The following is a 57,671-nucleotide window of genomic DNA, read 5'->3' as shown; positions in this document are numbered from 1 at the left end:
TCCGACACAGGCGATCCCAATCACCCAAGCTAGTCCCATCAATTGCAGCATGAATATTAAACTTATTATTTTTATTGGCATGCATCATAAAGCCCACCGAAGTGGGCTTCAACAAAACAATCTTATTCCAGCAATTACTGTTTTAAACGCAATCGCTTTTGAGTGGCTTTACGAACTATGCCCCTTAAGCATCTACCCAAACACCATCTTGCATGTGCAAAATGGTATCGGCAGATTTTGCCAACTCTTCATCATGAGTCACAATCAACATCGCCATATTAAACTCTCTGCGTAATTCACGCAGCAATTCAAAAATTTTAACTGCAGTTTTGCGGTCTAAATTTCCAGTGGGTTCATCGGCAAGCATGAGTGCGGGTTTTGTTACTAATGCACGTGCCAACGCAACACGCTGACGCTCCCCTCCAGAAAGCTCACCCGGTTTGTGGGTTAAACGATGCGATAAACCGACTCGCTCAAGCAGATACTCTGCCTGTGCCTTCACCTCTTTGTAATTTGTGCCTGCACGTAACATTAACGGCATTGCCACATTTTCAAGCGCACTAAACTCAGGCAATAAATGGTGAAACTGATAAACAAAACCGAGGTATCGATTACGCAAATAGCCGCGTTCAGCTTCGCCTAAATTGTCAAAACGCTGCCCATGTAAAAATACTTCGCCTGTGCTTGGACGGTCTAAACCACCCAACACATGCAATAAGGTACTTTTGCCCGAACCACTCGCTCCGACAATCGACACAAACTGCCCTTGCTGAACTTGTAAATCTAGACCACGAATCACTTCAACAGTGGTTTTGCCATCGGTAAAGTGTTTAGAAACTTGCTTGGCTTCCAGAACAATCTTACTCATAACGCAATGCCTCTGCTGGTTGAATTTTCGCGGCACGTAACGCAGGGTAAATCGTCGCCAAGAAACTTAAAATTAACGACAAGCTCACAATCACCACCACATCTTGCCATCTTAAATATGAAGGTAAGTAGTTGATAAAGTAAGCATCAAATAAATTTAGCCCTAATACATTATTCAACCATGCAATAAAACCACTGATACTAGACGCGAAAATAATCCCCAAGATTGCACCTGAAACCGTACCAATAACCCCAATGACCGTACCTTGCACCATAAAAATTTTGGTAATCGTGCTTGGTGATGCACCCAAAGTTCTTAAAATCGCAATATCCGATTTTTTATCGGTCACAACCATCACCAAAGAAGACACGATATTAAATGCAGCCACCAAAACAATTAGGAATAACAATAGGCTCACCATCGCCTTTTCCATTTGAATGGCGCTAAACAAGTTACCGTGAGTATAAGTCCAGTCCGAAGCGTAAAAGTTGGCAGGTAGCTCTTGCACAATATCTCGAGATACTTGTGGTGCAGCAAAAATATCATCCAGTTTTAAACGTACACCTTGCGCACCATCGGGTAAACGCAGCAAAGTCGAAGCATCATTCAGGGCGATATATCCCATCATCGAATCGACTTCTGCACCAATACTAAAAATACCAACCACTTTGAAGCGTTTAAAACGCGGTACAACCCCTGCAGGGGATGGCGTTGCTTCAGGTAAAACCAAGGTGATGCTGTCGTTTAAACCCAAACCCAAGGCATCAGTCATTTGTTTGCCCAAAACAATACCGAACTCACCCTTTTTCAGATTGTCGATACTGCCTGCAACCATGTGGTTTTGAATGATGGATACTTTCTTTTCGTATTCGGGTTCAATTCCCGTGACCATAATGCCCGACACTTGCCCTTGTGCGGTCAACATGCCTTGCAATTGCGTAAATGGTGCAGCACCAACAACATGCTTATGTTGCTCAACTTTCGTTGCAAGTTCTGGCCAATTTGTTAAAATTTGTGTTGATGAAACAGTGGCTTGAGGTATCATGCCCAAGACACGATTTTTTAATTCACGATCAAAACCATTCATCACCGAAAGTACGGTAATGAGGACGGCAACACCCAAAGTTAGACCGATCATCGAAACTAAGGCAATAAAAGAAATAAAGTGGTTACTGCGCCGAGCGCGCGTATATCTCAACCCTATATATAGCGAGATTGGTTTAAACATACCATCAAGTCCGAGGTAATACATTATGGAAAATTTACAGCATCAAAGCGTCGCGTCTGAACGTCGTGTCATGTCACGAATTGATGCTGCCCTGAGAATCAATTACCAGATCATTTCTGACGATGTTGCGCTGAACGACCCTTACGATGCTAATTTTGTTTTACCGCGTTATTTTCTACTACTCGCAGAATTAGATCAATTTGATCATGCATTAAACTACGAATTAGAACAATTAACTGAAAAAGATCAACAAATTGCTCGAATCTTATCCTTATTCAACCAAAAATTAAACCTTATTACAGGGTCTTTATACGATGCAATTGTACAAAGCATGTTACCTATCCCTGAACAGGTCAATTTTTCAGAAAGTGGTTTCAGTTTTTATAGTGAACGTGAATTAAACACGGGCAGTTATATTCATGTCACGCTCAGCCATCCTGAAAACTTTTTCCATATAGCCGCAACCGCGCAAGTGGTTTACAGCCGTGAAGAAGAAAATGGACAATATCGTACTGGGGCGTATTTTATTACTCTACACCCTCAAGATCGCGTCAAACTTGCAGAAGCCGTTGCTTTAAAACAAGCATAATCTAAGAAATAAAATAAATCATTTCTGCATGTTCGCGTATATAAAATCACGAGGATAACGCCATCTTTGCATATCGTTAGGATGGTGTTTTGATTTTCTGAGCCAATGCCCGACTTGCTTTAAGATCACGATAAAAATACAGCACTAAGCCTGACAATAAAACCAAAGCGCCCACAAATACCATGACCGATAAAGCTTCTTGATTGAGTAAAGCACCAATCAACAAAGCAATCATTGGCGTCATGACGGTGGTTAAAGATAAGGTGGTCGCCTGAATATTCTGCACCAATTTAAAATAACAGAACATTGCAATCAAAGAAGCCATGATCACGGTATAAAGTAAAGCTGCGATAGATTTAAGACTCGGCAAACTAGTCGGTACATATTGCCAAATAAACGGCACAATACATAAAGCCGCAATGGTTGATACCAAAATCGAGCCAGTTGCCTGTGCTACAGGTTCAACTTGCGCATTAACTTTTTTCACCCAGAAAATAGACATGGTGTAGGTCAATACACTAAACAGCATTAAAACAATACCCAGAGGATGCACATGCTGTGTTTCGCCGCCAAAGCAGATGATGCCAAGCCCTAAAATGGACACTGTCATTCCGATCCATTGAATACGTGCCAAATGCAACTGAAACACAAAACGACCAATCAAACCTGCTATGATGGGGGTCAGACCAAACATCAGGGCGATAATGCCTGAGCTTAAATAAGCGGTGGCAATGTAGGTGAAAATTTGTGAACCGATCAGACTAAACGAACCTGCCAAATAACTATGCCACGCTTGTAGATGATGTGGAAATTTCACTTTTAACAGCAGCAATAAAATAATAGCTAAGGGCAAAGCAATGAAAAAACGTAGCACCAAAGCCCAAAGCATGTGTAAATCTGACACACTCCAGACAATTGCCAAAGGCGTTGTTGCCCAAATGAAAACCAATAAGGCATAGGTCATCATAATATTGGTTTTAGAAGGCATGCGTGACTCGTATTAAGCAGTTTTACGTTTTTGCTTTTGGATGGTTTGATCTAGACTACTTGAAAACTCACGTTTATCACGTTCTGAAATAGGTGCTGGCCCACCTGTTTGTACGCCTGCACCACGCAAAGTATCCATAAAATCACGCAAATGCAGACGCGCTTTCACATTGGCAACAGTATAAATTTCACCACGTGGATGAATCGCTATTCCGCCCTTTTCAATCACTTGTGCCGCTAGTGGAATATCCTGCGTGATCACAATGTCGTGTTCCTTCATGCGATCTACAATTTCCTGATCAGCAGCATCGGCACCATGCATCACTTGAATAGAGTTAATCCGTACCGAAGGCGTAATCCCGACCGATTGATTGGCAACAAAAGTGACTTCAAGTTGGTAACGATCTGAAGCACGTAAAATGACTTCTCTTAGAATTTTAGGTAATGCATCTGCATCAACCCAAAGTTTAAATGGCAGCACTGTGCAACCCTGATAATAATATGCGACTAGTGTATCAAACTCATTACATTGCAGTATGTTTAAAATGCTCAGAATTGCATGCTAAAGTGTAGATGGATGTGATTTTGTTTCTGCTGCATCGCTGTCCACAATCTGTACAAATGCAGTGGCATTACATGAAATTTCAGCCAAAGACTTGAAAAATCGAAATAACCCTCGATCTAAGAGTAAAGAAAAGAACCCAACATCTCAAAGTGCTTATGAACAATCAAAATAGACCAGAAATCATCCGCATTGAAGATCAGAACTTCGGCAGCCATGTTGAACATTGGAATTTACTCACGGATGAACCCTGCACCGAAGTTCCAAAATGGTTAGGACTGGCTCTAGATGCACCAATTATGCCAATGGGTTTATGCCGCCAAGAAGCAGAAATGGATCAAAGCACATGGCTGATTCAAGGCCCAAGCAAAGAGGCAATTCAATTGACACAAGTGATTGCGGTTGAAAATAACAAACCACAAGCTGTAAAAACGGCTTTCCCTTGCTTTGAAAGTCCTTACAAAGTTGAAGCTAAAATTGAACGTATCATTAGCTGCAAATCTAACACTCAAGCGGTGCTTCGACTCAATTTAGGCAACAACAGTATTGTCTATGCTTTTGACAGTTTATACAGCGTCAACCATCAACAATACCAAAAAGATCAAACCTACTGGGTGCATTTAAACGCATGGGCGTATGAACTTGAAGCTGTTGCTGAAGGCGAACAATTGGTGGTCGATGATCCTGCGTCAATTAAACACCATCGTGCGCTGAATGATATTTTAGCAGCCAATGATGGTGTTGCACCTGCCAATCTGCAAGAACAAATTGACGCATGGCAACCTAAGTCCGAAGATGACAAAGCACCTGTAACGGTGGATTTTTCTAAAATGGTCGCATATTTATATGGCGAAAATATCGGTCAGGAAGATGAAGCTTGGTTTCAGGGCAATGTTGTTGGTAAAACCAGTTTTGAATTCATGAATCAAGCCTATACTGTTTATGATGTCACTCTAATTCATGATGAAAATCAGCCTGCGATTTTAATTCGTCTTGCAACTAAAAATCCTGCGCACCAAAACTTTGAAATTGGACAATACATTCGTGGCAATATTTGGATTCAAGCCAATATTCACAATATAAAACAGTAGTTTATTAAAAATAAACCTCAAAGTAGCTGTCTAAATAATAAATTCATATTCATCATCCCCCCATCCTCTCCTTCTCCTCAGGGAGAAGGAACTTTCAATACTTATTTCACTGATGGCTTATAATCAATTTTTGATTGTTAAAAGCGTGCTATTGATAGTATGAATATATTGATGCTTATTTAAGCATTTTAAATTCAAAAAAACGCAGTTATCCACAGCTTTAAATTTATTATAAATTCAAAATCAACCATATTTTAAATCGAATATGTGGATAAGTTATTTTAAAACCCAAACATCTGCACCAAGCACCGTAGATAATCTGAAAGCCTTGAGTGGTGCGGATTTTAAAAATCAACACAGAATTAATTCATTATTGGCAGATATTATATTTAAAATAAAATTAGTACTTTATTTAATCAATTTTTTATGCTAAAAATATAGCCGTATTTAAATATTTAACGATAAATAGATCATCGGAAAATAATATCTATGAAAATCGTGCAAGAAGAAAACTTACAGCATGTAGAACATCAACTTGAGCAACGCTATCAGCTCGACCCGATGTCTTGCCTATTTTTTGCATTAGGCATGCTGCTCTCCGCCTACGGCTTACACTATTTTGTGTTCTGAGTTTCACTCATCAACAAGCCTCTATGACTTTTCACCTATTTCTATAAAAAAAACCCAGCTAATTCAGCTGGGTTTTTGCTTTTTACTACTATCAATTAACCGTGACGTTTTGCAAAGTCATCCATAAAGTTAACCAAAGCTTGTACGCCATCTAATGGCACTGCATTATAAATACTTGCGCGCATACCACCTACAGAACGGTGACCTGCCAAGTTCAACAAACGGTTTTCTTCAGCTTCTTGCAAGAATTGTTTTTCCAGTGCGGCATCAGCCAAAGTAAACGGAACGTTCATAATTGAACGGTTTGCGCTATAAATTGGATTCGCGTAGAAATCGCTTGAATCGATATAACCGTATAATAATTTCGCTTTTTCTAGGTTAGCTTGATGAATCGCATCTACACCACCGTTTTGCAATAACCACTCAAACACTAAACCAGACAAATACCATGCATAAGTTGCAGGTGTATTCACCATGGAATCATTTTTTGCCTGTGCTGAATATTTCAAAATGCTTGGAATTTCAGGCTTGGCTTGATCAAGCAAATCTTCACGTACAATCACAATGGTTAAGCCTGCTGGGCCAATATTTTTTTGCGCACCTGCATAAATCAGACCAAATTTAGATACATCTAAAGGTGCAGATAAAATGCTTGATGAGAAATCACATACCAACGGTTTGTCTGTTTCTGGAATATTGGCAAACTGCAAACCACCAATTGTTTCGTTATCTGCATAATGCACATAGGCAGCATCGGCAGATAAGTTCCATTGGCTTTGTTCGCTAATGGCATGCTTACCTTCAATCTGAATACCCGCTTCAACGACATGAATATCGCCATAGCGCTGCGCTTCTTTTAAGGCTTTTTCAGACCAAATACCCGTGTGGATATAATCTGCCTTGTTGTTTTTACCCAACAAATTCAATGGAATCGCAGAAAATTGTAGCGATGCACCACCCTGCAAGAACAATACTTTGTAGTTCTCAGGAATATTCATGAGTTTGCGCAGGTCTGCTTCCGCTTTTTCAGCCATGGCAACATAGTCGGCACTACGGTGGCTCATTTCCATGATCGAAAGACCTTTGCCATGCCAGTCAAGCATTTCAGCTTGAGCTTTTTCAAGTACGGCAGTCGGTAATGCTGCAGGACCAGCACAGAAGTTGTACGCGCGCATGATTTTTCCTTTCAGAGTGAAACACAATAAAATGATGGCATTTAACCATATCTGGCAGGGTCTTGCACAAAATTATTTCAATCTATGAGCCAAGATAGAGTCAAAAAATCAATGTAGATTCGAGGGATAAATTTACTAAATCAAAAAAAGAGGTTGAAATGTGTGCGACAATATCTGTCGCAAATTGATCAAAAAACCACCCACTACTCCTAATTAAATGATATTTTAAATAAATATTAAAGGAGAAATAAACAATGACAACATTCCTCAATCACTTTAAGGTAGATAAAAATTTACTTGAAGTTGACTTCTTTGACCCTAATCTGGAAACAGATACTCGCTTATACATTGATAGTTATTATTTAACTCGTTGTGAGAACATACATTCCAAGTCTGCTCTGACTACTCAGCAAAATTTTATGAAATGTTTAATGGAAGCTCTTAAAGAAAAAGATGAAATTAAAGCAAGAAAATTATGCTCCCATTTTCCTGAGCCCAAATATACTGGCATTGGTGCAACTAAAGAAGGAGTAAATGGCAAAGGATCACACGATATTAAAGTTGAATATATACTCACATGCTTAAAGTCTTCTCAGGCAGCTCAGACAGGCTTATTAGAAGATCTTGAAGAATTAATATTAGTTGCAGATGGTATAGGTCTGGACACTATTTCAGATATAACGACTAGGGTCTGTTGACATTTCATAAATGGCTTGCGCTGTAGGCTAAAACTGAGCAGATCAGGCATGAAACGCAAGGAATAGCGAGATTATTGCTAAGTTTCATAACGCAATCTGAGAAAGTTTTAGCCACAGCCTTTCAGGGCGAGCATATTTTTTGCTGCTATTGCGTTATGTGCCAGTCATTTAAAATGACTAAATTTCCTGTCCCATGCCTTATAGCAGCTAAAAAACCTTGCGAGATATATCTCTCATGCCGCAAACATAGACGAATTGTCAACAAACCCTAATATTTGCTTTAAACATTTTGCAGAATATACATTAGAACAATGTGAAAAATTAGGTATAGAAACGACTGAAACAAAAGAGGCTATTCATTTCTTTTGTGCAATCGATAACGAATGGAAAAAATCAAAATTTTCACTTCCTCACGCTCCTTGGGGGCCTAATAAAGTTGTTGGACCTGTAATTTTGTTACCTCAAAATATCTTGGAATCTATGATTAGCTATAAAACTAATTATTTTTTCACTAATATTAGACCTCTTGCGAAAGTAAAAAATTGTTTATACTCATCTCATGAAATATGAAAATTTAACAAGATTTAATGATGAAGAATTTAAACGACTTGTTGGAGTTCCTCGTCCATTATTCTTAAAAATGGTATCAGTGTTACAACATGCTGAACTTGCCAAGAAAAAATCTGGAAGACCTCATTCGTTGTGTTTAGAGGATCAATTGTTGTTAACTTTAAATTACTTACGCTGTTATAGAACTCAAATTGAGTTATCCGCCGACTATAACCTAGCTGAAAGTAATGTGAATCGTACGATTCAGAAAGTTGAAAATGCTCTGATTCAATCACGGATTTTCGCATTGCCGAAAAGGAATCAAAAGTTTAATGAGGGGGATTATGTAATCGTTGATGTTACTGAGTCACAGATTGAGCATCCCAAAAAAACAAAGAAAATTCTATAGTGGTAAAAAGAAGAAACATACGCTAAAAACACAGGTCATTTTTAACCCCCAATTAAAGCAAATTGTAAGTATACAGATTGAAGATGGCAGAAAACACGATCTGAACATTGCGCGTAAGCATTTGAAGGAGATGATTATTTATCCTTATATCATAGCAGATTTAGCCTATAAAGGATTTCATCAGATTAAGAGTAAGTTACTCATTCCAATCAAGAAACCTAACAATTTATCATTACCCCAAATAGCAAAACAGATCAACCAAGAAATCAGTCGGCGTAGGATCACAATTGAACATATCAACGGCAAACTTAAACATTTTCGGATATTAACAGAACGCCATAGAAATAGACGGAAACGATTTGGTCTAAGAATGAATTTAATTGCTGGAATGGTGAATTGGATGCTCTTAAATTAACTTTCGTAAGAGATCTATTGCCACCCCTTTATTTAAAGAAGAAGTTTTACGTAGAGATGCTTCAGCAAGCTTTATTTATTCTTTAAAATCTGGCGAGAAAAGAGTGAATGTAAAAAAATGCGAGAGCAATATCCTGAATTTCGAGGGGGGAAAAAGCAATATGGATGAATTAATCGCAAAAAATCCAAGACTTTTAAAAGAATATAGAGAAAAAGTAGCTAAAAAACGCTATTTAAAAAGAAAAGGTAAAAAAAGAAGATTAGAGGACGCATAAGCGTGCTTTTTATAGACAAATGTACAAGAAACAATACTATAACTTTACACTAGTTCTATCTGCGAACCTTTGATTTATACTAGCGGGATAACATTACCGGCTTTATATCAGTTTAGCGACTTTATGAACTTAAAGAAAAATAAAAGACAGCTTGTCTGGGGTTTAAATCTGCTTGCATCTATGATGTATGGCAGCTTTGCTCATGCACAGAGCATCAGCTTTCAGGATGCTGAACGTCAGTTGTTGCAAAATTCTTATAGCAGCCAAGCCTATCAAAGTCTGGAACAGGCTTCAAAACTTGAAGCTGAAGCAGTAAAAGGCGTAGGTCTGCCACGTGTCGACCTGAATGTTCGTGCCTATGCCTTTCACAGTGAAGTCGATATTCCATTAAAGCAATTTAAAAATAATCTGGAGAATTCACTCTCTCAAGGCGTGAATGGCCGGCTTAATGAGTGGGAGGCCAGTAATGGCGTGGATCTACCTGCAGGTATTACCGATCCACTGCGTGATGGACTTAACAATACTATTCATAGCGGAGTTGGTCTGATTCCGGATACGTCTAATGTCATCCTTGAAGATCAGGTGATTCGCCCCACTGTTTCCGTGATTATGCCAATATATACTGGAGGCCTCACCCGTAGTGCCAAAGAAATTGCCAATATTCAGGTCGGTCGTAGTCAGCTCAGCAACAAACAGCAGCAAGATACGCAGCGTTTTGAACTGATTCAAAGTTATTTTAATGTGCAGCTCCAAAAGCAATTGCATGCAGCTGCGCTGTTTAATCTGAATGCCATGCAGCAGCATTATCGCAATGCCTTAAAAATGGAACAGCAAGGTTTTATCAGTAAAGGCCAGCGTATGCAATTTGAAGTGGCACGTAATAATGCCGAGCGCAGCCAGCAAAATACGCAGGCCAATTTGAATGCTGCGCTGTTCCAGCTGAATAATCTGCTTCAGGAAAGTAGCATCACTGAGCTTTCGACGCCTTTATTTGTCAATAAAACCGAGCCACAGGCCTTAAATCATCTGCTAAAAACTTTTAGTCAGAACTCTGCGCTGATTCAAAAAATGCAGCTGGATACCCAATTGGCCCAAGCCAATGTGAAAGCCCAGCAAGCAGCGAAAAAACCAAATGTATTTGCTTTTGGCGAATATAGTCTGGATCAAAATGAAAACTGGATTGTCGGGGTTGCCGCACGCTATAACCTGTTTTCCGGGATCGATAAAAACAAGAATATTCAGGCTGCCGAACTCAAACGCTCTGCAACAGAACTGCTTACTGCACGCACCCAGCAGGAAATTGAAAATCTGATTTATAAATCTTATAGCGAAGCACTTAGTGCACAGCAAAGTGATGTACTTCTGGCACAAAACTTGAAAGCCGCACAGGAAAATTTACGCATCCAAGAATTGTCTTTTAAAGAAGATACGGGCACCGCCACACAGGTCATCGATGCACAAAATATGCTGAGCGGACTACGAGTTGAAACTGCCTTGAATGCTTACAAATATGTGATGTCACTGGCCACACTATTACAAAGCCATGGCTCGATTGCAGAATTTCCAACCTACATTCAACATGCCAACACCCACTATATTCGCTAATGGAGCCGAACATGAACGAAGATCAAAAACCCAATGATCCTGTGAATGAAGTGGCTTCATCCAGCGATACAGAAAAATCGCCTGCGCAACAGGTAGAAACAAAAACTGAAATAGAAAACAACGCGACGACTTCGACCGAGCAACAACAAGCTCCTGAAATCGCTAAAAAGAAAAAATATTTATTGCTCGCCCTGATTCCAGTTCTGCTGGCAGTCATCGCTTTTGGATTGTGGAAAAGCTACCAACCGGCTCCGCTTGAATTGCAGGGTCGTGTAGAAGCTGAAACAGTTCAGGTGGCGACCAAAGTGCCAAGCCGTATTGAAGAAATCTATGTAGAAGAAGGTCAGCGGGTCAAAAAAGGCGATGTACTGGTGCGCTTAAACAGCCCGGAAATTCAGGCCAAAAAACAGCAAGCCGCAGCGGCTTTACAATCTGCGCTGGCCTTACAATCGACTGCTGAACGTGGCTCGCAGGAAGAAAATATCGCCAGTCTGTATGCCAACTGGCAATCGCTGAAAGCACAGCAAAATTTAGCCAAAGTTTCTTATGAGCGTGGTGCAAATTTATTGAAGGAAGGTGTGATTTCACGCCAGCGCCGTGATGAATTGTATGCAGCCAGTCAATCAGCGGCGCAAATGACAGAAGCAGCGTATCAGCAATACGCACGTGCCAAACGTGGCAGCACCTCACAGCAAAAGAGTTCTGCCGATGCACAAGTAGATATTGCCCAGGCTGCGCTGGATGAAGCCAATGCTTTAGAAGCAGAAACCCAATTAGTAGCACCTGTAAACGGAACGGTGTCTAAAACCTATGGCAAAGTCTCGGAGCTGGTAGCCACCGCAGTCCCTGTGGTCAGCCTGATTGAAGATCAAATGTGGGTGAGCCTGAATATTCGTGAAGACCAATATGCCCCATTTCAGAAAATGAGCAGTATTGAAGGTTATATTCCCGCCCTAGATAAAACCGCCACTTTTCAAATTAGACAGATCAGTGCTGAAGGTGAATTTGCCACCATTAAGACCACACGTCAAACCGGCGGTTATGATGTGCGCAGTTTTAAGCTGCATCTTGTACCCACACCAGCGATTTCTGAACTGAAAGTCGGGATGAGCGTGTTATTTAAACTGAAAGAGACCCGATAATGTGGACGGGTATATGGCGCGAACTGCGCTATCTGCTCAGCGAAAAATGGGATCTGTGTCTGGTCACGCTGGCACCTGCACTGGTGATTATTTTATTCAGCAGCATGTTTGCTCAAGGGAAATCGGATCATTTACCGATTGCGATTATTGATCAAGACCAGAGTGCGCTGAGTCAAAGCATTTATCAACATGTGGCGCTGAATCATACTCTTAAAATTGCTACGGTGTCGGAACAAACAGCTGAAATTGAGCGCCTGTTAAATCAAAATAAAATTTGGGGTTATATCCATATTCCAAGCGGTGCCGAGCAACGTCTGGTTCGTGCCCAGGATGCTGACATCAGTATTGCTTTTAACCAGAGTTATTTCAGTATTGGAAATACCATTTCCTCGGCCATGCTGGTCAGTACCCTACAAGCACTCGCTGAATTTAGCGGACAGCAATATCTGGGCAACCGACTCCCCTCTCTCGAAGCACCGTCACCGCATATTAAAATATCTCCGCTGTATAATCCGCAGCTGAATTATGAATTCTATCTGGAACCCTATGTCATTCCGGCAATTCTGCATTTACTGCTGTGTTGTTGTGTGGCATTTTCCGTCGGTCAGGAACTGAAGCGGCAGACCTTAACAAGCTGGATTAGCAACTCATCCATCTGGATGGCATTGCTGTCTAAGAACCTGATCTATGTGGCTATTTTTAGTCTATGGACCTGGATCTGGATGTTCTGGCTGATTGAAATTCGCGGCTGGTTTGTTGCCGGCTCGCTCGCTCTGATTCTATCGGCACAATTTCTGCTATATAGCGCTTATGCATTTTTAAGCAGTGCAGTGGTTCTGGCAACCAAAGATTTAAGTAAATCTTTTGGCATCATTGCGGTCTATGGTGGTTCATCTTTAAGTTTTGCCGGTGTGACTTTACCTTTAAATAATGCGCCCCTATTCACCCAGTTCTGGTCCAATATTATTCCGTTTACGCCCTATGCCAAATTACAAACTGAACAATGGGTGATTGGTAGTCCATTGCATATTTCACTGCAAGCTGGATTCATGCTGCTGATCTATGCCCTAGTTTACGCTCTGCTGGCTTATCTGTTTCTTAAAAAAATAGTTAAAGGAGCAGTCCAATGAAATCCCTCTGGTTTTACTATCTGCAAAGCTTTAAGGATATTGTCAGTCACGGCACGATCTTTACCACGCTTATTCTATCCGTCTTGTTTTACAGCTTTTTTTATCCAACCGCTTATCAGGCACAGCAGGCTGAAGCCTTACCGATTATTATTGTCGATGAAGAACAAAGTAACTTAAGCACCCGTATTATTGGTCAAGTGGCACAAAGCCCCAATGTGGAGATTGAGGCGATTACCGGCAATTTTTCCGAGGCCAAACAATGGGTGGAATCACAAAAAGCCGATGGTATTTTACTTCTGCCAGACAATTTATCGCAAAGCTTAAGGCATGGTGAAACAGGTGGCATTGGCCTGTATTTAAGTACAGCCAACTTTTTAGTAACCAAACAAATTGGTCTGGGCTTAGCCACATCAGTTGAGCAAACTTTGGCAGATTATACTGAACGCTTTGGCAAGGTCTCGGATTTTTCACCTGCCCTTTCTGTGCATCAAATTCCTTTATTTAATCCGCTGTCCGGCTATGGCAGCTATGTCTTTCCTGCGGTTGCACCTTTAATTATCCACCAAACCATTCTTTTGGGTTTGAGTATGCTGATTTTGGTATATCGGGAAAGAAAAATAGAATTAAACACAAATGCATTGATTGGGATGTGTTTAGCGGTCTTCACCATTGGTTGTCTGGGATGTTTCTATTTATTCGGCTTTAGCTTCTGGCTATTTGATTATCCGCGCGGTGGCAACCTGCTCGGGATGCTGCTGGCTGTTGCGGTTTTTATCTACACGATAATTGGCATGACCTGCTTATTTGCTAGTTTTCTGGATCTGCCGGAACGTGCGGGGCATGTCATTGTATTCACTTCTATTCCACTGTTCTTTTTATCTGGTGCGGCCTGGCCGCATGCTGCCATGCCCACCTGGATGCAAGTCGTTGGCGAAATCCTGCCCTCTACCCAAATTGTGCAGATGTTTATTCAACTCAATCAGATGGGTGTGCCTACAACACTGATCTTGCCTAAATTGCTCTATCTTGGAATGATCGGTAGCTTGTGCTTTTTTTTGGCTTATCGACGTTTAATTTCTGGTCATCAAAGCAGATAGAGCATTATAGCAATGCTCCTATTCCACTTATTTACCCGATTCGCCAAAGACTTGAATATTGAAATTACGAATCTTGTTGCTACCATTCGGCTTGTCAAAACTAACATCATACTGAACCAGATTTTCCGGATAGGCAATTTCATAGCTGACCTTATATTGCCCATGCTGATTGGTTGCTTCTTCAATCTCTTTGGTCATTAAAGTCTTAGACTTGTATTCACCTTGAGGAATTGAACGTGAAAAGCGTTTCATCAGCTTTTCATTGTCCTTAAACTGGGTTTGCAACTGCGGCTCTAACTGATCCAAAAACTCGTCATACTTCCCATCACGCAAATCCTCATAGGCTAGCTGTGCCGCCTTTTCCTGTTCAGGACTCGGATCTGGAATATTGTCCATTGAATTACAGCCACTCAATGCAACCGCTGCTGCCAACAACATTAATTTGGTTTTCATCGCTTACCCTTATGCAGTCAACGTTTATAAAAAAGGACGCCGAAGCGCCCTTTTTATCAGTAAAAAACTTATTCTTCTACTGAATTTTCACCGTCTTTTTCCACTTGCTCAGTTTCAGCAACTGCATCCGTTTCAGCCACTAAAGATTCTGCACCTTCAATCGCCTCAACAAACTCGTCTTCTTCAACAGCTTCAATCGCTTCTACACCCACCAGTGTTTCGTTTTCACCCAAGCGGATTAAACGTACACCTTGTGCATTACGACCTGTTTGCGCCACTTCAGAAGCGCGAGTACGCACTAATGTACCGCCATCAGAAATCAGCATCAGTTCTTTGCTTTCATCAATAGCAACTGCACCGACCAATTCACCATTACGTTCAGAGGTCTTAATGGCAATCACACCTTTACCACCACGTTTTTTGGTTGGGAAGTCGTCTACAGGTGTACGCTTACCATAACCATTCGCCGAAGCACACAAAACTTCGCCTGTTTCTGGTACTACGACTAGCGATACGATACGGCTGATGAGTGCTGAATCTGAACTGTCTTCATCATCGCCATCGACTTCTACATCTTCGACATCTTCAACTTGTGCTGAACCGAAGCTGACACGCATACCACGTACGCCTTTGGCCGCACGACCCATTGAACGTACATCGGTTTCAGCAAAACGAATCGCTTTACCTTCATTGGAGAACAACATAATTTGCTGTTCGCCATCGGTAATTGCAACACCAATTAAAGTGTCTTCTTCATTCAATTCAATGGCACGTAAACCATTCGAACGTACGTTACTGAATTGTTCCAATTCAACACGTTTCACTGTACCTGATGCCGTTGCCATAAAGACATAAAAGTTTTTACGCAAGGCTTCTGCTTGTGATGCAAATTCTGCAATGATCTCATCGTCTAAATCGGTTGCAGAAAGCTCTACACCCAATTGTTTCAATTGCACACGCAATGCATCAGATAAATCATCACCATCTGCTAATTCAGCAAAGGCAGCTTCTAATTCTGCATAATGTGCAGCAATGATTGCGTTGGTTTGTATATGTGTAGCATTGGCTTTTACATAGCTACGGAAGTCTGCCAAACGCTCGGTAAATTTCTTCGGTGCATCAATGACAGGTAAAATCGCGGTGATGGTTTCATTGGCATCTAATGGCAATAAGTTCACCATTGGACGACCTTTCGCACCACGCGATGCCTGTGGCACTTCAAACACTTTCAGACGGTACACTTTACCCACATCGGTAAAGCACAGCACCGTTGCATGGTTAGATGTCACGATTAAATGCTGCACATAATCATCTTCTTTCATCGACGTTGCAGATTTACCACGACCACCACGACGCTGCGCTGCGTAATCTGACAATGGTTGAGTTTTTGCATAACCTGTTTGTGATACTGTCAGTACCACTTGTTCTTCTGGGATTAAATCTTCACGCGAGAAATCAATGCGAGATTCTACAATTTCAGTACGACGTGCATCGCCATATTGCTGTAAAACTTGCGCCAACTCTTCACGAATCACGCCCATCAACAAATTAAAGTCATTCAAAATTGCAGTTAATTCAGCAATTTGTGCCAAAATTTCAGAATATTCTGCATGTAACTTGTCTTGTTCTAGACCTGTTAAACGATGCAAACGTAATTCTAAAATTGCGGTCACTTGCGCAGGTGATAAACGATAGACCTGACCATCTAAACCAAACGGGCGGTTAGGGTCTTCGCCTTCAATTTCATCTGGACGTACAGAAACTGAACCTGCTTTTTCCAATAACGCAACTACACCACCTGCTGCCCACTCGCCTGCCTGTAAACGCTCACGCGCTTCGGCTGGGTTGGCAGAAGATTTAATCGTTTCGATGATGGCATCAATATTGGCCAACGCAACGGTTAAGCCTTCTAAGATGTGTCCACGTTCACGCGCTTTACGCAACTCGAACATGGTACGGCGGGTCACTACTTCTTGGCGGTGACGAATAAATGCCGCAATAATATCTTTCAGGTTCATCAATTTTGGCTGACCATTGTCTAGGCAGACCATGTTGATGCTGAATGAGTTTTCTAACTGCGTATTTAAGAACAGGTTATTCACAATCACTTCAGCGTTTTCACCACGCTTCAGATCAATTGCAATACGCATCCCTTCTTTATCAGACTCATCACGTAATTCTGAAATACCTTCGAGTTTCTTCTCTTTCACCAGTTCAGCAATACGCTCAATGGTTTTGGCTTTGTTGACCTGATAAGGGATTTCAGTAAAGACGATGGTGGTACGACCAGATTTTTGATCTTCTTCAAAATGGTACTTACCACGAATATGCAAACGGCCTTTACCTGTACGGTAAGCATCAACAATGCCTGATTTACCGTAAATAATACCGCCTGTAGGGAAGTCTGGACCTGTGATATGTTCCATCAACCCTTCAATTGAAATATTTGGGTTGTCTGCATAAGCCAAACATGCATGCACCACTTCAGTCATGTTGTGCGGTGCCATATTGGTCGCCATACCTACAGCAATACCTGCAGCACCATTGACCAATAGGTTTGGAATACGAGTAGGCATCACTTGAGGAATACGCTCAGAGCCGTCGTAGTTATCTTCCCAATCGACAGTGTCCTTTTCTAAATCGGCCAACAGTTCATGAGTAAGTTTGCGCATACGGACTTCGGTATAACGCATGGCTGCGGCACTATCGCCATCAATCGAACCGAAGTTACCCTGACCATCGACCAATTGATAACGCAAACTGAAATCTTGCGCCATACGAACAATTGTTTCGTAAACTGCATAATCACCGTGAGGGTGATATTTACCGATGACGTCACCGACTACACGGGCAGACTTTTTGTAAGCTTTGTTGTAGTCATTGCCCAATTCGTGCATTGCGAATAGCACACGACGATGCACAGGTTTTAGACCATCTCGTACATCTGGCAGCGCACGTGACACAATCACGCTCATCGCATAGTCTAAATACGAGTGCTTGAGTTCATCCTCAATGGCAATCGGTCTAATTTCCGATACGCTCATGCATACTCCTTATTCTGCAAACAAATTTTGCTTGCATTTTATATGTCGTAAAACTTGCAAATGATTAGCCTGAAATGCAGGCTAAAAATAAAAACTAGCGAAAAATTATAGCATATACGCCTGTGTTTTTGTGCTTTAGAGATGATCTTAATCTTGTTAATTTACTTAAATTTAACGGTGATTTTTTAGGCAAAAAAATATTCACACCCAAGAAACAAAAGTGCGTCATATTTTTAAGAGTCACGTCAAAATATCTTCAACATATACTTGCTCGATATGTACCCACATATACGCTAAGTTCACATAATGTACTTAAAACCAATCACTGCATCTAAATTAAAAAAGACAATAAAAAACGCCCCTATGCTATTCACATAGAGGCGTTTTTGACTGTGTTCAGTAATTAGATTTTAGATACTAACTCTGGAACAACAGTGTTCAAATCACCCACTAACCAGTAGTCTGCTACTGCATTAATTGGTGCTTCTTCGTCTTTGTTGATTGCAACAATCACTTTAGAGTCTTTCATACCTGCCAAGTGCTGAATCGCACCAGAGATACCCACAGCGATGTACAAATCAGGTGCAACAATTTTACCTGTTTGACCTACTTGCATGTCGTTTGGTACGAAGCCAGCATCTACTGCTGCACGTGAAGCACCTTGTGCTGCACCAAGTTTATCCGCTAATGGATCAAGCACTTTGTGATAGTTCTCACCAGAACCTACACCACGACCACCTGAAACCACAATACGCGCTGCTGTTAACTCTGGACGCTCTGATTTCACAATTTCTTCAGATACGAACTTAGAAATACCCGCATCACCTTGTGAAGCAGCAGCTTCAACTGCTGCTGAACCACCTTCTGCAGCAACAGGGTCAAATGCTGTACCACGTACAGTACCCACCACAATCGCTTCTGAAGATTCTACAGTCGCAATTGCGTTACCTGCATAAATTGGACGTTTGAATGTCTTTGCAGAATCTACAGCGACGATGTCTGTGATCATGCTAACGTCAAGAAGTGCAGCCGCACGCGGTAAAATGTTTTTACCTGTTGTTGTAGAGGCAGCAAGGATATGGCTATAACCTTTGCCTAATTCTGCAACAAGTTTTGCTACGTTTTCAGCCAATTGGTTTGCATAAGCCGCATCGTCAGCAAGTAATACTTTGCTTACGCCTGCAACTTTAGCTGCTTGGTCTGCAACTGCTTGTGCACCAGAACCCGCAACCAATACAGTGATATCACCACCGATTTTTTGAGCTGCAGCAACAACGTTTAATGTTGCACCATTTAGTGCTTTATTGTCGTGCTCAGCGATAACTAAAATACTCATGATTTTTATCCTTCTGTATTAGATCACTTTCGCTTCGTTTTTCAATTTTTCTACAAGCTCATCTACAGATTTCACTTGTACGCCCGCTTTACGCTCAGCAGGTGCTTCAACTTTTACAGTTTTCAGCTTAGTACCTGTTGCAACGCCATAATCTGCAGGAGATTTGGTGTCTAGCGGTTTTTTACGTGCTTTCATGATGTTTGGAAGTGCCGCATAACGTGGCTCATTCAAACGTAAGTCAGTGGTGATGATTGCAGGAAGTGCAAGCTCAACAGTTTGTAAACCACCGTCAATTTCACGTGTTACCTGAACTTTGTCGCCATCTACTTTTACTTCTGAAGCAAAAGTACCCTGACCTGCACCAAGTAAAGCGCCTAGCATTTGACCAACTTGGTTAGAGTCGTCATCAATAGCTTGCTTACCCAATAAAATAAGTTGTGGTTGTTCTTGTTCAACAACACCTTTTAAGATTTTAGCCACTTCAAGTGCACCAATCTCATCGGCTGTTTCAACCAAAATACCACGGTCTGCACCAAGCGCCATTGCAGAACGAATTTGTTCCTGCGCTTCTTTAGGACCAATGGATACCACTACGATTTCTGAAACAGTTCCTTTTTCTTTTAAACGAACCGCTTCTTCCACTGCGATTTCACAGAATGGGTTAATTGACATCTTAACGTTAGTTAGGTCAACTCCACTATTATCCGGCTTAACGCGAACTTTAACGTTGGCATCTACCACACGTTTTACAGCAACAAGAGCCTTCATGTAATCCTCGGCTGTTTTAGCAAAAGTAAATATTGAGAAAAGTTAATAATAACTCTTCGCTTTAAATTTTTTAGGTGTCCTATCTTGCTATGTGATCGGCATTTCGGTCAAGTCAGAATTGTCTAAACAAGGCTAAAAATGCCGAAAATTAACTGAACGATGCGTTCATACTTTTTTATTTCTAAAAATTAACAAACCAAGCGACGATTATATAAGCAATTTTAAGCTTTGATTTATATTATGTTTTTTATTTATTTCCCTCATCAACAAGATTGATTGAAATGCAATTCAAATTGAGTTCCGCCTACAATTTAAGCAAAGTTCCTTACATAAAACCCCATAATCTGACTGTCATTAAAGATAGAAAACTTTATTTTTTGCAGTATTTTTTCAGATATAAATGCTCTTTTAAAATGTGACTGCTGGTTCACAAAACTGTATTCAGCAGTTTATTGGGTATGAAATAAACAATCTGTTTTATTTTGATGGATATTTATGCGCTTTCACCACGCCACCTCCCAGATAAAGGACATAAAAAAACTCAGCTTAAACTTGCTGAGTTTCTAAAAAGTCACGGTGGATATGACTTAAATCTATCAATTCATAGGCCTGTAAATTAAAAATTTCCCAAACTGCAATAAAATCTTCTTTTACATCTATTTTACTACCAGCGGATGAGCGTGCTTGCCACTGCTGATCTGAAATCCATAAATAGCTTTGTTGCGTTTGCGGATGAATCGCCTGCATTTTACCTTCGGCATTAATACCCTGCACTAAACAATCGGCAGGTAGTTCTTGCTCGATCATCGGCAAGCTTATTTCGACAAAATGTTTCACTTGACGCAAGCCATAACCTGCAAAAATTTCTTTTTGGTTTGGGCTTAATTGTTCATATTTTTCTTGAAGATTCGAAATCATGGTTTTGCCTATCATTTGATATCCAAAGTGTTATGCAGTGGAACAAAAAATAATGTCATCCATGTCTATTATTCGTGTGACCCACTCTTTCTGCTTCTTTATACTGCATAACGCACTTTTTTATTATTCTACAATAGTTGCAATGACATCTTGGTGAAAGCGCTTTTACTTAAAGTATTAAGTACAGCACAAAGGCTTTACAACTGACTGTGAGAAAAATATTTGCAGTATGAAATAGCTATATTTTAACTTGCAAAAATAATGCCGACTTTAGGTAAAGCTTTACTTTTTACTCGCACGTGGATGTGCCTGATCATAAACTCGCGCTAACTGATCAAAATCGACATGGGTATAAATTTGCGTGGTGCTTAAATTGCTATGCCCAAGCATTTCTTGGACTGCACGTATATCCCCACTATTCGACAGCATGTGACTTGCAAAACAATGTCGCAATAAGTGCGGATGCAAATCGACATTAACGCCCGCACGCTGCGCCTGAAACTTCACCCGATTTTCAATTTGGCGTGCTTTTAAAGGTTCACCTTTTTGAGTAATAAACAATGCTGCATCGGGTACAAAATCGCCCTGCCATAAAGGGTAAATCTGCAGCCATTGCATCACCGCATCTTTGGCTTTGCGACCAAAAGGCACTATACGGGTTTTATTGCCTTTACCCGTAATGCGCAGCAATTGACGGTTAAAATCTAAATCGCGGATACGTAAACTTTGTACCTCTGCTAGGCGCAAACCACTCGAATAGAGCAATTCTAAAATCGCTTTATCGCGTCGCCACATTTGTTGTTGTACTTCAGTTTCAGGTTCAGGCTGATCCAAAATTTGATGAATCGTTTCAATATCAATCAAACCCGGCAAAGGTCGTGGCTGACGTTTTAGCTGAAAATTATCAATTGGATTAAATTGTAAATACTGCCCTTGCTCGGCCCATTTCATAAACTGACGAATCGCTGACAACATGCGCTGTAAACTGCTGCTATTTAACTGTTGCTGTTCTACTTTTTGCGCTAAATAATGGCGCAAATCTGCAGCCTCTACATCATATAAGGCAAGTTGTTGTTGCTCACAAAAGCTAAAAAAATCGTTTAAATCGCGTGCGTAGGCTTTTAACGTATGCGGTGACTGCTGTTGTATTTCTCGTTCTTTGAGCCACATCTTTAATAGTTGCTGCGGATCGTACATTAGTCACGCTCCGATTGCTGAACTGCGGCAAACTGAGATAAATAAGCAGCAATGTGTTCAGCCGCCTGATCTGCATGTGTTTCTAAAAACAAATGATCACCATCATGCACAATTTTTAATACGGCTTGTGGAAATTGTTGTTGTAAAAACTCACCTACTGCCAGTGGACTTATCGGGTCTTGATCGCCCCATAACAACAAAATAGGCATGTTGATTTTAGCAAAGTCTACCGTGTAATCGGCCTTTGCCTCTACAAACCAGTCAGGATAATTTAAATCACTTGCTTGATAGTCTTGTCGCCAATCTTGCACCTGAAAACTGCTTAAATCCATGCCACCTGATGTTGCAGCCAATACTAATCCTTTCACTTTTTCTGGATATTGCAACGCGGCAGAAACTGCAAAAATACCGCCCATCGACTGTGCAATGATAATGCAATCATCTGAGATATTCGCCAACACATAAGCCTGCAAACTTGCAAAATCATACACTTGTGGGTGTGCAGGCTGATGATTAAATTCAGGATAAGCCACAATTTTTACAGCACTCTGCCACGGCAGTTTTTCAATCTTTTCGATTAGCGGATGAAAAAATGCGGTATTGCCTGAAGCGCCAGGTAAAAAAATCAGTAGCGGCATAATGAGTAGAAGTTTTTAGAGTGACATTCAGTACAGCATACCTGATCCGTGCTGCAAGATACAAAAAAGCACCATTCGTTTTGAATAGTGCTTTTAAGTAAGATAAGAGCTGTTCATGTTAGAACGAAACATCAGCCCTGAAAATAATTTAAATCCAAACGACCGTGATAGACATTAGCAGTTGGCCCTGTCATCCACACCACATCGCCTTCACGCCATTCGATTTGCAACTTACCACCTGCCAATTCAATTTCAACTGAATTAGACAATAAGCCACGGCGCATACCCGAAACGGCTGCAGCACATGCACCTGTACCACAAGCCAAGGTTTCACCTACGCCACGTTCAAACACACGCAAACGCGCATGTTTTTCGTCAATGATTTGCATAAAACCTGCATTGACGCGCTGTGGAAAACGCTCGTGTGATTCCACTTGTGGGCCAATACCTGCAACATCGGCAGTCAATACATCAGGCACAATGGTCACAGCATGAGGATTGCCTATGTTCACCACATCAATGGTCAATGCAGCACCATCTTTCAGCGCAATGTCATATAAGTTATCAGGCTCATCGGCAATGAATGGAATCTCATGCGGCAAGAATTTTGGATAGCCCATATTCACCCGCACCCAACCGTTTTGCCCCAATTCAGGCTCTACAATGCCTGCCTTGGTTTGCACCTTGATTTTGGTTTTGGTCGTAAGCTGACGTTCATGCACAAAACGTGCAAAACAACGCACACCATTGCCGCACTGCTCCACTTCAGAACCATCGGCATTGAAAATGCGATATTTAAAATCGACATTTGGTAAATCGGGCGGTTCCACAATCAGGAGTTGGTCAAAGCCAATCCCGAAGTGGCGGTCTGCAAGGCGTTGAATAGTCAGCGCATCCAAATACGCACGCTGGCTGATGAGATCAACCACCATGAAGTCATTGCCCAGACCATGCATTTTGGTAAATTCTAATAACATCTCGAATTCCCCTTATGGCAATAAACGCTCTCTTTCCCACAGCGATTCAATGCTTTCACGTTCACGAATTAAATGTGCTTGATCTGCATCGACCATGACTTCAGCTGCACGACCACGGCTGTTGTAGTTAGAACTCATCACAAAACCGTATGCGCCCGCACCCATTACAGCTAAAACATCATTTTCTTTGATCGCAAGCTGACGTTCTTTACCCAAGAAATCACCTGTTTCACAAATTGCACCAACCACATCCCACTCTAGCGTTTCAACATCAGTACGTGGGGTTACGGGCTGAATGTCCATCCATGCTTCATATAACGCAGGACGGATTAAGTCATTCATGGCAGCGTCAATAATCGCAAAGTTACGATGATTGGTCGGTTTGAGTAAATCAACTTTTGTTAGCAGCACGCCCGCATTGGCAGAGATACTACGACCCGGTTCCATATACACTTTAAGACCTAACTTTTCTAAAGCGGGACGTAAAGCATTGGCATATTCTTCAACCGTTGGTGGAGTTTCATCTTTATAAGTCACCCCTAAACCACCGCCAATATCAATGTGTTTTAGCTGAATACCCATTTCTTTTAAGGTATCAATCATCACAATCACGCGATCTAAAGCATCGACAAACGGTTGTGTTTCGGTCAATTGTGAACCGATGTGACAGTCAATTCCAACGATATCTAAGTTTGCTAAAGAAGCCGCATATTCATAAGTGCTATATACCGAATCAGACGGAATCCCGAACTTGTTTTCTTTTAAGCCTGTAGAAATATAAGGATGGGTTTTGGCATCGACATCTGGGTTAACCCGTAATGAAATTGGTGCTTTGACATTCATGCTTGCCGCAACTTTTTGAATACGGTCTAATTCTGCATGCGATTCTACGTTAAAGCAGGCAATCCCAACTTCCAACGCTTTTTGAATATCGGCTTCAGTTTTACCTAAACCTGAAAAAACAATTTTCGATGCATCACCACCTGCTTTGAGAACACGCGCCAATTCACCGCCTGTCACAATATCAAAACCTGCACCCAACTTAGCCAATACATTCAATACCGCAAGATTCGAGTTTGACTTTACCGCAAAACAAATTTGATGATCGATAAAGTGGAAAGCACGATCCATATCTAAATAATGCTTTTCAAAAGTCGCTTTTGAATAAACATAGAGTGGTGTGCCAAATTGCTGTGCGAGTTGTTGTAGCGAACATTGCTCGGCGTGCAAAACCCCTTGAATGCGGGTAAAACTCATGAATGTATCCTTTATCTAGAAAGCGTTAAGGTGTAGTCGATGTAGATGCAGCAGGTGCAGCAAACTGCTGTTGCACAGGTACGGCTGTGTCTGACGATGTTGCCGATTGCGTTGCACGTTTAGGCGCAGCATCTGGATATAACAAATATTTTGCGCGTTTGTCGTAATTTGGGTCATTGGGTAACTGTAATGTACCTGACTGACCACAACCGACCAAAACCACTGTTGTAAGCAAAACACTCATGCAGCAAATGACGGTACGCATCTGACCACCTATAAAATATTTTCGATGAAGTATAACGCGATCACTGCCGCGACCAAAGTGCTAATGCAGAGAGATTATATTGAGCTTAGTAAAAATTCTAGCTTACTTACTATTCTGCTGGCATAGATTGACCTTATCAGGTCTGAAAAATTGCGACTTCTGACACAGATAAAGTCAATTTTATTTCAAGGCATCAATTGTCAAAATCTAAAAACTATGCAAAAAATATAACGTGCTTAAAACCAAGTTCTTTTAACAGGAAGTTTTAAAGACTGGCATATCACTTGCTTAATTTTTACAACTGTTCAACTACAGTCACAAACTAAGCATTTATACACTGCGTTTATAAGAAGAAATTTATGCAAAATTTACAATCGATGATGGAAACCCTAAGCGGTTGGGTCTGGGGTCCATACATGCTGGTTCTCATTGTGGGAACGGGCGTCTTCCTCACCTTCCGCTTATTGTTCTGGCAATTCCGCATGCTGCCACTGGCTTTTAAACAAGTCTTTTGCAAACACGACAAAGCGCAAAAAGAACCGGGCGATATTTCACATTTCGCATCACTGATGACTGCACTCTCTGCCACCATTGGTACGGGAAATATTGCAGGTGTTGCAACGGCTTGCGTCCTCGGTGGCCCGGGTGCAGTGTTTTGGATGTGGATGACTGCCCTGTTTGGTATGGCGACCAAATATGGTGAAGGTGTTTTGGCGGTTAAATACCGTATTAAAAACGAAAAAGGGCAAATGTCAGGCGGCCCAATGTACTACATTGAACGCGGACTAAAATGGAAATGGCTCGCGATTATCTTTGCCTTTTTTGGCACAGTCGCCTCGTTTGGAATTGGTAGTTCAGTACAATCCAACACCGTAGCTTTAGCAGTTGAAAATAGCTTAGGTGTAGAAACTTGGATTACTGGCGTGGTAATTACCGTATTTTCTGCATTGGTGATTTTGGGCGGAATTAGCTCGATTTCCAAAGCATCTTCGGTGATTGTTCCGATTATGGCCATTCTGTATGTTACAGGCGGTTTAATTATTATCCTGAATAATTTACACCTTGTCGTGCCTGCATTTGAGCTAATTTTCCGTGATGCCTTTACTGGTGAAGCAGTTGCGGGCGGTGCAATTGGTGCAGTAATTCGTTACGGGGTTGCACGTGGCGTATTCTCCAACGAAGCAGGGATGGGTTCTGCCCCTATTGCTGCTGCGGCTGCAAAAACCGACCACCCTGCGCGTCAAGGTTTAGTGTCTATGACAGGTACCTTCATTGATACCATTATTGTCTGTAGCATCACGGGGATTGTTTTGGTAATGGGCTTCATTATGGCAGGTAATAGCTTTGGTGGTGCAACAGGTGCTGTACTCACCACACAGGTTTTTGACCAGTTATTGCCAGGCTTTGGTGGTTGGGTCGTCACTTTCGGGATCATCTTCTTCGCCTATTCCACCATTCTCGGTTGGAGCTATTATGGTGAAAAATGCTGTACTTATTTATTCGGCGAAAAATACGTGTTGATTTACCGCTTAATTTATATTGCTTCAGTGTTCATTGGCACCATCGCCACCCTAGATTTAGTCTGGTTATTTGCCGATACCTTTAATGGTTTAATGGCTGTACCAAACTTAATTGCCTTGTTGTTACTGTCTGGTGTGATTGCCAAAGAATCTAAAGACTTTATTGCGAAGCGCAAATCTGGCGAGTTGTATTAGGGTCTGTTGACAATTCGTCTATGTTTGCGGCAACGCATATTTTTTAGCTGATATAAGGCATGGGACAGGAGATTTAGTCATTCTAAATGACTGGCGCATAACGCAATAGCAGCAAAAAATATGCTTGCCCTGAAAGGCTGTGGCTAAAACTTTCTCAGATTGCGTTATGAAACTTGGCAATAGTCTCGCTATTTCCTGCGTTTCATGCCTAATCTGCTCAGTTTTAGCCTACAGCGCAAGCCATTTATGAAATGTCAACAAACCCTAAATAAACCCAATTCATTGAATTATTCCGTTCAAATCATAAATCATACAATCACCCACGTGGTTGTATGATTTTCCATGAAAAATCCAGATAACATTCATTTCGCGAACATTCCTCTGTATGCTGTAGTCAGTTTTTAATTGATGCAATGACTGGGTTATGGCAAAAGTAAAAAGTGTCTATCGCTGTGAACAATGTGGTGCAGATCATCCTAAATGGGCAGGTCAATGTTCAGAATGTGGGGAATGGAACTCACTTCATGAGGTCAGTATTGCCCCTGCGGTGACGCATCGTGCCCAACCTAAAATGGGCGGTGGCTATGCAGGACAAGCGGCCGCCATTACCACGCTTAATAAAGTGTCTGTATCGCACGAAACCCGTTTAACAACAGGCATTGGGGAATTTGACCGTGTTTTGGGTGGCGGTTTGGTTACGGGCTCTGTGGTACTGATTGGTGGAGATCCTGGTATCGGGAAATCGACCATTTTGCTACAAACTGCGACTCACATGGCGGCTGCCAATAACACCGCTTTATATATCACAGGTGAGGAATCTCTTTCGCAAGTGGCGTTACGCGCTCAACGCTTAGACTTACCCACCGATCAACTGAAAGTCATGGCAGAAACCTGTGTCGAACGGATTTGTGAAGTTTTGGCGCATGAACGCCCTGCGGTAGCCATTCTGGACTCGATTCAAACTTTATATACCGAAACGTTGCAGTCTGCTCCAGGTGGTGTTTCACAAATTCGTGAATCAGCTGCCTTGCTGACTCGTTTTGCTAAAAATAGTGGTACTGCGCTGTTTATTGTCGGTCATGTGACCAAAGAAGGGGCTTTAGCGGGGCCGCGCGTCCTTGAACACATGGTCGATTGCGTCTTGTATTTTGAAGGTCAGTCAGACTCACGCTACCGTATGATTCGGGCCGTCAAAAACCGTTTTGGCGCAGTGAATGAGCTGGGCGTTTTTGGCATGACCGATAAAGGCTTACGCGAGGTTGCCAATCCATCTGCGATATTTTTGAGCCGTTATGATGAGGCAATTCCAGGTTCTATTGTCATGATTAGCCGCGAAGGAACGCGACCACTTTTAGTTGAAGTACAAGCTTTGGTGGATGATGCACATGGTCAGCCTAGACGTGTGGCTTTAGGTCTGGAACAAAACCGTCTGAATATGCTATTGGCGGTGATGCATCGGCATGGCGGCGTACAAACTTCAGGGCAAGATGTGTATGTGAATGTGGTCGGCGGCTTAAAAATTACTGAAACAGGTTCAGACCTTGCTGTACTACTTGCCTGTGCTTCTAGCTTGCGTGGCAAAGCCCTGCCACAACAATTGGCAGTATTTGGTGAGGTCGGTTTATCGGGTGAAATCCGCCCAGTACCAAATGGTCAGGAACGCTTAAAAGAAGCTATTAAACACGGATTTAAATATATTATTGTGCCGCGTGGCAATGCCCCACAAAAAGCCATTGCAGGTGTGCAAATTATTGCGGTGGCGCGTTTGCATGAAGCCTTAACTGAAGCCATGAATTTAAGTGAAAACTTAGGTTAAATCCTTGGATGATATTTTTTCAGTTTCAAGAAAAAATATCATATTTATATTGAAATTCGCAGCAAATGCCTGCATAAATACACAGCTTAACTTTATTTTAATATAGGAAAATTTGATGGAAGTTCGACAGCGTGGTTTGATCGCAGCAATGCTCACAGCGACTTTATTGGTAGCTCCGTTAGCAGCAGAAGCAAAACGTGCAGGTGGCGGTAAAAGCCATGGCATGAGTCGTTCGGCTGCTCCAACTCAGTCTTACCAACAACCTCGTCAAACAACGCCAGCACAACAACCAACAACTGCACCAGCACAGCAAAAATCTGGTCCAGGCGTAGGTGGTATGGTTGCTGCAGGTGTTGCAGGTGCGGCAATTGGTGCGGTTGCTGCCAATGCCTTGGCCGATGATCAAGCTGCAAGTGCTGCCGAAGCGCAAGAGGAAAAAGGCGGTATTCCAAGCTGGATTTGGATTTTACTCGCTGCTGCTGTTGCCTTCTTCATTTTCCGTAAGATGGGCGCAAAAAAAAAACTAACGCCTAATCCGTATGCGCCAAATAGCGGTGCCAATCAGGCACCGTTTGCGCAAACACCACCTGCTGCAGCGCCACGTAACGACAATACCAATATTTTTGGTCAATCTGTTGGGGGTTCTGCCGCTTCTACCCAAGCGCCTTTTGGTCAAGCTGCCAATAATAACGCGCCATTTGGTGCAGCTTATACCAACAGTGGCAATCAATTGCCTGATGGTTCAGAGCCTGCAACCTTTTTACGTGTAGCGCGTCAGCGTTTTAACCATATTCAGTCTATGAACACAGCCAGTAATATCGCAGAAATTCAGCGTTATTTAACTCCTGATTTATATCAGTCGATGTATCAGGACATTATGGCAAACCAAGACCAAGATGTAGCAGAGTTTTCTAACTTGAATGCCATGGTGGTCGATTCTGCAACTGAAAATGGTCAATATGTCATAAGTGTACGCTTTACAGGTACAGTCAGCGAAGACCTGAACAGTTTACCGCAACCATTTACAGAAATTTGGCACTTTGTAAAACCTGCAGGCTCTAATCAAGACTGGTTAGTGGCAGGTATTCAGCAAGAGCAATAATTTCAATGGATCTAGAAAAACAGCGACTTCGGTTGCTGTTTTTTATGCCTTTCTTTATCTAAGTTGAGACCCATCATGTTTAAACAGCACGTTTAAATCTTCTAAGACATCAACACCGAATACATCCACACTTGCCACACAAAACCAAACCCTCGATTGATTAGATCTATCAAAAAGTATCATCATTCATCAATACAGTTTATTTAGCCCACCTTCTCTTTGTATCTACCCAGAGATAAATCAAATCACGTTATCCGTATCACTTTGGTTTTTTCCAGTCGATCTCCATTTACTTAGCCAACAAAAAAGCCCTGCAAACGGGCAAGGCTAAATTGTTACTGTTAAATCTATTATTCAGGCAATGGGATAAATTGCTTATCGGTATTTTGAACTTTGCGCTCACCAACTACGACTTGCAAATCTAAGGCTTCTTCACCACGTTCCACTGAAACAGTCACCGTCGTATGCGGTGCTTGTGCAGCCACATAATTAATTAAATGCGAGGTTGAAGTAATCGCTTCATTATTCACTTTTAAAATTTTATCGCCACGTTTTAAACCAGCCTCTGCTGCAGGGCCGCCTCGTAGTACATCAGCCACCACTACACCGCCTTGTGTAGGTTCTAAAATATTGTCTTGTTGCACAGGCAATAAACTAATGCCTAACCAGCCACGAACCACACGTCCATCTTTTAAAATCGAGTTTAAAACCTGCTGACAGACTTTCGCAGGAATTGCAAAGCCAATGCCCAATGAACCACCCGATTGCGAGAAAATTGCGGTATTTACTCCAATCAAATTTCCTGCCACATCAATCAATGCACCGCCTGAATTACCTGGGTTAATTGCTGCATCGGTTTGAATGAAATCTTCATAGGTATTAATGCCCAAGTCAGAACGTCCTGTCGCAGAAATAATACCTTGAGTCACGGTTTGTCCCACACCAAATGGGTTACCAATTGCGAGCACGACATCGCCCACTTCATTGCCGCTCAGTTTAAATGGCAATACAGGCAGTTTTTCTAGGTCAATTTTAATTACCGCCAAGTCTGTGTCTGGGTCAGTCCCAACAACTTTTGCAACCGCACGGCGTCCATCGTGCAAAGCCACGACAATTTGTTCAGCCTGCGCGATCACATGATTATTCGTTAAAATATAACCATCTGGACGAACAATGACCCCAGACCCCAAACTGTTTTCATTTGGGCCTTGCTTAAATTGATCGGGTAACTGATTGCCAAAAAATTCACGAAATGCAGGGTCATTTAACAATGGATGATCCATTTGTTTCACTTTTTGTGTGGTAAAAATATTTACCACCGCAGGCGCTGCCACTTTAACCGCAGCGCTATACGACACCACCCCACCTGTCCGTGTTGTATCAATTAATGGTTCAACTTTCTCGGCAGGCATTTTGACCCCATCGGCAGCCACAGGCGCTTTCGGTTTTTGCAGTTGTTGCCAAGTCACAAAGCCAATAATAACCAGAATGAGTAACACCCAAGGTAACCAGGTAAAGCTCCGGCGCACGTTTTGTACCTCTAAGTAAATTTTTTTTGATGATTAAGTCATTGAATGAGCTATTGTAAAACGAAACACAAATAGAAACATAAAAAAGCCCAAGAGTTTTGTCTTGCTTTAGTTACAATACAAAATATGTTTTGATATTGGCTAAATATGAGCAATTTGAGAAAGTTATGGCGCAGCTAAAAGAAATTATTCAATGGTGTGATCAAACTTTAAATACACATGAATTTAAAGATTACGCGCCCAACGGTTTACAAATTGAAGGTAAGTCTGAAGTTCAAAAAATTTTATGTGCAGTGACTGCCTCTCAAGAGGCTATTGATGCTGCTATTGCCCAAAATGCAGACTTACTGTTGGTACATCATGGCTATTTTTGGAAAGGCGAACCTTACCCAATTACAGGCATGCGCGGTAAACGCATCAAAAGTTTAATCCAGCATGATATTTCTTTGGTGGGTTATCACTTACCGCTCGATTCACACCCAAGTCTAGGCAATAATGCTGCCATTGCTGAATGTTTGGCATTAGAAAATTTGCAAGCCCTAGACCCGAGTGAACGTCATCCTATTGGTAATATTGGTTTTTTAAAGCAAGCCATGAGCGCAACCGAATTTCGTGACTATCTCACAGCGCGTTTAGGCTTTAAAACCATTCATCTTCCTGCCGAAAAAAGTCAGATTCAAAAAGTAGGGTTCTGCACGGGTGCAGCACAAGATTTTATTGGCAAAGCGGCAGAACAAGGTTGTGATGCCTTTATTTCGGGCGAAGTCAGTGAACGCACCTATTATGAAGCCAAAGAACTAGGCGTGCATTATTATGCCTGCGGACATCACGCGACTGAGCGCTATGGTGTACAACGACTCGCAAAAGCTATTTCAGAACAGTTTAATATTGAGTATAGTTATTTTGAATTAAATAACCCAATTTAATACACCGTTTCACCCAACGATTTCACTCAAATGACATCTGTGTTTAACATAGTCTTTAGATGTATACATTCGAGTCTTATTCTGTATGGTTATTTATACCTAATGCGCAATTTGATCTCGAAATCTATTACAATAGAGCCACTTAATGTTAAAACCCAGCAAAATGCAAGGAATTGAAAACATGACAACCATTACTTTACCGGCTTTACCATACGGTTACGAAGATCTTGCTCCACACATCAGCAAAGAAACTTTAGAATTCCACCACGACAAACACCACAACACTTATGTTGTGAACCTGAACAACTTGATCGCGGGTACGGAGCTTGAAGGTAAAACTTTAGACGAAATCATCAAAGCAACTGCAGGCGATGCAGCTAAAGCTGGTGTATTCAACAACGCAGCGCAAGTTTGGAACCACACGTTCTACTGGAACTGTATGGCGAAAAACGGTGGTGGTAAAGCCACTGGTGCTTTGGCTGCTAAAATTGATGAAGCTTTCGGTTCTTACGAAAAATTTGCTGAAGAATTTGCTGCTGCTGCAACAACTCAATTCGGTTCAGGTTGGGCTTGGTTAGTAGCTGACGAAGTGAATGGCAAACTTTCTATTATGAAAACTTCAAATGCTGACACACCAATGGCGCACGGCAAAGTTGCAGTATTGACGATTGACGTTTGGGAACACGCTTACTACATCGACTTCCGTAATGCACGTCCTGTTTACATCAAAACTTTCTTAGAAAGCCTTGTAAACTGGGATTACGCAAATGCGAAATACGCAGGTCAAGATGCTGGTGTAGAAAAATAATTTCTATTTTTCTGTAGAAAAACTGCTCTTTATGGGCAGTTTTTTTATTTTTGCAGATGAAATGAATATTTATAAAGCAAACAATACATTTCTGATGATGAACGTGTTGACGACTTAAACTTTCATCCCTAAAATGCCCCACAGATTCTCCAATAGCTCAGTCGGTAGAGCGACGGACTGTTAATCCGCAGGTCCCTGGTTCGAGCCCAGGTTGGAGAGCCAATCTATTCTCCCATAGCTCAGTCGGTAGAGCGACGGACTGTTAATCCGCAGGTCCCTGGTTCGAGCCCAGGTGGGAGAGCCAAGATTCTAAAAATCCCACGCAGTATGACGTGGGATTTTTTTTTGCAATTTTTATTGTTTTTATAGTGGATATGATGTTCTAAACGAATGGAACAGGCCTCACTCTCCCCTTAAATCAAAATTAAAACCATACAGTGAAGATCGGGCTATCCCCTCTTGTGATGACTCTATTTTTTCGCTAACTTAGGTTCATCAACAACAATAAAACTTGAAAGCCCATGCAAGCGCCTTGGTTAAAATCCCTGATTTTTTGGACAATTCTGATTGTGGTGATTTTTGCAATTTTTCAATGTACGCAAAAATCTGAAAGCAATAAAACTGCTGCGACACTCATGTATGAACGTCTGTATCAATGCAGTCGTGATCTGAACGCACAACAACAAGCCACCTTAAAACAAATTCAAAGCCAAGTGAAAACAGAAATGACTCAGCAAGAGATGCTGCAATTAATTAACTTATGTCGTAAAACCAACCCACCACAGACACGCGAAGATTATATAAAAGCCATTCAAGCACTCTAAAAACTGCGTTGAAACAAAGCTAGATGATTATTTTTAAAGCAGTTAATCTATAATTACGGTTTTTTTTCAATTCCAGCTTGACCAAAAACAGATACCCACATAGAATGCGTGTCAGATTCTCCCATAGCTCAGTCGGTAGAGCGACGGACTGTTAATCCGCAGGTCCCTGGTTCGAGCCCAGGTGGGAGAGCCAAAATTCTTAAAAAACCCACGCATTATGACGTGGGTTTTTTATTCCTGCTGTTTAGGGTCTAACGACACCGCATCATCTATGTTTGAATCCAGTCAATCGACTTTCTTGCTTATTGGCAGCTTGGCTAGCCTTGCCCTGTTTATCTTAATTTTTAAGCAATTATTTTTCCCCAAGAAAAACTTTTATCCTAAACCGATGATGACTGCTTTTGAACGCAGAATGTTTATGCGTTTAAAACAAGCTTTTCCTGAGCATCACATCTTGGCACAAGTGGCGTTTAGCGCATTAATCACCAACAACCACTATAAAATTCGTGCGCTGTTTAATCGTAAAGTGACTGATTTTGTGATCTTAAATGCAGAAATGCAGGTCATTGCAATTATAGAGTTAGATGACCCCTCACATATTGGCAAAGAACAGGAAGATGCAGAACGGGATGCAATGTTTCACGAGGCAGGTTATCGCGTTGTCCGATACACCGAGATTCCAAGTATCAGACAACTACAATCAGATTTGAGTTGAAATCATCAACTCGATATTAAGGTGTAGCTTCTGAAGCAGCTTGTGTCTGACCCGCCTGCTTCGCTTGCTGTGCTGCAGCTTCACGCGCTTCAATACGCGCAATAATTTCTGCCTGCTGTTGTTTATATTTTTCCTGATTTTTGGCATCACTATTGACTGCTAAAAATGCCATGCTGACCAAAAAGATAGGAATCAACAAACCTAAGCTTGCCAAGATAATCATCTTTTTTAGACTTGGCTTTTTTTCAGGACTTTGCTGCTTAGACTGTGACATCATATATTCCTATTTCAAACGCATCAAAATGAAGCTCAATATATCAAAATCGAGTGTAGGCACAAAGTTTCTTGTGGCTTTTGCACGTTTATTCATCTACAACTTTCTTTGAATCAATCAATAGATAAAAAACCACAGCCTGCGTACAAGCTGTGGGCAGTTCATAAACAAAGTATTGCTGAACAGTCAAAGCTGTCTATTTAATACATAATTGGATTTGCGACAAAACCTGTTTCAAACACGCCAAATGGTCAAAATCTGCAGATGGCGTGTCTTGCATCCGCCAAGCCACATAACCATCTGGGCGTACAAGCACTGCACCTGCATCGGCAATTTCAGACTTTTGCTGCCATGTTGCATACACATCTAGATGCTCATGCGCACCAATCTGAATCACATCTAAATAGGCCAAGTTGAGTTCTGCTGCAGCCGTTTTCCATGCTTTGCCTGACAAACCTGTCAGCAAGGTAAAACGACCTTTACCGACAATATCTAAAGTTGAATGTTTATGACCTTTGGCATCAATCAACCACGTATGTGGGACTTTTGCACCTGGGCGTGTAGTGGCTTGCAAGTACAATTGCGGGTCTTGTAAAAACGTTTCAGTGGTAGTTTCAGCAAGCATGGCATTAGATACATACCGCTGATTCAACTCCACTCCCTGCGCATTAAACTCATAATGTTTAATTGCCAGTGCCTGATACAATTTTTCCCGAATTTGGGCTGCTTCTGCAGTTTCTGCAAAAATAAGATCCAGCATTTCAGCTTGTGTGCTAACGCCATCATCAAAGCCAAAAACTTCTTTTAGATGTTTATAATCAAAGCGGGACTGGTTAGCACGCGCGACAATTTGCTTACCTACAGGCGCACGTTCATCACTGTATGATGCCAAGAGTTCAGGCGTTGCCCAACCTTTCACCGCATAAGCCAATTTCCAACCCAAATTGAAAGCATCTTGCATACAAGTATTAGAACCTAAACCACTCGAAGGTGGATGACGATGCACGGCATCTCCACCACAGAATACCCGTCCAACCGAATACTGGGTGGCCCAAGTTTGATTGACATACCAATAGGATACTTTTTCAATTTCAACTTCTTGGATTTCTTCGCCCACAAAGGCATTCAAACGTGCGCGAACTTGTGCTTCGGTTACCTCAGGCTCACCTTTGCTGATGTCAAAACCCCAGCCCATAATCCATTCATTCCAAGGTTGAATGGCACGTAACAAGCCCATGCCCAAGTCACCAAAACTGGCTTCAGGATTGACAATCCACTGTAAAATTGCAGGTCGATGCGCCACATATTTACTCAAGTCGGCTTTAAAAGTCACATAAACTGTACCCGCACGTGCCATTACACCTTCTAAAGGCAATTGCAATTCTTCAACCACTTTAGAACGCGCACCGTCCATCCCCACCAAATACTTGGCACGTAAACTAAATTCTGTATTCGTGATTTTATTCTGAAAAGTTGCGGTAACTCCATGTTCATCTTGGGTATGTGATAAATATTCGGTATTGAAATTATAAATTGCGCCACGCTCGGCTGCATTTTTTACCAATAATGTTTCCATTTTTGGCTGAATTAAATCGACAAAAGGACATGGACTGCCTTTGATATAATCACCGTGACGTTCATCACCTGTTCCCCAGCAACTCATACGTGCAATTTCTTCACCGACCAAACTGGTGGTAAGCAAACTTTCGCCCATTTGTTGCCACGGTGTTGCAATGGCTTTAACTTGTTCTTCGATACCTAAATCACGTAAAACTTCCATCGTCCGTTGATTGGTAATATGTGCACGCGGGCTATTGGCTAACCAGTTAAACTGGGTGAATAATTGTACTTTGATGCCATAATTCGCCAAAGCTAAGCCAAGGGTTGAACCCGCTGGCCCCGTACCAATTACCAAAACATCGGTATCGTAATGTGTCGACATACTGGACTCCTTTCACTGCCAAATCTGTTGCAAACATCTTGCGCTGCAGTGTAATCCAGTCAAAAAGTGCGCCTATTTGTATGCGTATAAACTGTAGATGGATTGGTTTTAGCACTAGTTTGGCTTTGTACTGAATTTTTTGACCGATATGCAGAATGCTGTATCGGCAAAACTGCTTTGGTTTACAATTGCGGTAGACAGATGCGGGTTGATAGGCAAAGCGAATGGAATTGAGGCATTTACGTTATTTTGCTGCAGTTGCAGAAGAACAAAGTTTCACCAAAGCAGCAGATAAACTCTTTACCGCGCAACCGTCTTTAAGCCAACAAATTAAAGATTTGGAAGAAGAAGTCGGTGTAAAATTACTGGATCGTTCTGCGCGACAAATTCAATTGACCGATGAAGGTCGTGCTTTTTTACCCTATGCCCTACAAGCCATTGAAAACTCAAAATTAGCCATTGCTTCAGCGCGTCAAGTTGCCCATCAAAAAAACTATCAAATTCATATTGGTTTGTTGAATGTAGCGGAGCTAAAAGTTCTACCATTAATTTTGGAACGCTTAAAATGTGAAATTCCTGATTTGCAAATTCACATTCAAAGTCTGACTTGTTTGGAGCAAATTCAGCGTTTAAAAAATGCTGAACTCGATTTAACTTTTACCCGCTATGCAATTACACATGAAGATTTTGAAAACCTGCATATTTTGACCGAAAAGATTTATTTGGTGTCGGGGCAAAAGTCTGTGACGCATAAAACTTGCTTGAGTGTGCAAGATGTAATGCAACACAATTTAATTATGTGCGAACAAAATGCCTCACCTGTTTTTTATGAACACGTTACCGACACCATTCCTGTAGAGCAGATGCCTACAGAACGCTTACTTTGGGTGACCAATGTTTTGCAGCATATTAATTTGATTAATCTGGGCATGGGCTACAGTTTTGTACCTGAATATTTATTACGCTTTCTAGCCGATCATGTGGTGATTTTAGACACCAATTTTGAAGTGCAAGCTTTAAATTTATATGCCAATTATCGTAAGCAAAATCAAAATCTAGCTTTGCAACTGATTACGCAGGAGTTAAGAAGGGTTTAGTCGCAAATGGTTTAACAAGAAAAATACGGCAAAAATATCTATAAAAAAAGCATCTGACCAGCAATATCATCAGATGCTTTGTTAGATTTTTTATTCAATGAAAGGGTTTACATTAAAGCCAATACAATTCCCACAAAAATAATCAGCCCTACCCAACGGTTATGACGAAATGCCCAAAAACAGCGTTGCGGGTCTTTATCTTTGGTTTTACTCCATTGGTATATAAAGTCTGCAACCACAACCAGTAATGCCGCTAAACCAAACGGAATCAGTAAATTTTCTAACCACAATGCCGTACCAATCAAAAGTACACTGCCCGCTTGCAACAATGAAATAATTTGAATGTCATAGCGACCAAATAAAATTGCGGTAGATTTCACCCCAATTTTCAAATCATATTCACGGTCTGTAATTGCATATTGAGTGTCATAAGCCACAGTCCACGCCAAATTGCCAAAATACAATAACCAACAAGTAAGATCAGGCGTTGCACCTACAGCGGTATAAGCCATAGGGATAGACCATGAAAATGCCGCTCCCAAGAACACTTGCGGTAAATGAGTGTAGCGTTTCATAAATGGATAAATAAACGCTAAAAATAATGCCCCAAATGACCAATAGAAAGTTTCAATTGGTAAAAATAACAACATGGCTGCGCTTAGTGCAACCAAACCTAAGAATACATAAATGGCTTCTTTGGCACTAATCACACCCGTGGCTAAAGGACGTGTTTTGGTACGCTCTACATGACCATCTACCTTACGGTCAGCAAAGTCATTAATGGCACAGCCTGCAGCGCGCATAAAAATTGTGCCCAGAATCATAGGGATTAATATCCCGATAGACGGCATGCCCTGATTAGCAATCCACAAGGCCCACATGGTTGGCCAAAACACCAGTTCTGTGCCAATCGGTTTATCGAAACGACACAAATAATAATATGCTTCTAAACGCTCACGCCACGTGATCTGCTGTGCCAATGCCATACCAATCTCGTATCTTAATATTGTTGAATAAATTGCTCAAAACGCGGTAAAAAAGTTTCTTGCACAATAAATTTACAGCCATGCCAAGTATAGCAACTCTGTCGTGTCCAGCCTTCATCGAGCAAAACCACACGCCTTTGACACAACGGATTGGTACGCTGAAATAAAAACCAGCCAATGGGTTTATTGCCAATATGCTGAAATAAACGGGCTTTGCTTTGCAAACTTAGAATCGGAAAAATACTTTTGGCTTTGACCCATGGCTGTTCATCACACCCATATAAATAGCTTTCACGCACCCATGAAGTGTGCCAATGTGGCATTTGCATCCACTGGGCATCTTGTAAATTTAAACGCTGAAAAGATTGCTGCAGTGGTTCAACTTTAAATTGTCCGCCTGCGAGCTGAGTCAGTTGTTGGGTCAAAGAACCTGCTGCATATAGCCATGTTTTTAATTCAGAAGGCAGATTTGCCTGCTTGGGAAAAATAGGCTGTGTTCGCATGTTCCGCCACCTTAACAAGATAGCCTAGTGTAGCCCAAATTTAGGCAAAGTTTTGTGACCGATGGCGCAATTCCCTGCAATTATCCAAAAAAATTAAGCAAATTCTTATATTTTGATAAAATCCATGCCAATTCAAAACCATGATTGCACCATCTAAAACAAAAAACCCGCCGAAGCGGGTTTTTCAAATTTAAGATTTTTGATGTATTACAAGCTGTAGTACATATCAAATTCAACTGGGTGAGTCGTCGTGTTCAAACGACGTACATCTTCAGTTTTCAATTCGATATAAGCATCAAGCATGTCTTTGGTGAATACACCACCTTTTAATAAATAGTCGTGATCTTCTTTCAAAGCATCAAGCGCCATTTCTAGGTTGTGTGCCACAGTTGGGATTTTTGCTTCTTCTTCAGGCGGAAGGTCATACAAGTTTTTATCTGCAGCTTCACCTGGGTGAATCTTGTTTTGAATACCGTCAAGACCCGCCATCAACAATGCCGCAAAACCTAAGTACGGGTTCATCATTGGATCAGGGAAACGCGCTTCAATACGTTTGCCTTTCGGGCTAGACACGTAAGGAATACGAATAGATGCAGAACGGTTACGCGCTGAGTAAGCCAACATAATTGGTGCTTCAAAGTGCGGTACTAAACGCTTATATGAGTTGGTCGATGGGTTAGTCAACGCGTTCAAAGAGCGGGCATGTTTGATAATACCGCCAATGAAGTACAACGCCATTTCTGACAAACCTGCGTATTCATCGCCTGCGAATAAGTTTTTGCCATCTTTAGAGATAGACATGTGTACGTGCATACCTGAACCGTTATCGCCTACCATTGGTTTAGGCATAAAGGTTGCAGTTTTTGCATATTGATGCGCAACGTTCCAAACTGCATATTTGAACTGTTGCACTTCGTCAGCCTTACGCACCATAGTATTGAAGCTCACACCAATTTCTAACTGGCAAGATGCAACTTCATGGTGATGTACTTCTACACGACCAGGCCCCATGATTTCTTCAATTTTTGCACACATATCTGCACGCATATCTTGAGAAGAATCTACTGGTGGTACTGGGAAATAACCGCCTTTCACACGTGGACGGTGACCTGAGTTACCAGCTTCGTAGTCTTTACCTGTAGACCATGCAGCTTCTTCAGCGATTAATGTGTGGCGCGCGCCAGACATATCGATGTCCCATTTTACTTCGTCAAATACAAAGAATTCTGGTTCTGGGCCAAAGAAAGCAGTATCACCAATACCTGTCGATTTTAAATATTCTTCAGCACGGCGAGCAATAGAGCGTGGATCGCGGTCATAGCCTTGACCTGTCGATGGTTCGATAACATCACACGTTACAACCACTGTTGGTTCTGCAAAGAACGGGTCAATGAAACCTGTGTTGGCATCTGGGCGTAAGATCATGTCTGATGCTTCGATTCCTTTCCAGCCTTCAATAGAAGAACCATCAAACATTTTACCGTCTTCAAAAGTATCTTCATCGATACTGTCTGCAGGATAAGTTACGTGCTGCTCTTTACCCTTAGTATCTGTAAAGCGGAAATCGACCCATTTTGCACCACTTTCTTGGATGAGTTGAAGGACCTTGTTCGCCATGCTCATTTTGCTCCGATGTTTTTTGTTGCACCCGAAAGTGCGTGTTAGTAGTTGGCAGTTATTAAGCAATTAGCGTACCAACTTTTAAAAGCAAAGCTAAAACCATGAATTCCGTATGAGAATACATCATTTAAAAAAATTACTTTGTCGCTATTATACTGTCAGAAATACGATTTGCACCATATTCAAACACTGTTCATTTGATTTGATTTAAAACTGCAAAACATAGCACCATTTTAGTGCATTTATGTTTTATTTCTGTTGAATTGTAGATCAAAAAATAGCTCAAACTGTATCTATGCAAGTATTTTGCTGTGCCATGGTTGTATTGAGCAATGCAAATTATCCGACCAATCTTAAACAACACTTTATTTTTATTGAGCAAAAATAATAAGATCGTTTAAAAATCCTAAACCTGTATTATTTTCGATCAAGCTGATTGAAAATATCTATACTGCAGATTTGTATTTTCTATCGAAACGCTGCACTCAAACTACCTGACGTGAACCGCTAATAACATGCGCCATGATGCTACTTTTTAGCGCATTTTTTACGTTATCTATAAGTGTGAAGCTAAAATATGACTGGTGAATGACCCTGTTTGATCATGTGTTCATTTCTTTCAGATCAAACCTGAACAATGTGTAATAAGCTTTGAAAATCTATAAATTGGTGAATGCGCTGATAAGCTTTAACAGGGATTATCATATAAATAGTCCGCAGAAAATGCTTATTTTTTGCTATGATGATAAGCGCTTCCTTATTCCACCTTCTTTTCGACAAGAAAAATAAAGTCCTTTCTCATTATAGGCGCAGGAATAAAGCAAATTATCTCAGACTCTTTAGCACTTAAAGTGTTCAATTTTCAATAGGTTAGCTCATGCTTTTAATGATCGATAACTATGACTCTTTTACCTACAACATCGTCCAGTATTTTGGCGAGTTAAATCAGGAAGTAAAAGTCGTTCGTAATGATGCCGTGACATTAGAAGATATTGAGCGATGGCAACCCAAGTATTTGGTGATTGGCCCAGGCCCTTGTTCTCCATCTGAAGCAGGGATTTCTATTCCTGCAATTCAGCATTTTGCAGGCAAAATTCCGTTACTGGGCGTGTGTTTAGGACACCAAAGTATAGGACAAGCCTTTGGTGGAAACATTGTGCGCGCTAAAACCGTGATGCATGGTCGTTTATCGGATATGTACCACAGCAACACAGGTATTTTTAGCAATCTGCCTTCACCATTTTCTGCAACCCGTTACCACTCTTTGGTGATTGATCAAGCAACCTTGCCAGATTGTCTGGAAGTGACATGCTGGACCAAAGAAGCAGATGGTTCGATGGAAGAAATTATGGGCGTGAAGCACAAAACTTTGCCTGTTGAAGGCGTGCAATTTCACCCCGAATCGATCCTGAGCCAACACGGTCATCAAATCTTTAAAAACTTTTTGGAAATTTACGCATAATGAGCGAGTCAAATCACATGAATATTCAACAAGCACTCAACCATATTACAAAACAAATTCACCTGACTCAGCCTCAAATGGAAGATGTGATGCGCGCGATTATGTCGGGCGAAGCAACAGACGCTCAAATTGGTGCATTGATGATGGGCTTACGCTTAAAAGGCGAAAGCATTGATGAAATTACTGCTGCTGCACGTGTAATGCGTGAATTTGCCATCAAAATTGATGTCAGCGATATTCCTTTTCTCGTAGATATTGTTGGTACAGGTGGCGATGGTCAAAACCTATTTAACGTATCTACCGCCTCTTCCTTTGTCATTGCAGCTGCAGGTGCAACCATTGCCAAACACGGTAACCGTGGGGTTTCAACCAAATCAGGCTCATCTGACTTACTTGAGCAAGCAGGCATTAATCTTGACTTAAACATGCAACAAACTGAACGCTGTATTCGTGAAATGGGCGTAGGTTTCTTGTTTGCACCGAATCATCACAAAGCCATGAAATATGCGGTTACCCCGCGTAAAGAGTTGGGTATTCGCAGTATTTTCAACTTGCTTGGGCCATTGACTAACCCTGCGGGTGTAAAGCGTTTTGTCATTGGGGTGTTTAGCAATGAATTATGCCGCCCGATTGCAGAAGTGATGAAACAGCTCGGTGCTGAGCATGTCATGGTGGTGCATTCTAAAGATGGTTTAGATGAAATTAGCCTTGCTTCGAGCACTTATGTTGCAGAACTCAAAGATGGTGAAATTACCGAATGGGAACTTACCCCTGAAAGCGTGGGAATTGAATCTCAAACTTTAACAGGACTGATTGTAGAAAACTCTGCTGAAAGCTTGAGTTTGATTAAAGATGCTTTAGGCAAAAACAAATCAGACAAAGGCGAAAAAGCGGCCAATATGATTGCACTCAATGCGGGTGCGGGTATCTATGTTTCGGGTCTAACTACAAGCTACAAACAAGGTGTCGCTTTGGCACATGACATTATTTATGGTGGACAAGCTTTGGAAAAAATGGGCGTGTTGTCTGAATTTACCAAAACGCTCAAACAGTACGAAGCATAAAGCAAATCAGGAAGGTGCATCATGGTGGATATTAGCAATACCATTTTAGGTAAAATTGTAGAACGTAAAAAAGAAGAGTTTGCCGAGCGTTTAAAACAACGCAGTTATGCAGACCTAGAACAATTGGCACGTGCAGCAACACCTGCACGTGGCTTTGCACAAGCCTTGCATAACAAACGCCCAGCGGTGATTGCGGAAATTAAAAAAGCATCACCATCTAAAGGCATTATTCGTGAAAACTTTGACCCTGCCGAAATTGCACAGCAATATGAAGCCGCAGGCGCAGCCTGTTTATCTGTGCTGACTGATGTCGATTTCTTTCAGGGTGCAGATGAAAATATTCAGATTGCCCGTTCACACTGTAACTTGCCTGCCCTGCGTAAAGATTTCTTGATTGATCCGTATGGTGTGGTAGAAGCACGTGCCCTACACGCAGACTGTGTGTTATTGATTGTGTCTTGCCTATCTGACCAACAGTTGGAAGAAATGTCGGAAACGGCTTTTGAACATCACTTAGATGTGTTGGTTGAAGTGCATGATGAAACTGAATTGGAACGTGCTTTGAATCTTTCAGAGCGTTGTATTTTAGGGGTCAATAACCGAAATTTAAAAACCTTTGAAGTCGATTTAAACACCTCATTGCGTTTAAAAAACTTGTTGCCGCCTGCGCGTTTATTGGTCACTGAAAGTGGTATCGCCACACCAGAAGATGTCCGCATGATGCAAGACCATGAGATTCACAGTTTCTTGGTCGGTGAAAGTTTTATGAAACAAGCACGTCCTGACCATGCCTTTACGGCACTGTTTGGTCAGCCTGAAAATCTATAATCCAATTTGAAATACCATGAGTAAACATGATTCTTCGCTTTCTAAAGAACAGTACAATTTACTAAAATCTTTTAAAAAGCAAATCACTCAGCCTCATACTTCAAGCATTGCCAAGCCGTCTGAACCCAAAGTTCAGACGCCTGAGCAACAACAGGAAGATGATCTCGCATTGTTTCGTCAGCAAATGCAAGGCGTTCAAAAAATGGACGCAGGCAATATTGCAAAAATCGAACACACTGCCAAGAAAAAACCAGATGCCCAAACGCTGGCCAAACGTGCAGCAGCCATAGGCCCTATGGAAACCGATGATACATTGCTGTCCGATACGCAAGCCATGCTTAACCCTGTGGGCAGCCAAGCTTCGCTGAGCTATCGCATTGCAACTTTGCAACATAAAGTCTTTGAAGATTTAAAAGCAGGCAACTTACGCTGGTTTGAAGCTGTTGATTTGCACGGTTGTACGGTAGAAGAAGCGCGGGTAGCCGTTTTGCAAATCATTCAAATGGCTAAAGATGAAAACCAGAACGTGATTAAAATTGTGCATGGCAAAGGCCCTGAAGCCATTTTAAAAACTTATGTGAATGGTTGGCTGCGTCAGCATCGTGATGTTTTGGCTTTTGTGAGTGCGCCTGAAAAACAAGGTGGCACTGGTGCAGTTTTAGTGTTGCTTAAACGCAGCGAAAAAAACCCAAAGTTTAAACAGTAATCGGTTTCATCTTTTAAACAAGGCATTGCAATAGTTTTCTGTTACAATGCCGTCCTTGTTCAATATCAGTGTAAGTGAACACGTCTTATGTCTATGCAGCAATCCTACGCAAACATCCTAACCGCCGTTGGTGAAGATCTTAATCGTCCAGGTCTAAAAGATACGCCGATGCGTGCTGCTAAAGCTTTTTCGTATTTAACTTCGGGGTATAGCCAAACCTTAGCCGAAGTGACCAATAATGCCGTATTTCCATCCGACAACCGTGAAATGGTCTTGGTGAAAAATATTGAGTTCTACTCATTGTGTGAACATCATTTATTGCCATTTTATGGTCGTGTGCATATCGCCTATTTACCTGAAGGTAATGTTTTAGGCTTGTCTAAATTTGCCCGTATTACCGAAATGTTTGCACGTCGTTTGCAAATTCAGGAAAATCTGACTCAGCAAATTGCGGAAGCTGTGGCTGAAGTGACCAAAGCACGCGGTGTTGCTGTGGTGATTGATTCAGCCCATATGTGCATGATGATGCGCGGTGTAGGCAAACAGGAATCGACCACACGTACCGTATCTTTTGTAGGTGACTTTAAAACAGATAAAGAAGCCCGTCGTGAATTTTTAAGTGCGGTGCCTGAGAGTTTTTAAATTGTGGCTAAGTTCCTCAATCAAATAAAAAATCCCGAAATTTATGTTCGGGATTTTTGGGTTTTAGATTAAAAAATTAGCTTGATACATCTTCAGATTCAACCTACAGACACATTGTTGCGTCCATTATTTTTTGCCATATACAAGGCTTTATCCACTTCTTCAAAAAAACGTTGATAGTCTGGATGCCCATCATATTCATGCACACCTATACTAATGGTAAAGTTAAATTCTTCACCTGTTGATGTTTTTAATGTGGCTTTTTCGACACGTTTACGAATATTTTCAGCGACTACCAAGGCACGATCAATGGTGGTATCAATCTGTAACAGTAAAAATTCTTCGCCGCCAATTCGGAAGGCATAGTCACTGCCTTTTGCATATTGCAAAATCACATCAGCTAAAAACTGTAATGCATCATCTCCTGCTGCATGTCCATAACGGTCATTGATTGATTTAAAATGATCGGCATCTATCGCCAACAATGTTAAAGGCGAATTATTTTTTCGTGAAAAATTAATTTCACGGGACACGATGGTATTTAAATAACGGCGGTTGAGCAGTTGAGTTAAGGCATCATTGCCTGAATTGATATATTCAGACACCTGAAAAATTTGATCGACTAAATGCAAAATTTCACGATTCTTGGCACGAATGGATTGAATCATTTCAATTGCCTGTGCCTGACTTTCACATTGACCAATTTTCTGAATTAATTCATCCACCTGATAAATAAATTCAGTAATAGTTTGTACTTGTTCCGAACTTGAAAATGCATAAGCCGCTTTATGAATAAACCATAAACCAAATTCTGTTTTAGATAAAATCGGTTGCGTCATTTTGGTGTGATCGGACACCACCTGAAACATCAGTTCATTTTCCCAATCCAGCAAAGTTCCGCGTTGTCGATCTTTGTGCACGGCAACATCTTGCATGGCAGAAAATAAGCGATAGGTATGTTTCATATCATTATGTACTTCGACCTTCATTTCATAAGATCGGCACATAATTTCTGTGGCAAAGCATAAAATTTGGCTTAAATAATTAAACTGATTTAAGTTGCTATTGGCTTCTGTTGCAAAAAACTCAAAAGCCTTTTTTATAATAACGCGCACACCACGAATAATCAGCCAAGATGGAATTTGTACACGTGCATGCACATCGCCCACTTTAAATTGCTTTTCTACAATCTCGTTATAATTGTGTTGAAACGGAACTTCAAAACTGGAAATTAGCCACTGATATAAAGAGTTTTTTAAGCGATTCTTCACCATCTCTGCAGACAAAAATTCTGTCGCATGTTCTTCAAGCAACATTTGCTGATAGAACTCGATCACAAAATCTTCTGCATGTGCTTGAATAAACTGGAATGTCGCTTGCAAATCTTCTGGCTTAAATTGCTCGCAAATTGACTTCCATTGCTCTGCAAGCTCATGCGTACACTCTTGATACATCCACAACAACCCAGCCAAAAGAAACTGCTAAATTTTAACGGGTTTCACCAGCAACTCAACTTGTTTAGCTGGTTTTTTACAATTCAGTATAAATTCAACAGCTCTTTAAAAAAAATGCACATAGCCTAAACTGGTCTTGTTCCAGTCCTGTTTGTCCTGTTGTTGATATTCCCAACCCAATCGCAACACATGCTGCGGGTTGAGTACATATTGCAACTGGCTGTTCAGCTTAAATTGCGATTGGTGACGTTCTTCCCAATACGGTAATTCAAGCTGAACCAAACTATTCATGCGTGCTGACCAGATATTTTGACAACCCAGTGTTGGGCCAATTCCAACACGCCAGCCTTTGTCTAAAGCCTTACCCGCTTGCACATGATTTTGAATTTGCACATAACACAAATGTTCACGCGCTTGATTAGCCACGCTATAACCAAACTGTGTTTTTAAACTTAAAACACCATGCTGTTCCGTTTCGCTAAAAGCCCCGTGCGAATTCAAGGCTTCTTGCTGCCAACCCAAATTAAAGCCCCAACTAAGTGGTGTTTTAAATGCGGTCATTGGGTTATAAGAGTTCACCGAGAGTAAATCTAACTGATTCAGTTTTAAGCGGTCTTCACGATATTGCACAGAAGCTTCTAAAAAGTTGAGTTGCGTCCCTGTACGAAAACCACCTTGCGGATCAAGTAAGTCATGGTAAGCCTGTCGATGACTCAACTCTACAAAATGCTCGCCTTGCACCTCGCCAGTACGCACAGCAAAGCTTCGTGCATGATGCCCCTGCACAGGATCGACCTGAGGGCGTGCGACATCCTGACGTTGTTTTTCTAAATTGATCTGACTTCTTAAACTTAAAATTTGTCTCAGTCGCGGTTGTGCAATTTTGGCTTCAATTTTGCGTCCAATCAGTTTCAGATACAAATCGTCATAAGCCATTTCCAGAATTTTAGCTTGATCGATTTGGCTGTGATTTTGCAAAACTGCCGCCACATTTTCAGGTTCTGCTTCGGCCACTTGATGGGCAGTTTTTGCCAACGCTGTGCCATGTTGTCTAGCTTGCGCCAATAACTGAGTTTCCAAAGCAGGACGATAGACAACATCTGCCACTAAATTTTCCTGCTCTACAGCTTTTAGTGTTTCAATTGGAATAGATACGACTCTAAACTGCTGCTGTAAATTCAGCTCAGGGCGCACCAAATCCATTAAACCCAATAAGCGATAGGCACAATTATCACTGATAAAATAATACGGAAATTGCACATGCTTCATTTCCCAAATGTGCTGCACTAAAAATGTGGTTTCCTGCTCATTCAGTGCCAGTTCATATTCCCACAAATCTCGGCTTTCTAAATCGCCATATTCTTTTACTTTGCGGTAATACGGCATCAGTGAATATTCACCCAGATATTGCCCTGTAAGTCCTTTCCATGCATAAGACCAACCTTCGCTGCCCGTTACCGTTGCTGCATAATTGACAGCATAAGAAATTAAATTCAGTTGTTTTTGATCTTTTGGGTCTAAGCGCAATAAAGTATGCCCAAACATAGAACTTGGATTGCCCATAAAGTCTGTGGCATAAATCAGCACTGCTTTATAAGGTTTAATTTGTCCAATCCATTCGTCCAATTCAGGACATTGCACCTGTGCCAAATCTTGTTGAGGAATTTGTAATTGTTCAATTAACCAGCGGCTACGTGCAGGAAATTTGCACTGCACCGATTGATTGGCAGGCGCTGTTTCAAATAATGCCTGCACATTGCGAAGTAACTCTTGGTTTAAATTGCTTCCGCCTTGTTCCGACACAAAATAGCCTGCATATTGCACTTCACTTTTGCCTTGCTGCGCATACATTAAGCGCTGCCAAGTCACCTGTTCTGCTAAGTGCAAATCTTTGGCTTTTTGCACATAATTGCTTGCAGATGTGGCTAAAGTTTCAGCCCTTTGTGCCACAGAACTTGGAGAAAGTTGTTGAGTCAGGCTGGTTGATATTTCAGAAGATAAAGCAAAAACCGTAGGAGATAAAAAAGCAGCAGTACACAAGACAAAAAATTTCATGGACATCTTATATGTTTTTTATAGGTAAATTTGAATTTCAACATTGTATTTGGGTATAAAAAAGCCCTGCAATTACACAGGGCTTTCATTCAAACTTAAACGTATGCTTTTAATACGTCATCATTTGCCATTACGTTTTGTAAAGAAGCCAGAACTTCTAAAGACGTTTGGTTTTCTGCAGAGTAGATAGAAGCAAAGTTTTGCTTAGAAACTGTAAAGAAGTGTGCTTTATCTTCAGCTTTAATGCTTAGCAATTCAGCCAATACATTTAAGCTTTCACCTTCACCAACTGCCATATCGCGTGCCAATGTTTCAGCATTTTCATTGGTAAAAGTCACGACTTGTGCAGTTACTGTACCTGTACCGCTACAACCTAAAGTACCAAATGTAATACCAAATAATTGGTTAGCAAAAATACCGTTGGTGGTTGCTGCTAAAATTTTAGCCACTTTACCAGACTGACCTGCCCAAACTTGTGAACCGATACCACAACCTGCATCACGGTCTGCAAATGCTGCTGTAGAACCCACTGCCAACACAGCAGCCAATGCTAATTTTTTCATCATAGTCGTACTCCAGAAATTTATTATCCGAAAAGTTATGCTTCGAATCATTATTATTGCTTTGTGTAACTTTTATTACACCGCTTTAAGATAGCGAGATGCGACTAAGAACGCAAAACATTTATACCAAAGTCATGCATTATTTTTGTAGCGTAAGATCATCTCTGAATTGAGTCTGTTTTCGGAGCCTCATCTTTAAGTGTCCATCGTCCTTGAGCATCACGAATACCAAGTATTTGCATAACCAAAACCAGACTCAGTAACAGCAATAAATACCAAGAACCGAGTTTGCCCCAGCCAACCATGTGCCATGCATCGACCTGACTTGGATACAACCATATTTGATAAAAGGTGCTAATGTTTTCTGCCACCCAAATAATAAAAGCCAAAAGCAGCAATACAGGCAACATCGGCAGTTGTAATAAATGCTGCTGTAATTGAAAACGAATTTTAGTTTTCCAGAAAATTACGACACTCCACACAAACAAGCCATAACGAATATCGGGGATAAAAAACTTGCTCATGAAGTTGATGTACGACAACACCGCCAAGGCCATCATATTGCCAAAAGTCGGCAAATTCCGTAAAGATACCTGATACAAACGCAAAGAACGTGCAAAGAAACTGCCAACTGCAGAATACATAAAGCCTGCAAATAGCGGTACAGTCATAATTTTAAAGACAGCAGGTTGAGGATATTGCCACGATGCAATTTGTGGATGGGTTAAAAAAATTTCCATGATCATTGCCAAAATATGAAATAAAGCAATCACCTTGGCTTCAGCCCAAGATTCTAGTTTTAAATATAAAAGACAAACCTGAATGATTAAGGCATAAAACAGCAAATAGTCATAACGAAAAAAGCCAAAATATTCCTGACTGGCCATAGGTGCTGTAAATGCAAATGCAATCAGCAATAAAATTCCAAATAAGGCAGCCGAAGCTGCCTTAGTCGAAAATTCAAATCCTGACTTCAGCCATGTTCGCCACATCATGATTTGACGACCCGACTGAAGCTCACGTTACCCATTTCCATCTACAACTAACTGATCTATATGATTGCTTTTATTATAGATATTTAGCGCTGTATTCATGTACGGTATCGATAAACACTTTAGGACGTTCAGGGTCAACCCATTGGGTAATACCATGACCCAAGTTGGCCACATAACCTGTTTTTTCACCATTGGCATAGGCATCATCCAGCATCGCACGTGTTGCTTTGGCAATTGCTTCAGGTGAACCGTACAAAGTGGCTGGGTCTAAGTTACCCTGCAATGCGGCACGACCACTCACCGTTTGACGTGCGACATTTAACGGTGTTGTCCAGTCCAGACCAAAAGCATCTGCACCTGTTGCAATCATTGGCTCCAGCCATTGACCGCCACCTTTGGTAAATAAAATAACAGGGATTTTACGTCCATCTTTTTCACGTTGCAGACCTGACACAATTTTCTGCATATAGTGGAGTGAAAATTCAAGATATTCACGATGGGCCAATGCACCGCCCCAACTATCAAAAATTTGTACTGCCTGTGCGCCTGCATCAATTTGTGCATTTAAGTATTCGGTCACTGCATCGGCCAAACGGTCTAATAGTGCATGTAAAACTTCAGGCTGTGCGTACATCATGTTTTTGGTGAAACGGAAATCTTTGCTTGAACCACCTTCAACCATATACGTTGCCAAAGTCCATGGACTACCTGAAAAACCAATTAAAGGCACTTGTCCGCCCAAAGCAGAACGAATGGTCGATACTGCATTCATGACATAGTCTAAGTCTGACTTGGCATTAAATTTAGGTAAATTGGCAACGTCTTGCTCGGTACGCACCGTTTTATGAAACTTTGGCCCTTCGCCTACTTCAAAATACAGACCTAAGCCTAATGCATCGGGTACAGTTAAAATATCTGAAAATAAAATCGCAGCATCTAATTCATAACGACGCAAAGGCTGTAAAGTCACTTCACAGGCAAATTCAGTATTTTTGCATAGAGAAAGAAAATCTCCTGCCTGCGCACGTGTAGCACGATATTCTGGTAAATAACGTCCTGCCTGACGCATCATCCATACGGGCGTGCAATCTACTGGCTCACGTAATAAGGCACGAAGAAAACGATCATTTTTTAAGGTCGTCATTTACTTTCCCAACTCATTTTCAATCTTGCAGCCATCATATCAAAAAGGTTGAAGTTTTAATAACTTCATTTCTTGCTCGTCTTTTCAGCCTATTCTAAGTGTTCAAATTCAGCTTACGTTTATGTGAAATACATCACACAAACAAAAGTCACTGTAAAATTGGGGTTATCTTGCATATTTACACAAAACAACTACTGCATCTCCTTAGTTTTTCTGCAATACTTGGCTAGTTTTTATCTATGTAAATGAATAATTCTCAAGGTTGAATTACATGTTGGTTCGCACAATACTCGCAATGAGTTTAAGTTGCATTTTTGCAGGGACTACTTTTGCTGCATCTACTGCTGAACAACCGTTAAATCCACAAGTGATTAGCAATACCGCTATTGAAGATCCGATTGATCCTTTAGCGACAGAAGCATCGGCTGCACAAAATAATCTAAATGCAACAGACACTGCTATTACGCAACAAGAACAAAATGATTTAAATAAGGCTTCAAAAACCTTAGATGATCTACACAAAACTGAAGATACCTCTGCAGATGTAGGCACTGCACCAACACCAAGCTCTGCAAGCCAAACTGCTACATCCAACACAGCAGCACCAAAAGCTTCATGGACTTTAGATGGTTTAAATAATGCCACTTGGTATGAAAATATTGGTAAAGGTCAGTTCCCTGTGTATGCACGTGCACACGTGATGCTGAACAATTCACATGCTTCTCCAGGTGCAATTGATGGCACTAGTGGTAAGAACACCCTAAAAGCAATTGCATCATTCCAGCAAATGAATGGCATTAGCCCAACGGGTATTTTAACCAAAGAAACTTGGGATGCGTTGGTTGCACGTCAAGGTTCACGTCCTGCATTTGTAGAATACACGGTTACTGAAGCGGACTTAAAAGGTCCTTATGCGAAATCTATTCCGCATGACTATGCAGAACAAGCCAAAATGAAAGGCTTGTACTACACCCGCGTAAGTGAAATGTTAGGTGAAAAATTCCACATGGATGAAAATTTCTTAAAGAAATTAAATCCGAATGCAACATTTAATAAAGTGGGTGAAAAGTTATTGGTGACCAACGTTCGCAATGACTTACCTGAAGACATTCACCTGATTGTGGCGCACAAAGGTGCAAAACAACTGTATTTGTTCAACAAACAAAACCAAATGGTCGGCTCATTCCCAGCAACCATTGGCAGTGCAGATACTCCATCGCCAACAGGTACTTATAAAGTGACAGGTGTTGCACCAAACCCATGGTACAGCTATTCACCAAGTAACTTTATTCAGGGCAAAAACTTAAAACCGCTGTCTTTACCACCAGGCCCTAACGGCCCTGTGGGGAATATCTGGATTGGTTTAAGTAAAAAATCATTCGGTATTCACGGCACACCAAACCCATCGACCATTTCAAAAACGGCGTCGCATGGTTGTATCCGTTTAACCAACTGGGATGCAAACGATTTAGGTCGTAAAGTACGTTCTGGCGTGACTGTAAAATTCCTTGAATAATCAGTGATCGCTTTAAACCGCAAAAGACCCACGTTTTTACGTGGGTTTTTTAATGCCGCGATAAAACTCTAAAATGTCTAGGTTCTGCAAAAAATCTACACATGTTGCAATTTTAGAACGGCATGTTGCAGTTCGCCTCTAGGTCGGCTGCGGTGAAAAGATTAAGATTAGTTCAAGTTAAAAAAATGATAGGAGCATTATCATGAATGCTTATTTACACCGTAGTGAAGATCGTGGTCATGTGAAAATGGGGTGGTTAGACACCAAACATAGTTTCTCTTTTGGTAATTGGTATAACCCGAAATATATGGGTGTTAGTGCCTTACGTGTCATTAACGATGACCGTATTGCCGCACATAATGGTTTTGGTACTCACCCACACGACAACATGGAAATTTTGACTTGTGTATTAAGTGGTACGATTTCCCACCGCGACAGCATGGGCAATGAACGCCATATTACTGCAGGTGAATGGCAGTTAATGAGCGCAGGTACAGGCGTTCAGCACAGCGAAATTAACAATGGTGATGAAGAAGTACACATGCTGCAAATTTGGATTCAGCCGAATGTACGCGATGCAGAGCCGACGTATCAGCAAATTCAACGTGACCCAAATACAGCACCCAACCAGTGGCATTTAATTGTCGGCCCGAATGACAATGCCCCAATGCACATTCGTCAACAGGCAGAAGTAAAAGCAGCTGTTTTAGAAACTGGACATCGTTTAGAAGTTACAGCAACACAAGCGGTAAACTATGTGCATGTAATTCGTGGTGAAATCACCATTGGCGAGCAAACAGTTAAAGCGGGCGATGCTTTGTTATTTGCTGATAATGCTGTGATTGAAGCAAAAGAAGACAGCCAGTTCATTTGGTTTGATTTACCAAAACAGTAAGTCCTGACTGTCACCTTATTATGATTGAGCATCTTTAATTTTTTGAGTTACCCTCTTGCCCTCTTCTACAGAGGGCTTTTTTATGGCTGAAATTGCATGATTCATTTTTTAAACACAGTTTTTGTCACGTTAATGACTTTACGCTGTTGTCTGCAAATACGCAGCAATTTGCTCTGCCACATTCCGTGCGGTTCGGGAAACACCAATTAAAGTTGCCGAGGCTGCGCCTGTCCAATCGCCATAACCAACCAACCATAAATTTTGCTGTTGTAACGCTCGATTTTCTAACACATCGACTGTGCCTTGTGCATTAACCACATTCAAACTTTGTAAATGCGACAATGCTGCCTTAAAACCTGTGCACCAAATAATGGCATCAATTTCCTGTTCACGCCCATCTGCCCAAACTGCACTATGTTCGGTTAAATAGTCAAATGGCGGCAGACCATGTAATACATCACGTTGCCGTGCTTCTTTGACACTTGGAATCATCACAATATCGCCCAAACCACCGATCGGTTGTTCAATACTGCGACCTTCCTGCTGGGCTTTTAAGCGCTCCGTGGCACGTAAAAATAAAACCCGTCCATCTACATCATCGGCTAAAAAACTTGGCGGTTGCTGTGTAACCCAAAAAGTTTCGGCCACTTTAGACACTTCTGCCAAAATTTGTGCGCCTGAGTTACCCCCGCCGACAATCATGACTCTTTTGCCCTGAAAAGCATTGGCATTGCGGTAATGAGCCGAATGAATTTGTGTGCCTAAAAAGCGTTCGCGTCCTGTATAAGCAGGAATAAAAGGCTGACTCCACGTTCCAGTAGCACTCACAGCGGCTTTGGCTCGCCAGCTTTGCTGTGCCGAACACACAATTAAATCATTGCCTTCCTTCAGGACTTTTTCGACCTGCACAGGACGCAGCACAGGAAATTGATAGCGTGTTTCATACGCTGTTAAATAGTCAATCACTTCTAATCGTTTCGGATATTCCTGTTCGGTTTTTGGCATTAACCAGCCGGACAAAGAACTCCATGTATTTGGAGAGAACAGCTGTAAAGAATCCCACGCATGTTGCCACGCACCGCCCGACTGCGTTTGATTATCCAAGATCAGAAAATTGATTTTTTGCCGTTTTAAAAAGTAAGCCGTGGCCAATGCTGCTTGTCCGCCACCAATAATAATTACATCGGCATCCATTATTTGATTCAAAATGGCTCTCCTGCTCGCAATACGCACCCTGTTGCTATGCCTAATCTTAGCGCATAAGTGCAACACGTGAGAGATTAAAAATTCAGTCCACCAAACTCAACTTATGGAAGCACGTAATTAGAAGCAAGCCATCTTGAAAAATGATGCTGCAAAAAAGCCAAGTCTTTCAACTTGACTTTGTTTTGTAAGATAGCTTGATGTGCAACACTGCAGAATCAGGTTCGGGCTTTAAAAAGCCCTGCCGATGAGCTAATTCAGTTCATGTCGCCTGAACCGATGGAACAGGAACTCATTGCACTGCAAGCCGAATTGTATGAACTGAAAAAGTCGATTTATGCCACCAGTAAAAATGACTACAGCATGTTCAGCTCAGTCGGACAATCGGCGGCTTATCAACGGGTGTGTGACTTACTCAAAAAAGCGGCAGGTGCAAAAGTGTCGATTTTGCTGCAAGGTGAAACAGGGGTCGGGAAAGAAGCCTTTGCCCGTGGTGTGCATGAACTCAGTCAACGTAAAGAACATGCTTTTGTTGCGGTCAACTGTGCGGCTATTCCACCTGAACTGATTGAATCTGAACTGTTTGGTGTTGAAAAAGGTGCATTTACAGGTGCACATCAATCACGCTTAGGTAAATTTGAACGCGCCCATGGCGGTACTATTTTTTTAGATGAAGTGATTGAACTTTCGCCACGCGCTCAAGCGGCTTTGCTGCGTGTGCTACAAGAAGGTGAAGTGGAACGCGTTGGAGATTCGCAAACCCGTCATATTGATGTTCGCGTGATTGCTGCAACCAATGAAGATTTAGAACAAGCGGTTAAAGCAGGTCGTTTCCGTGCCGATTTATATTACCGTTTAAACATTTTTCCTGTGCAGATTCCACCGCTGCGTGAACGCCGTGAAGATTTACCATTATTGGTTGCACATTTCTTAAAACACTTTGAAAAAATGTATGACAAACAAATTCAAGGCGTCAGTGAAAAAGCCACTAACTTTATGCAAAGCTATGCGTGGCCTGGCAATATTCGTGAACTGGAAAACCTGCTCGAACGTGCGGTACTACTGACGGAAGATCAACAACTGATTAAACTGAATGCCCTGTTTCCGCAAATGCACAGCGACCATACTGTAGATGAGCAAGACAGCGTAGATTTAGACACGCTTTTAACCGAAGGTTTTGATTTAGAACAGCATGAGCAACAACTGATTATCACCGCGATGCAAAAAGCCAAACACAATGTATCTGAAGCGGCACGCTTATTGGGAATTTCCCGCGCTGCACTGGATTATCGTTTAAAAAAATACGCCATGCGCTAGAAATTCCGCAATAAAAAAGCCCTGTTTTTCAACAAGGCTTTTGCATTTCAAGCAGCCGAATTACCAGCTCAGTGTCTGAGTGCCTGGACGGAAAATTGCTTCACCCATAGCATCTGGATTGGCATATTTCAGACCTTTCATTAAGTCACCTTCAACAACACCGTACTGCTCCATACACATTTTGCAGATATACACATCACCACCTTTGGCGATAATACTTTTCAGCATGTTCTGATGCTCTGCATATTTATGTTCAAAGCGGTTAGATGCCAACATTACGCCTTGATCGACCAAATAAATCGTCAGTGGATGACCTTTGCCAAATTGGTTATTGCCCATGCCAATTGCCATTTTGGTGCGGTGCGCATCACTGCTGGTAAGCAAGACAAAAAGTGGATCTTTTTTGCTCTCTGCCATTGCTGGAGATAGACTGGCAAAGGTCAGCAAAACCGATAAACATAACAACTGAATCAATTTCATGGCAGAACTCACACTCAATTTAAATCTGGTCAAAATATTAGCATAATAAATATACTATATTTAACCCGAATTACGGATAAGAAAAGCCCTTGAAAAAAAGGTAGTTAGAGCCATTTAGAAAGTTACGACACAACCCAAAGGCTCTAACTACCATGTACGATTTTACAGAAATTTTTTGTATTGTTGAT

At 41.4% G+C, this 57,671-nt stretch carries 54 protein-coding genes, 3 tRNA genes and 1 pseudogene (1 of these 58 running past the window's edge); 29 read left to right on the top strand and 29 right to left on the bottom strand.

What is annotated here, in order from left to right; all coding sequences use genetic code 11:
• From FTT91_RS07720 to FTT91_RS07710, 3 genes are all read right to left on the bottom strand, one after another.
• A protein-coding gene (locus FTT91_RS07720) for a DNA internalization-related competence protein ComEC/Rec2 (protein WP_180169222.1) crosses the window boundary here: on the bottom strand, window positions 1-51 show its beginning. 2,385 nt of this gene lie to the left of the window's left edge; only the first 51 of its 2,436 coding nucleotides appear in the window; it begins with the start codon at window positions 49-51; its stop codon lies off the left edge, out of view.
• A gap of 133 nt (window positions 52-184) precedes the next feature.
• Complete coding sequence (gene lolD / locus FTT91_RS07715; protein WP_167845882.1) at window positions 185-868, bottom strand: lipoprotein-releasing ABC transporter ATP-binding protein LolD; 684 nt, start codon at window positions 866-868, stop codon at window positions 185-187.
• On the bottom strand, window positions 861-2,096 hold the full coding sequence (locus FTT91_RS07710; protein ID WP_104853304.1) for a lipoprotein-releasing ABC transporter permease subunit: 1,236 nt from the start codon (window positions 2,094-2,096) through the stop codon (window positions 861-863). Before FTT91_RS07710 ends, lolD begins: the two co-directional genes overlap by 8 nt.
• Window positions 2,097-2,121: 25 nt before the next feature.
• On the opposite strand from FTT91_RS07710, the gene FTT91_RS07705 reads away from it, so the two are divergent.
• Complete coding sequence (locus FTT91_RS07705) at window positions 2,122-2,685, top strand: PilZ domain-containing protein (protein WP_004971830.1); 564 nt, start codon at window positions 2,122-2,124, stop codon at window positions 2,683-2,685.
• Between the two features lie 76 nt (window positions 2,686-2,761).
• Here the strand turns inward: FTT91_RS07705 and FTT91_RS07700 are convergent, their stop codons facing one another.
• Together FTT91_RS07700 and FTT91_RS07695 are read right to left on the bottom strand one after the other, a co-directional pair.
• Window positions 2,762-3,673: a DMT family transporter gene (locus FTT91_RS07700; protein WP_104853213.1), complete on the bottom strand. Its 912-nt coding sequence runs from the start codon at window positions 3,671-3,673 to the stop codon at window positions 2,762-2,764.
• A 12-nt stretch (window positions 3,674-3,685) separates the two neighbouring features.
• The gene (locus FTT91_RS07695) at window positions 3,686-4,153 is read right to left on the bottom strand and encodes a YaiI/YqxD family protein (protein WP_004971836.1); all 468 of its coding nucleotides are present in this window, start codon (window positions 4,151-4,153) and stop codon (window positions 3,686-3,688) included.
• A 239-nt stretch (window positions 4,154-4,392) separates the two neighbouring features.
• Here FTT91_RS07695 and FTT91_RS07690 point away from each other — a divergent pair, with 239 nt between their 5' ends.
• Both FTT91_RS07690 and FTT91_RS07685 read left to right on the top strand, forming a co-directional pair.
• Window positions 4,393-5,325, top strand: coding sequence for a hypothetical protein (locus FTT91_RS07690; RefSeq protein WP_019837949.1), 933 nt, complete (start codon window positions 4,393-4,395; stop codon window positions 5,323-5,325).
• 489 nt (window positions 5,326-5,814) lie between these two features.
• A complete protein-coding gene (locus FTT91_RS07685) occupies window positions 5,815-5,955 on the top strand; it encodes a hypothetical protein (RefSeq protein WP_004971840.1) in 141 nt (46 codons plus the stop codon).
• Between the two features lie 95 nt (window positions 5,956-6,050).
• Here FTT91_RS07685 and serC read toward each other — a convergent pair whose 3' ends face one another.
• Complete coding sequence (gene serC, locus FTT91_RS07680; protein ID WP_004971842.1) at window positions 6,051-7,130, bottom strand: 3-phosphoserine/phosphohydroxythreonine transaminase; 1,080 nt, start codon at window positions 7,128-7,130, stop codon at window positions 6,051-6,053.
• Window positions 7,131-7,384: 254 nt separating this feature from the next.
• Here serC and FTT91_RS07675 point away from each other — a divergent pair, with 254 nt between their 5' ends.
• The 7 genes from FTT91_RS07675 (at window position 7,385) to FTT91_RS07645 (ending at window position 14,449) form a co-directional block, all read left to right on the top strand.
• A complete protein-coding gene (locus tag FTT91_RS07675; RefSeq protein WP_131261181.1) occupies window positions 7,385-7,828 on the top strand; it encodes a hypothetical protein in 444 nt (147 codons plus the stop codon).
• Window positions 7,829-8,083: 255 nt separating this feature from the next.
• Window positions 8,084-8,398 (top strand): hypothetical protein, encoded by a 315-nt coding sequence (locus tag FTT91_RS07670; protein ID WP_035310653.1) that lies wholly within the window; start codon window positions 8,084-8,086, stop codon window positions 8,396-8,398.
• Window positions 8,388-9,201 (top strand): IS5 family transposase gene (locus tag FTT91_RS07665; RefSeq protein ID WP_180169221.1). Its coding sequence is split into 2 segments (ribosomal slippage): window positions 8,388-8,774 and window positions 8,776-9,201, totalling 813 coding nucleotides; the frame shifts between segments, so codons are not numbered across the junction. The genes FTT91_RS07670 and FTT91_RS07665 overlap by 11 nt, the downstream gene beginning before the upstream one ends.
• 397 nt (window positions 9,202-9,598) lie before the next feature.
• The gene (locus FTT91_RS07660; protein WP_180169220.1) at window positions 9,599-11,080 is read left to right on the top strand and encodes a TolC family protein; all 1,482 of its coding nucleotides are present in this window, start codon (window positions 9,599-9,601) and stop codon (window positions 11,078-11,080) included.
• 11 nt (window positions 11,081-11,091) lie between these two features.
• On the top strand, window positions 11,092-12,222 hold the full coding sequence (locus FTT91_RS07655) for an HlyD family secretion protein (protein WP_005252470.1): 1,131 nt from the start codon (window positions 11,092-11,094) through the stop codon (window positions 12,220-12,222).
• Window positions 12,222-13,352 (top strand): ABC transporter permease, encoded by a 1,131-nt coding sequence (locus tag FTT91_RS07650; RefSeq protein ID WP_004971855.1) that lies wholly within the window; start codon window positions 12,222-12,224, stop codon window positions 13,350-13,352. The genes FTT91_RS07655 and FTT91_RS07650 overlap by 1 nt, the downstream gene beginning before the upstream one ends.
• Complete coding sequence (locus tag FTT91_RS07645) at window positions 13,349-14,449, top strand: ABC transporter permease (protein ID WP_096901141.1); 1,101 nt, start codon at window positions 13,349-13,351, stop codon at window positions 14,447-14,449. The genes FTT91_RS07650 and FTT91_RS07645 overlap by 4 nt, the downstream gene beginning before the upstream one ends.
• 27 nt (window positions 14,450-14,476) lie before the next feature.
• Here the strand turns inward: FTT91_RS07645 and FTT91_RS07640 are convergent, their stop codons facing one another.
• From FTT91_RS07640 to FTT91_RS07595, 10 genes are all read right to left on the bottom strand, one after another.
• Complete coding sequence (locus FTT91_RS07640; protein WP_180169219.1) at window positions 14,477-14,902, bottom strand: DUF3887 domain-containing protein; 426 nt, start codon at window positions 14,900-14,902, stop codon at window positions 14,477-14,479.
• 68 nt (window positions 14,903-14,970) lie between these two features.
• The gene (gene gyrA / locus FTT91_RS07635; protein ID WP_167845878.1) at window positions 14,971-17,946 is read right to left on the bottom strand and encodes a DNA gyrase subunit A; all 2,976 of its coding nucleotides are present in this window, start codon (window positions 17,944-17,946) and stop codon (window positions 14,971-14,973) included.
• Between the two features lie 403 nt (window positions 17,947-18,349).
• On the bottom strand, window positions 18,350-19,282 hold the full coding sequence (locus FTT91_RS07630) for an electron transfer flavoprotein subunit alpha/FixB family protein (protein WP_131261593.1): 933 nt from the start codon (window positions 19,280-19,282) through the stop codon (window positions 18,350-18,352).
• Between the two features lie 18 nt (window positions 19,283-19,300).
• On the bottom strand, window positions 19,301-20,050 hold the full coding sequence (locus FTT91_RS07625) for an electron transfer flavoprotein subunit beta/FixA family protein (protein WP_096901145.1): 750 nt from the start codon (window positions 20,048-20,050) through the stop codon (window positions 19,301-19,303).
• Between the two features lie 546 nt (window positions 20,051-20,596).
• Entirely contained in the window at window positions 20,597-20,968 is a 372-nt protein-coding gene (locus FTT91_RS07620; protein WP_180169218.1) for a hypothetical protein, read from the bottom strand.
• 282 nt (window positions 20,969-21,250) lie between these two features.
• A complete protein-coding gene (xerA, locus tag FTT91_RS07615) occupies window positions 21,251-22,165 on the bottom strand; it encodes a site-specific tyrosine recombinase/integron integrase (RefSeq protein ID WP_004971874.1) in 915 nt (304 codons plus the stop codon).
• Window positions 22,165-22,803, bottom strand: a complete 639-nt coding sequence (locus FTT91_RS07610) for an alpha/beta fold hydrolase (protein ID WP_180169217.1) — start codon at window positions 22,801-22,803, stop codon at window positions 22,165-22,167. The genes xerA and FTT91_RS07610 overlap by 1 nt, the downstream gene beginning before the upstream one ends.
• 131 nt (window positions 22,804-22,934) lie before the next feature.
• On the bottom strand, window positions 22,935-23,780 hold the full coding sequence (dapF, locus tag FTT91_RS07605) for a diaminopimelate epimerase (protein ID WP_004971880.1): 846 nt from the start codon (window positions 23,778-23,780) through the stop codon (window positions 22,935-22,937).
• Window positions 23,781-23,792: 12 nt separating this feature from the next.
• The gene (gene lysA / locus FTT91_RS07600) at window positions 23,793-25,037 is read right to left on the bottom strand and encodes a diaminopimelate decarboxylase (RefSeq protein WP_004971882.1); all 1,245 of its coding nucleotides are present in this window, start codon (window positions 25,035-25,037) and stop codon (window positions 23,793-23,795) included.
• Window positions 25,038-25,062: 25 nt separating this feature from the next.
• Window positions 25,063-25,302: a lipoprotein gene (locus tag FTT91_RS07595; protein ID WP_004971884.1), complete on the bottom strand. Its 240-nt coding sequence runs from the start codon at window positions 25,300-25,302 to the stop codon at window positions 25,063-25,065.
• A 359-nt stretch (window positions 25,303-25,661) separates the two neighbouring features.
• Between FTT91_RS07595 and FTT91_RS07590 the strand changes: the two genes are divergently transcribed.
• The 3 genes from FTT91_RS07590 to FTT91_RS07580 all read left to right on the top strand — a co-directional run bounded on the left by FTT91_RS07590 (window position 25,662) and on the right by FTT91_RS07580 (window position 29,935).
• Window positions 25,662-27,017, top strand: coding sequence for a sodium:alanine symporter family protein (locus FTT91_RS07590; protein WP_096900947.1), 1,356 nt, complete (start codon window positions 25,662-25,664; stop codon window positions 27,015-27,017).
• A 424-nt stretch (window positions 27,018-27,441) separates the two neighbouring features.
• Window positions 27,442-28,833, top strand: coding sequence for a DNA repair protein RadA (gene radA, locus FTT91_RS07585; RefSeq protein ID WP_104853204.1), 1,392 nt, complete (start codon window positions 27,442-27,444; stop codon window positions 28,831-28,833).
• Window positions 28,834-28,948: 115 nt separating this feature from the next.
• Window positions 28,949-29,935 carry a Tim44 domain-containing protein gene (locus FTT91_RS07580; protein ID WP_004971891.1) on the top strand — a complete coding sequence of 329 codons (987 nt, stop codon included), beginning with the start codon at window positions 28,949-28,951 and terminating at the stop codon, window positions 29,933-29,935.
• A gap of 350 nt (window positions 29,936-30,285) precedes the next feature.
• Here FTT91_RS07580 and FTT91_RS07575 read toward each other — a convergent pair whose 3' ends face one another.
• The gene (locus FTT91_RS07575) at window positions 30,286-31,464 is read right to left on the bottom strand and encodes a trypsin-like peptidase domain-containing protein (RefSeq protein ID WP_180169216.1); all 1,179 of its coding nucleotides are present in this window, start codon (window positions 31,462-31,464) and stop codon (window positions 30,286-30,288) included.
• Between the two features lie 167 nt (window positions 31,465-31,631).
• On the opposite strand from FTT91_RS07575, the gene FTT91_RS07570 reads away from it, so the two are divergent.
• The 7 genes from FTT91_RS07570 (at window position 31,632) to FTT91_RS07540 (ending at window position 34,737) form a co-directional block, all read left to right on the top strand.
• Window positions 31,632-32,390 (top strand): Nif3-like dinuclear metal center hexameric protein, encoded by a 759-nt coding sequence (locus FTT91_RS07570; RefSeq protein ID WP_004971895.1) that lies wholly within the window; start codon window positions 31,632-31,634, stop codon window positions 32,388-32,390.
• Window positions 32,391-32,571: 181 nt separating this feature from the next.
• Window positions 32,572-33,198, top strand: a complete 627-nt coding sequence (locus FTT91_RS07565) for a superoxide dismutase (RefSeq protein ID WP_026438302.1) — start codon at window positions 32,572-32,574, stop codon at window positions 33,196-33,198.
• 146 nt (window positions 33,199-33,344) lie between these two features.
• Window positions 33,345-33,420 (top strand) — tRNA-Asn (locus tag FTT91_RS07560).
• Between the two features lie 6 nt (window positions 33,421-33,426).
• Window positions 33,427-33,502: transfer RNA gene (locus tag FTT91_RS07555), tRNA-Asn, on the top strand.
• 217 nt (window positions 33,503-33,719) lie between these two features.
• Window positions 33,720-34,022 carry a hypothetical protein gene (locus FTT91_RS07550; RefSeq protein WP_004971899.1) on the top strand — a complete coding sequence of 101 codons (303 nt, stop codon included), beginning with the start codon at window positions 33,720-33,722 and terminating at the stop codon, window positions 34,020-34,022.
• A 117-nt stretch (window positions 34,023-34,139) separates the two neighbouring features.
• Window positions 34,140-34,215: transfer RNA gene (locus tag FTT91_RS07545), tRNA-Asn, on the top strand.
• A gap of 78 nt (window positions 34,216-34,293) precedes the next feature.
• Window positions 34,294-34,737, top strand: coding sequence for a DUF2726 domain-containing protein (locus tag FTT91_RS07540; protein ID WP_004971902.1), 444 nt, complete (start codon window positions 34,294-34,296; stop codon window positions 34,735-34,737).
• A gap of 16 nt (window positions 34,738-34,753) precedes the next feature.
• On the opposite strand, the gene FTT91_RS07535 is transcribed toward FTT91_RS07540, so the two are convergent.
• Both FTT91_RS07535 and FTT91_RS07530 read right to left on the bottom strand, forming a co-directional pair.
• Window positions 34,754-35,011: a hypothetical protein gene (locus tag FTT91_RS07535; RefSeq protein ID WP_180169215.1), complete on the bottom strand. Its 258-nt coding sequence runs from the start codon at window positions 35,009-35,011 to the stop codon at window positions 34,754-34,756.
• A 196-nt stretch (window positions 35,012-35,207) separates the two neighbouring features.
• Window positions 35,208-36,953: an FAD-dependent monooxygenase gene (locus FTT91_RS07530; protein ID WP_180169214.1), complete on the bottom strand. Its 1,746-nt coding sequence runs from the start codon at window positions 36,951-36,953 to the stop codon at window positions 35,208-35,210.
• Window positions 36,954-37,177: 224 nt separating this feature from the next.
• Here FTT91_RS07530 and FTT91_RS07525 point away from each other — a divergent pair, with 224 nt between their 5' ends.
• Window positions 37,178-38,050 carry a LysR family transcriptional regulator gene (locus FTT91_RS07525; RefSeq protein ID WP_180169213.1) on the top strand — a complete coding sequence of 291 codons (873 nt, stop codon included), beginning with the start codon at window positions 37,178-37,180 and terminating at the stop codon, window positions 38,048-38,050.
• Window positions 38,051-38,157: 107 nt separating this feature from the next.
• Here FTT91_RS07525 and ubiA read toward each other — a convergent pair whose 3' ends face one another.
• The 3 genes from ubiA to glnA form a co-directional block, all read right to left on the bottom strand.
• A complete protein-coding gene (ubiA, locus tag FTT91_RS07520) occupies window positions 38,158-39,036 on the bottom strand; it encodes a 4-hydroxybenzoate octaprenyltransferase (RefSeq protein WP_178318581.1) in 879 nt (292 codons plus the stop codon).
• Between the two features lie 14 nt (window positions 39,037-39,050).
• Window positions 39,051-39,539: a chorismate lyase gene (locus FTT91_RS07515; protein ID WP_180169212.1), complete on the bottom strand. Its 489-nt coding sequence runs from the start codon at window positions 39,537-39,539 to the stop codon at window positions 39,051-39,053.
• A 207-nt stretch (window positions 39,540-39,746) separates the two neighbouring features.
• Window positions 39,747-41,162: a type I glutamate--ammonia ligase gene (glnA, locus tag FTT91_RS07510; protein ID WP_171287402.1), complete on the bottom strand. Its 1,416-nt coding sequence runs from the start codon at window positions 41,160-41,162 to the stop codon at window positions 39,747-39,749.
• Window positions 41,163-42,036: 874 nt separating this feature from the next.
• On the opposite strand from glnA, the gene FTT91_RS07505 reads away from it, so the two are divergent.
• The 5 genes from FTT91_RS07505 to folE all read left to right on the top strand — a co-directional run bounded on the left by FTT91_RS07505 (window position 42,037) and on the right by folE (window position 45,861).
• Window positions 42,037-42,621, top strand: coding sequence for an aminodeoxychorismate/anthranilate synthase component II (locus tag FTT91_RS07505; RefSeq protein WP_004971915.1), 585 nt, complete (start codon window positions 42,037-42,039; stop codon window positions 42,619-42,621).
• Between the two features lie 17 nt (window positions 42,622-42,638).
• Window positions 42,639-43,685 carry an anthranilate phosphoribosyltransferase gene (gene trpD / locus FTT91_RS07500; RefSeq protein ID WP_104853302.1) on the top strand — a complete coding sequence of 349 codons (1,047 nt, stop codon included), beginning with the start codon at window positions 42,639-42,641 and terminating at the stop codon, window positions 43,683-43,685.
• Window positions 43,686-43,706: 21 nt separating this feature from the next.
• The gene (gene trpC / locus FTT91_RS07495; protein WP_179988955.1) at window positions 43,707-44,513 is read left to right on the top strand and encodes an indole-3-glycerol phosphate synthase TrpC; all 807 of its coding nucleotides are present in this window, start codon (window positions 43,707-43,709) and stop codon (window positions 44,511-44,513) included.
• Between the two features lie 16 nt (window positions 44,514-44,529).
• Complete coding sequence (locus tag FTT91_RS07490; protein WP_104853200.1) at window positions 44,530-45,219, top strand: Smr/MutS family protein; 690 nt, start codon at window positions 44,530-44,532, stop codon at window positions 45,217-45,219.
• Between the two features lie 93 nt (window positions 45,220-45,312).
• Window positions 45,313-45,861: a GTP cyclohydrolase I FolE gene (folE, locus tag FTT91_RS07485; protein WP_171062567.1), complete on the top strand. Its 549-nt coding sequence runs from the start codon at window positions 45,313-45,315 to the stop codon at window positions 45,859-45,861.
• Window positions 45,862-45,959: 98 nt separating this feature from the next.
• On the opposite strand, the gene FTT91_RS07480 is transcribed toward folE, so the two are convergent.
• The 5 genes from FTT91_RS07480 to hemE all read right to left on the bottom strand — a co-directional run bounded on the left by FTT91_RS07480 (window position 45,960) and on the right by hemE (window position 52,072).
• A complete protein-coding gene (locus FTT91_RS07480) occupies window positions 45,960-47,315 on the bottom strand; it encodes a diguanylate cyclase (RefSeq protein ID WP_104853199.1) in 1,356 nt (451 codons plus the stop codon).
• A 105-nt stretch (window positions 47,316-47,420) separates the two neighbouring features.
• Window positions 47,421-49,370 (bottom strand): DUF4105 domain-containing protein, encoded by a 1,950-nt coding sequence (locus FTT91_RS07475; protein ID WP_180169211.1) that lies wholly within the window; start codon window positions 49,368-49,370, stop codon window positions 47,421-47,423.
• 95 nt (window positions 49,371-49,465) lie between these two features.
• Window positions 49,466-49,936: a DUF3015 family protein gene (locus FTT91_RS07470; protein WP_180169210.1), complete on the bottom strand. Its 471-nt coding sequence runs from the start codon at window positions 49,934-49,936 to the stop codon at window positions 49,466-49,468.
• Window positions 49,937-50,091: 155 nt separating this feature from the next.
• Window positions 50,092-50,925, bottom strand: a complete 834-nt coding sequence (locus FTT91_RS07465; RefSeq protein WP_180169238.1) for a DUF817 family protein — start codon at window positions 50,923-50,925, stop codon at window positions 50,092-50,094.
• A 76-nt stretch (window positions 50,926-51,001) separates the two neighbouring features.
• Window positions 51,002-52,072: a uroporphyrinogen decarboxylase gene (gene hemE / locus FTT91_RS07460; RefSeq protein ID WP_004971944.1), complete on the bottom strand. Its 1,071-nt coding sequence runs from the start codon at window positions 52,070-52,072 to the stop codon at window positions 51,002-51,004.
• Between the two features lie 271 nt (window positions 52,073-52,343).
• On the opposite strand from hemE, the gene FTT91_RS07455 reads away from it, so the two are divergent.
• Both FTT91_RS07455 and FTT91_RS07450 read left to right on the top strand, forming a co-directional pair.
• Window positions 52,344-53,588, top strand: coding sequence for a L,D-transpeptidase family protein (locus FTT91_RS07455; protein WP_180051624.1), 1,245 nt, complete (start codon window positions 52,344-52,346; stop codon window positions 53,586-53,588).
• Between the two features lie 202 nt (window positions 53,589-53,790).
• Window positions 53,791-54,483: a pirin family protein gene (locus FTT91_RS07450; RefSeq protein WP_004971950.1), complete on the top strand. Its 693-nt coding sequence runs from the start codon at window positions 53,791-53,793 to the stop codon at window positions 54,481-54,483.
• Window positions 54,484-54,621: 138 nt separating this feature from the next.
• On the opposite strand, the gene FTT91_RS07445 is transcribed toward FTT91_RS07450, so the two are convergent.
• The gene (locus FTT91_RS07445) at window positions 54,622-55,677 is read right to left on the bottom strand and encodes an ArsO family NAD(P)H-dependent flavin-containing monooxygenase (protein ID WP_373424807.1); all 1,056 of its coding nucleotides are present in this window, start codon (window positions 55,675-55,677) and stop codon (window positions 54,622-54,624) included.
• Between the two features lie 252 nt (window positions 55,678-55,929).
• Between FTT91_RS07445 and FTT91_RS07440 the strand changes: the two are divergent.
• Window positions 55,930-57,003 (top strand): annotated as a pseudogene (locus tag FTT91_RS07440) (sigma-54 interaction domain-containing protein); the annotation flags it as partial.
• 60 nt (window positions 57,004-57,063) lie between these two features.
• Here the strand turns inward: FTT91_RS07440 and FTT91_RS07435 are convergent.
• Window positions 57,064-57,483, bottom strand: coding sequence for a DsrE family protein (locus tag FTT91_RS07435; RefSeq protein ID WP_180169209.1), 420 nt, complete (start codon window positions 57,481-57,483; stop codon window positions 57,064-57,066).
• Window positions 57,484-57,671 lie beyond the last annotated feature (188 nt).

The sequence above is a fragment of the Acinetobacter sp. YH12021 genome (assembly GCF_013420145.1).
GTDB lineage: Bacteria > Pseudomonadota > Gammaproteobacteria > Pseudomonadales > Moraxellaceae > Acinetobacter > Acinetobacter towneri.
The sequence above is the reverse complement of the archived record's forward strand: the minus strand, read 5'-3'. Positions and strand labels throughout refer to the sequence as shown.

Coding starts and splice junctions, on each gene's coding strand:
- lolD (WP_167845882.1), bottom strand. CDS start 868: ATGAGTAAGATTGTTCTGGAAGCCAAGCAAGTTTCTAAACACTTTACC.
- FTT91_RS07710 (WP_104853304.1), bottom strand. CDS start 2,096: ATGTTTAAACCAATCTCGCTATATATAGGGTTGAGATATACGCGCGCT.
- FTT91_RS07705 (WP_004971830.1), top strand. CDS start 2,122: ATGGAAAATTTACAGCATCAAAGCGTCGCGTCTGAACGTCGTGTCATG.
- FTT91_RS07700 (WP_104853213.1), bottom strand. CDS start 3,673: ATGCCTTCTAAAACCAATATTATGATGACCTATGCCTTATTGGTTTTC.
- FTT91_RS07690 (WP_019837949.1), top strand. CDS start 4,393: ATGAACAATCAAAATAGACCAGAAATCATCCGCATTGAAGATCAGAAC.
- FTT91_RS07685 (WP_004971840.1), top strand. CDS start 5,815: ATGAAAATCGTGCAAGAAGAAAACTTACAGCATGTAGAACATCAACTT.
- serC (WP_004971842.1), bottom strand. CDS start 7,130: ATGCGCGCGTACAACTTCTGTGCTGGTCCTGCAGCATTACCGACTGCC.
- FTT91_RS07675 (WP_131261181.1), top strand. CDS start 7,385: ATGACAACATTCCTCAATCACTTTAAGGTAGATAAAAATTTACTTGAA.
- FTT91_RS07660 (WP_180169220.1), top strand. CDS start 9,599: ATGAACTTAAAGAAAAATAAAAGACAGCTTGTCTGGGGTTTAAATCTG.
- FTT91_RS07655 (WP_005252470.1), top strand. CDS start 11,092: ATGAACGAAGATCAAAAACCCAATGATCCTGTGAATGAAGTGGCTTCA.
- FTT91_RS07650 (WP_004971855.1), top strand. CDS start 12,222: ATGTGGACGGGTATATGGCGCGAACTGCGCTATCTGCTCAGCGAAAAA.
- FTT91_RS07645 (WP_096901141.1), top strand. CDS start 13,349: ATGAAATCCCTCTGGTTTTACTATCTGCAAAGCTTTAAGGATATTGTC.
- FTT91_RS07640 (WP_180169219.1), bottom strand. CDS start 14,902: ATGAAAACCAAATTAATGTTGTTGGCAGCAGCGGTTGCATTGAGTGGC.
- gyrA (WP_167845878.1), bottom strand. CDS start 17,946: ATGAGCGTATCGGAAATTAGACCGATTGCCATTGAGGATGAACTCAAG.
- FTT91_RS07630 (WP_131261593.1), bottom strand. CDS start 19,282: ATGAGTATTTTAGTTATCGCTGAGCACGACAATAAAGCACTAAATGGT.
- FTT91_RS07625 (WP_096901145.1), bottom strand. CDS start 20,050: ATGAAGGCTCTTGTTGCTGTAAAACGTGTGGTAGATGCCAACGTTAAA.
- FTT91_RS07620 (WP_180169218.1), bottom strand. CDS start 20,968: ATGATTTCGAATCTTCAAGAAAAATATGAACAATTAAGCCCAAACCAA.
- xerA (WP_004971874.1), bottom strand. CDS start 22,165: ATGTACGATCCGCAGCAACTATTAAAGATGTGGCTCAAAGAACGAGAA.
- FTT91_RS07610 (WP_180169217.1), bottom strand. CDS start 22,803: ATGCCGCTACTGATTTTTTTACCTGGCGCTTCAGGCAATACCGCATTT.
- dapF (WP_004971880.1), bottom strand. CDS start 23,780: ATGTTATTAGAATTTACCAAAATGCATGGTCTGGGCAATGACTTCATG.
- lysA (WP_004971882.1), bottom strand. CDS start 25,037: ATGAGTTTTACCCGCATTCAAGGGGTTTTGCACGCCGAGCAATGTTCG.
- FTT91_RS07595 (WP_004971884.1), bottom strand. CDS start 25,302: ATGCGTACCGTCATTTGCTGCATGAGTGTTTTGCTTACAACAGTGGTT.
- FTT91_RS07590 (WP_096900947.1), top strand. CDS start 25,662: ATGCAAAATTTACAATCGATGATGGAAACCCTAAGCGGTTGGGTCTGG.
- radA (WP_104853204.1), top strand. CDS start 27,442: ATGGCAAAAGTAAAAAGTGTCTATCGCTGTGAACAATGTGGTGCAGAT.
- FTT91_RS07580 (WP_004971891.1), top strand. CDS start 28,949: ATGGAAGTTCGACAGCGTGGTTTGATCGCAGCAATGCTCACAGCGACT.
- FTT91_RS07570 (WP_004971895.1), top strand. CDS start 31,632: ATGGCGCAGCTAAAAGAAATTATTCAATGGTGTGATCAAACTTTAAAT.
- FTT91_RS07565 (WP_026438302.1), top strand. CDS start 32,572: ATGACAACCATTACTTTACCGGCTTTACCATACGGTTACGAAGATCTT.
- FTT91_RS07550 (WP_004971899.1), top strand. CDS start 33,720: ATGCAAGCGCCTTGGTTAAAATCCCTGATTTTTTGGACAATTCTGATT.
- FTT91_RS07540 (WP_004971902.1), top strand. CDS start 34,294: ATGTTTGAATCCAGTCAATCGACTTTCTTGCTTATTGGCAGCTTGGCT.
- FTT91_RS07535 (WP_180169215.1), bottom strand. CDS start 35,011: ATGTCACAGTCTAAGCAGCAAAGTCCTGAAAAAAAGCCAAGTCTAAAA.
- FTT91_RS07530 (WP_180169214.1), bottom strand. CDS start 36,953: ATGTCGACACATTACGATACCGATGTTTTGGTAATTGGTACGGGGCCA.
- FTT91_RS07525 (WP_180169213.1), top strand. CDS start 37,178: ATGGAATTGAGGCATTTACGTTATTTTGCTGCAGTTGCAGAAGAACAA.
- ubiA (WP_178318581.1), bottom strand. CDS start 39,036: ATGGCATTGGCACAGCAGATCACGTGGCGTGAGCGTTTAGAAGCATAT.
- FTT91_RS07515 (WP_180169212.1), bottom strand. CDS start 39,539: ATGCGAACACAGCCTATTTTTCCCAAGCAGGCAAATCTGCCTTCTGAA.
- glnA (WP_171287402.1), bottom strand. CDS start 41,162: ATGAGCATGGCGAACAAGGTCCTTCAACTCATCCAAGAAAGTGGTGCA.
- FTT91_RS07505 (WP_004971915.1), top strand. CDS start 42,037: ATGCTTTTAATGATCGATAACTATGACTCTTTTACCTACAACATCGTC.
- trpD (WP_104853302.1), top strand. CDS start 42,639: ATGAATATTCAACAAGCACTCAACCATATTACAAAACAAATTCACCTG.
- trpC (WP_179988955.1), top strand. CDS start 43,707: ATGGTGGATATTAGCAATACCATTTTAGGTAAAATTGTAGAACGTAAA.
- FTT91_RS07490 (WP_104853200.1), top strand. CDS start 44,530: ATGAGTAAACATGATTCTTCGCTTTCTAAAGAACAGTACAATTTACTA.
- folE (WP_171062567.1), top strand. CDS start 45,313: ATGCAGCAATCCTACGCAAACATCCTAACCGCCGTTGGTGAAGATCTT.
- FTT91_RS07480 (WP_104853199.1), bottom strand. CDS start 47,315: ATGTATCAAGAGTGTACGCATGAGCTTGCAGAGCAATGGAAGTCAATT.
- FTT91_RS07475 (WP_180169211.1), bottom strand. CDS start 49,370: ATGAAATTTTTTGTCTTGTGTACTGCTGCTTTTTTATCTCCTACGGTT.
- FTT91_RS07470 (WP_180169210.1), bottom strand. CDS start 49,936: ATGATGAAAAAATTAGCATTGGCTGCTGTGTTGGCAGTGGGTTCTACA.
- FTT91_RS07465 (WP_180169238.1), bottom strand. CDS start 50,925: ATGTGGCGAACATGGCTGAAGTCAGGATTTGAATTTTCGACTAAGGCA.
- hemE (WP_004971944.1), bottom strand. CDS start 52,072: ATGACGACCTTAAAAAATGATCGTTTTCTTCGTGCCTTATTACGTGAG.
- FTT91_RS07455 (WP_180051624.1), top strand. CDS start 52,344: ATGTTGGTTCGCACAATACTCGCAATGAGTTTAAGTTGCATTTTTGCA.
- FTT91_RS07450 (WP_004971950.1), top strand. CDS start 53,791: ATGAATGCTTATTTACACCGTAGTGAAGATCGTGGTCATGTGAAAATG.
- FTT91_RS07445 (WP_373424807.1), bottom strand. CDS start 55,677: ATGGATGCCGATGTAATTATTATTGGTGGCGGACAAGCAGCATTGGCC.
- FTT91_RS07435 (WP_180169209.1), bottom strand. CDS start 57,483: ATGAAATTGATTCAGTTGTTATGTTTATCGGTTTTGCTGACCTTTGCC.